At 62.4% G+C, this 56,687-nt stretch carries 55 protein-coding genes and 1 tRNA gene (2 of these 56 only partly in view); 19 read left to right on the top strand and 37 right to left on the bottom strand.

The features are described 5' to 3' along the window. The 4 genes from QZY01_RS14400 to cysC all read left to right on the top strand — a co-directional run. Positions 1-78: the end of an autotransporter domain-containing protein gene (locus QZY01_RS14400; protein ID WP_294538151.1), read on the top strand. It extends 4,536 nt beyond the left edge of the window; 78 of the gene's 4,614 nt are visible here — the last part of the coding sequence; its start codon lies off the left edge, out of view; it ends in the stop codon at positions 76-78. Between the two features lie 83 nt (positions 79-161). Beyond that, positions 162-548, top strand: coding sequence for a DUF6165 family protein (locus QZY01_RS14395; RefSeq protein ID WP_294538148.1), 387 nt, complete (start codon positions 162-164; stop codon positions 546-548). 81 nt (positions 549-629) lie between these two features. Continuing rightward, positions 630-1,535 carry a sulfate adenylyltransferase subunit CysD gene (gene cysD, locus QZY01_RS14390; protein WP_294538146.1) on the top strand — a complete coding sequence of 302 codons (906 nt, stop codon included), beginning with the start codon at positions 630-632 and terminating at the stop codon, positions 1,533-1,535. Then, a complete protein-coding gene (gene cysC, locus QZY01_RS14385) occupies positions 1,535-3,436 on the top strand; it encodes an adenylyl-sulfate kinase (RefSeq protein WP_294538144.1) in 1,902 nt (633 codons plus the stop codon). The genes cysD and cysC overlap by 1 nt, the downstream gene beginning before the upstream one ends. An 875-nt stretch (positions 3,437-4,311) precedes the next feature. Here cysC and QZY01_RS14380 read toward each other — a convergent pair. The 23 genes from QZY01_RS14380 to QZY01_RS14270 all read right to left on the bottom strand — a co-directional run bounded on the left by QZY01_RS14380 (position 4,312) and on the right by QZY01_RS14270 (position 28,251). Beyond that, positions 4,312-4,397 (bottom strand) — tRNA-Leu (locus tag QZY01_RS14380). Between the two features lie 130 nt (positions 4,398-4,527). After that, positions 4,528-7,785 carry an error-prone DNA polymerase gene (locus QZY01_RS14375; RefSeq protein ID WP_294538142.1) on the bottom strand — a complete coding sequence of 1,086 codons (3,258 nt, stop codon included), beginning with the start codon at positions 7,783-7,785 and terminating at the stop codon, positions 4,528-4,530. Beyond that, complete coding sequence (locus tag QZY01_RS14370) at positions 7,786-9,366, bottom strand: DNA polymerase Y family protein (protein WP_294538169.1); 1,581 nt, start codon at positions 9,364-9,366, stop codon at positions 7,786-7,788. Then, complete coding sequence (locus QZY01_RS14365; RefSeq protein WP_294538140.1) at positions 9,257-10,156, bottom strand: hypothetical protein; 900 nt, start codon at positions 10,154-10,156, stop codon at positions 9,257-9,259. Before QZY01_RS14365 ends, QZY01_RS14370 begins: the two co-directional genes overlap by 110 nt. Before the next feature lie 299 nt (positions 10,157-10,455). Then, positions 10,456-10,728 (bottom strand): hypothetical protein, encoded by a 273-nt coding sequence (locus QZY01_RS14360; protein ID WP_294538138.1) that lies wholly within the window; start codon positions 10,726-10,728, stop codon positions 10,456-10,458. A gap of 42 nt (positions 10,729-10,770) precedes the next feature. Further along, positions 10,771-11,091, bottom strand: a complete 321-nt coding sequence (locus QZY01_RS14355; RefSeq protein WP_294538136.1) for a hypothetical protein — start codon at positions 11,089-11,091, stop codon at positions 10,771-10,773. Between the two features lie 20 nt (positions 11,092-11,111). Beyond that, complete coding sequence (locus tag QZY01_RS14350; RefSeq protein ID WP_294538134.1) at positions 11,112-11,465, bottom strand: hypothetical protein; 354 nt, start codon at positions 11,463-11,465, stop codon at positions 11,112-11,114. Further along, positions 11,462-11,743, bottom strand: a complete 282-nt coding sequence (locus QZY01_RS14345; protein WP_294538132.1) for a hypothetical protein — start codon at positions 11,741-11,743, stop codon at positions 11,462-11,464. The genes QZY01_RS14350 and QZY01_RS14345 overlap by 4 nt, the downstream gene beginning before the upstream one ends. Before the next feature lie 164 nt (positions 11,744-11,907). After that, positions 11,908-12,348, bottom strand: coding sequence for a phage tail tip lysozyme (locus QZY01_RS14340; RefSeq protein ID WP_294538130.1), 441 nt, complete (start codon positions 12,346-12,348; stop codon positions 11,908-11,910). Positions 12,349-12,550: 202 nt separating this feature from the next. Further along, complete coding sequence (locus tag QZY01_RS14335) at positions 12,551-13,156, bottom strand: peptidoglycan recognition family protein (protein WP_294538127.1); 606 nt, start codon at positions 13,154-13,156, stop codon at positions 12,551-12,553. 49 nt (positions 13,157-13,205) lie between these two features. Continuing rightward, positions 13,206-13,397: a hypothetical protein gene (locus QZY01_RS14330; protein WP_294538125.1), complete on the bottom strand. Its 192-nt coding sequence runs from the start codon at positions 13,395-13,397 to the stop codon at positions 13,206-13,208. Between the two features lie 106 nt (positions 13,398-13,503). Further along, complete coding sequence (locus QZY01_RS14325; RefSeq protein WP_294538123.1) at positions 13,504-13,650, bottom strand: hypothetical protein; 147 nt, start codon at positions 13,648-13,650, stop codon at positions 13,504-13,506. A 10-nt stretch (positions 13,651-13,660) separates the two neighbouring features. Further along, positions 13,661-13,783 (bottom strand): hypothetical protein, encoded by a 123-nt coding sequence (locus QZY01_RS14320; RefSeq protein ID WP_294538121.1) that lies wholly within the window; start codon positions 13,781-13,783, stop codon positions 13,661-13,663. A 243-nt stretch (positions 13,784-14,026) separates the two neighbouring features. Then, positions 14,027-15,952, bottom strand: coding sequence for a hypothetical protein (locus QZY01_RS14315; RefSeq protein ID WP_294538120.1), 1,926 nt, complete (start codon positions 15,950-15,952; stop codon positions 14,027-14,029). Between the two features lie 2 nt (positions 15,953-15,954). Then, positions 15,955-16,521, bottom strand: coding sequence for a hypothetical protein (locus QZY01_RS14310; protein WP_294538118.1), 567 nt, complete (start codon positions 16,519-16,521; stop codon positions 15,955-15,957). A 157-nt stretch (positions 16,522-16,678) separates the two neighbouring features. After that, positions 16,679-19,381, bottom strand: a complete 2,703-nt coding sequence (locus QZY01_RS14305; protein WP_294538116.1) for a hypothetical protein — start codon at positions 19,379-19,381, stop codon at positions 16,679-16,681. 5 nt (positions 19,382-19,386) lie between these two features. After that, on the bottom strand, positions 19,387-21,018 hold the full coding sequence (locus QZY01_RS14300) for a hypothetical protein (RefSeq protein WP_294538114.1): 1,632 nt from the start codon (positions 21,016-21,018) through the stop codon (positions 19,387-19,389). 121 nt (positions 21,019-21,139) lie between these two features. Beyond that, positions 21,140-22,714, bottom strand: coding sequence for a hypothetical protein (locus tag QZY01_RS14295; protein ID WP_294538112.1), 1,575 nt, complete (start codon positions 22,712-22,714; stop codon positions 21,140-21,142). A gap of 211 nt (positions 22,715-22,925) precedes the next feature. Continuing rightward, positions 22,926-25,058, bottom strand: a complete 2,133-nt coding sequence (locus QZY01_RS14290) for a phage tail protein (RefSeq protein ID WP_294538110.1) — start codon at positions 25,056-25,058, stop codon at positions 22,926-22,928. After that, positions 25,058-25,531, bottom strand: coding sequence for a hypothetical protein (locus tag QZY01_RS14285; protein WP_294538109.1), 474 nt, complete (start codon positions 25,529-25,531; stop codon positions 25,058-25,060). The genes QZY01_RS14290 and QZY01_RS14285 overlap by 1 nt, the downstream gene beginning before the upstream one ends. Positions 25,532-25,540: 9 nt before the next feature. Next, a complete protein-coding gene (locus QZY01_RS14280) occupies positions 25,541-26,452 on the bottom strand; it encodes a DUF2163 domain-containing protein (RefSeq protein ID WP_294538107.1) in 912 nt (303 codons plus the stop codon). Beyond that, the gene (locus tag QZY01_RS14275) at positions 26,453-27,055 is read right to left on the bottom strand and encodes a DUF2460 domain-containing protein (protein ID WP_294538105.1); all 603 of its coding nucleotides are present in this window, start codon (positions 27,053-27,055) and stop codon (positions 26,453-26,455) included. Continuing rightward, entirely contained in the window at positions 27,052-28,251 is a 1,200-nt protein-coding gene (locus QZY01_RS14270; RefSeq protein WP_294538167.1) for a glycoside hydrolase TIM-barrel-like domain-containing protein, read from the bottom strand. The genes QZY01_RS14275 and QZY01_RS14270 overlap by 4 nt, the downstream gene beginning before the upstream one ends. Positions 28,252-28,349: 98 nt before the next feature. Between QZY01_RS14270 and QZY01_RS14265 the strand changes: the two genes are divergently transcribed. Continuing rightward, a complete protein-coding gene (locus tag QZY01_RS14265; RefSeq protein WP_294538103.1) occupies positions 28,350-28,487 on the top strand; it encodes a hypothetical protein in 138 nt (45 codons plus the stop codon). A 122-nt stretch (positions 28,488-28,609) separates the two neighbouring features. On the opposite strand, the gene QZY01_RS14260 is transcribed toward QZY01_RS14265, so the two are convergent. Both QZY01_RS14260 and QZY01_RS14255 read right to left on the bottom strand, forming a co-directional pair. Then, on the bottom strand, positions 28,610-30,124 hold the full coding sequence (locus QZY01_RS14260; protein ID WP_294538101.1) for a hypothetical protein: 1,515 nt from the start codon (positions 30,122-30,124) through the stop codon (positions 28,610-28,612). An 85-nt stretch (positions 30,125-30,209) separates the two neighbouring features. Further along, complete coding sequence (locus QZY01_RS14255) at positions 30,210-31,247, bottom strand: hypothetical protein (RefSeq protein WP_294538099.1); 1,038 nt, start codon at positions 31,245-31,247, stop codon at positions 30,210-30,212. 129 nt (positions 31,248-31,376) lie between these two features. On the opposite strand from QZY01_RS14255, the gene hisC reads away from it, so the two are divergent. Then, positions 31,377-32,435, top strand: coding sequence for a histidinol-phosphate transaminase (hisC, locus tag QZY01_RS14250; protein WP_294538097.1), 1,059 nt, complete (start codon positions 31,377-31,379; stop codon positions 32,433-32,435). A gap of 58 nt (positions 32,436-32,493) precedes the next feature. Here the strand turns inward: hisC and QZY01_RS14245 are convergent, their stop codons facing one another. The 4 genes from QZY01_RS14245 to QZY01_RS14230 all read right to left on the bottom strand — a co-directional run bounded on the left by QZY01_RS14245 (position 32,494) and on the right by QZY01_RS14230 (position 36,836). Then, a complete protein-coding gene (locus tag QZY01_RS14245) occupies positions 32,494-33,849 on the bottom strand; it encodes a phage portal protein (RefSeq protein WP_294538095.1) in 1,356 nt (451 codons plus the stop codon). 43 nt (positions 33,850-33,892) lie between these two features. Continuing rightward, positions 33,893-35,242: a terminase family protein gene (locus QZY01_RS14240; protein ID WP_294538093.1), complete on the bottom strand. Its 1,350-nt coding sequence runs from the start codon at positions 35,240-35,242 to the stop codon at positions 33,893-33,895. An 8-nt stretch (positions 35,243-35,250) separates the two neighbouring features. Next, entirely contained in the window at positions 35,251-35,817 is a 567-nt protein-coding gene (locus QZY01_RS14235; protein WP_294538091.1) for a hypothetical protein, read from the bottom strand. Positions 35,818-36,083: 266 nt separating this feature from the next. After that, positions 36,084-36,836 (bottom strand): S24 family peptidase, encoded by a 753-nt coding sequence (locus tag QZY01_RS14230; protein ID WP_294538089.1) that lies wholly within the window; start codon positions 36,834-36,836, stop codon positions 36,084-36,086. A 229-nt stretch (positions 36,837-37,065) separates the two neighbouring features. Between QZY01_RS14230 and QZY01_RS14225 the strand changes: the two genes are divergently transcribed. Both QZY01_RS14225 and QZY01_RS14220 read left to right on the top strand, forming a co-directional pair. After that, complete coding sequence (locus QZY01_RS14225; protein WP_294538087.1) at positions 37,066-37,488, top strand: hypothetical protein; 423 nt, start codon at positions 37,066-37,068, stop codon at positions 37,486-37,488. Positions 37,489-37,518: 30 nt separating this feature from the next. Beyond that, positions 37,519-38,223: a hypothetical protein gene (locus tag QZY01_RS14220; protein WP_294538085.1), complete on the top strand. Its 705-nt coding sequence runs from the start codon at positions 37,519-37,521 to the stop codon at positions 38,221-38,223. 16 nt (positions 38,224-38,239) lie between these two features. Here the strand turns inward: QZY01_RS14220 and meaB are convergent, their stop codons facing one another. From meaB to QZY01_RS14200, 4 genes are all read right to left on the bottom strand, one after another. Then, positions 38,240-39,178 carry a methylmalonyl Co-A mutase-associated GTPase MeaB gene (gene meaB / locus QZY01_RS14215; RefSeq protein ID WP_294538083.1) on the bottom strand — a complete coding sequence of 313 codons (939 nt, stop codon included), beginning with the start codon at positions 39,176-39,178 and terminating at the stop codon, positions 38,240-38,242. A gap of 198 nt (positions 39,179-39,376) precedes the next feature. Then, entirely contained in the window at positions 39,377-39,796 is a 420-nt protein-coding gene (locus tag QZY01_RS14210) for a secondary thiamine-phosphate synthase enzyme YjbQ (RefSeq protein ID WP_294538080.1), read from the bottom strand. Positions 39,797-39,877: 81 nt separating this feature from the next. Next, positions 39,878-42,556, bottom strand: a complete 2,679-nt coding sequence (gene ppdK / locus QZY01_RS14205) for a pyruvate, phosphate dikinase (protein ID WP_294538078.1) — start codon at positions 42,554-42,556, stop codon at positions 39,878-39,880. 251 nt (positions 42,557-42,807) lie between these two features. After that, on the bottom strand, positions 42,808-43,377 hold the full coding sequence (locus QZY01_RS14200; RefSeq protein ID WP_294538077.1) for a DUF308 domain-containing protein: 570 nt from the start codon (positions 43,375-43,377) through the stop codon (positions 42,808-42,810). A gap of 214 nt (positions 43,378-43,591) precedes the next feature. Here QZY01_RS14200 and dxs point away from each other — a divergent pair, with 214 nt between their 5' ends. The 7 genes from dxs to QZY01_RS14165 all read left to right on the top strand — a co-directional run bounded on the left by dxs (position 43,592) and on the right by QZY01_RS14165 (position 51,133). After that, the gene (dxs, locus tag QZY01_RS14195; protein WP_294538076.1) at positions 43,592-45,511 is read left to right on the top strand and encodes a 1-deoxy-D-xylulose-5-phosphate synthase; all 1,920 of its coding nucleotides are present in this window, start codon (positions 43,592-43,594) and stop codon (positions 45,509-45,511) included. A gap of 144 nt (positions 45,512-45,655) precedes the next feature. Continuing rightward, complete coding sequence (locus tag QZY01_RS14190) at positions 45,656-46,384, top strand: TlyA family RNA methyltransferase (RefSeq protein WP_294538075.1); 729 nt, start codon at positions 45,656-45,658, stop codon at positions 46,382-46,384. Next, positions 46,381-47,655 carry a class I SAM-dependent RNA methyltransferase gene (locus tag QZY01_RS14185; protein ID WP_294538074.1) on the top strand — a complete coding sequence of 425 codons (1,275 nt, stop codon included), beginning with the start codon at positions 46,381-46,383 and terminating at the stop codon, positions 47,653-47,655. Before QZY01_RS14190 ends, QZY01_RS14185 begins: the two co-directional genes overlap by 4 nt. 62 nt (positions 47,656-47,717) lie before the next feature. Then, the gene (locus QZY01_RS14180; protein ID WP_294538073.1) at positions 47,718-49,136 is read left to right on the top strand and encodes an FAD-binding oxidoreductase; all 1,419 of its coding nucleotides are present in this window, start codon (positions 47,718-47,720) and stop codon (positions 49,134-49,136) included. Between the two features lie 116 nt (positions 49,137-49,252). Further along, complete coding sequence (locus tag QZY01_RS14175; protein ID WP_294538072.1) at positions 49,253-49,540, top strand: DUF1778 domain-containing protein; 288 nt, start codon at positions 49,253-49,255, stop codon at positions 49,538-49,540. Beyond that, the gene (locus QZY01_RS14170) at positions 49,528-50,067 is read left to right on the top strand and encodes a GNAT family N-acetyltransferase (protein ID WP_294538071.1); all 540 of its coding nucleotides are present in this window, start codon (positions 49,528-49,530) and stop codon (positions 50,065-50,067) included. Before QZY01_RS14175 ends, QZY01_RS14170 begins: the two co-directional genes overlap by 13 nt. A gap of 82 nt (positions 50,068-50,149) precedes the next feature. Then, positions 50,150-51,133 (top strand): MDR family oxidoreductase, encoded by a 984-nt coding sequence (locus tag QZY01_RS14165; protein ID WP_294538070.1) that lies wholly within the window; start codon positions 50,150-50,152, stop codon positions 51,131-51,133. 40 nt (positions 51,134-51,173) lie between these two features. Here the strand turns inward: QZY01_RS14165 and QZY01_RS14160 are convergent, their stop codons facing one another. The 3 genes from QZY01_RS14160 to QZY01_RS14150 form a co-directional block, all read right to left on the bottom strand. Further along, the gene (locus tag QZY01_RS14160; RefSeq protein WP_294538069.1) at positions 51,174-51,785 is read right to left on the bottom strand and encodes a DUF1796 family putative cysteine peptidase; all 612 of its coding nucleotides are present in this window, start codon (positions 51,783-51,785) and stop codon (positions 51,174-51,176) included. A gap of 124 nt (positions 51,786-51,909) precedes the next feature. Next, positions 51,910-52,839: a LysR family transcriptional regulator gene (locus QZY01_RS14155; RefSeq protein WP_294538068.1), complete on the bottom strand. Its 930-nt coding sequence runs from the start codon at positions 52,837-52,839 to the stop codon at positions 51,910-51,912. 150 nt (positions 52,840-52,989) lie between these two features. Beyond that, positions 52,990-53,970 carry an L-threonylcarbamoyladenylate synthase gene (locus tag QZY01_RS14150; RefSeq protein ID WP_294538067.1) on the bottom strand — a complete coding sequence of 327 codons (981 nt, stop codon included), beginning with the start codon at positions 53,968-53,970 and terminating at the stop codon, positions 52,990-52,992. A 157-nt stretch (positions 53,971-54,127) separates the two neighbouring features. Between QZY01_RS14150 and QZY01_RS14145 the strand changes: the two genes are divergently transcribed. The 3 genes from QZY01_RS14145 to QZY01_RS14135 are packed head-to-tail and all read left to right on the top strand — an operon-like array spanning position 54,128 to position 56,185. Further along, positions 54,128-54,871 (top strand): enoyl-CoA hydratase-related protein, encoded by a 744-nt coding sequence (locus tag QZY01_RS14145; RefSeq protein ID WP_294538066.1) that lies wholly within the window; start codon positions 54,128-54,130, stop codon positions 54,869-54,871. A 12-nt stretch (positions 54,872-54,883) separates the two neighbouring features. Beyond that, complete coding sequence (locus QZY01_RS14140; protein WP_294538065.1) at positions 54,884-55,753, top strand: NAD(P)-dependent oxidoreductase; 870 nt, start codon at positions 54,884-54,886, stop codon at positions 55,751-55,753. Between the two features lie 39 nt (positions 55,754-55,792). Continuing rightward, the gene (locus QZY01_RS14135) at positions 55,793-56,185 is read left to right on the top strand and encodes a hypothetical protein (RefSeq protein ID WP_294538064.1); all 393 of its coding nucleotides are present in this window, start codon (positions 55,793-55,795) and stop codon (positions 56,183-56,185) included. A gap of 3 nt (positions 56,186-56,188) precedes the next feature. Here QZY01_RS14135 and QZY01_RS14130 read toward each other — a convergent pair whose 3' ends face one another. Next, positions 56,189-56,512, bottom strand: coding sequence for a hypothetical protein (locus tag QZY01_RS14130; RefSeq protein ID WP_294538063.1), 324 nt, complete (start codon positions 56,510-56,512; stop codon positions 56,189-56,191). Positions 56,513-56,606: 94 nt separating this feature from the next. On the opposite strand from QZY01_RS14130, the gene QZY01_RS14125 reads away from it, so the two are divergent. Continuing rightward, positions 56,607-56,687 carry the start of an alpha/beta hydrolase gene (locus QZY01_RS14125; RefSeq protein ID WP_294538062.1) on the top strand. The gene runs 594 nt beyond the window's last position, so the window shows 81 of its 675 coding nt (coding positions 1-81); the start codon lies at positions 56,607-56,609; the stop codon falls past the right edge of the window.

Below are 56,687 nucleotides of genomic sequence, written 5' to 3'. Positions count from 1 at the left end.
CTGGCGAAATTCGACGGCGAATACTCGGGCACGAGCACGATCTATTCTGCCACCGGACAGCTCCGCAAAACCTGGTGACTGGACGGCGTTCAATTATGATGCAGGAGCCATCGGCGGCGGCGCGGCCGGTGTCAAGGCGGCAAGGCTGGTTTGGAGAGCCGATGAAACTCGTCGCGGAAATTTCGGCCGGCGAGTTGATCGACAAAATCACCATTCTCGAGATCAAACTCGATCTCATAGGCGACGAAGCCAAACGCGCCAATGTCGCTCGCGAATACGCCGCCCTCACCGGCGTGTGGAACCGGGAAATCGGTGAGACCGAAGACCTTGCCCGCCTTCGCGGCGAACTCAAGGCCGTCAACGCCAAACTTTGGCACATCGAAGATGAAATTCGCGCGCAGGAGAAGGCAGGGACTTTCGGCGCCGAATTCATCGCTCTGGCCCGAGCCGTTTATCACACCAATGACAGCCGTGCGGCGCTGAAGCGCGAAATCAACAGGCGCACGCAAAGCGATCTCATCGAAGAAAAGAGTTACGAAGCTTATTGATCGAACCGGACCGGCAGGCCGGATTTGATCGCCCGGAAACGATTTCATTGATGAGGACAAGATCAGGCCAAGGCGCGACCCATGAACGCTTTGTCACCGCATTTGCGACGCCTTGAAGCCGAAGCGATCTTTTTCCTTCGCGAAACCGTGGCCGAATTTCGAAATCCGGTGATGCTCTATTCGATCGGAAAAGATTCCAGCGTGATGCTGCATCTCGCGCTCAAGGCCTTTTTTCCGGCCAAGCCGCCCTTTCCGTTGCTCCACGTCGATACGACCTGGAAGTTCCGCGAAATGATCGCTTTTCGCGATCAAACGGCGGCAAGGATCGGTATGGATCTGCTGGTCCATGTCAATGAGGAGGGCATTTCCGAAGGGGTTTCGCCGGTCGCCTCCGGCTCTGGCGTCCATACAAGGGTAATGAAGATCGAGGGGTTGCGTCAGGCGCTCGACAAGTGGAAATTCGACGCGGCTATCGGGGGAGCCCGCCGCGACGAAGAGAGAAGCCGCGCCAAAGAACGGGTCTTTTCCCACCGCAACTCAGCCCATGCCTGGGACCCCCGCAACCAGCGTCCCGAACTTTGGAAAATTTTCGATACCCGCCTCAACCCAGGCGAGTCGATGCGGATCTTTCCCTTGTCCAACTGGAGCGAATTCGACGTATGGGATTATATCGCCGCCGAGAAAATTCCAGTCGCGCCGCTCTATTTCGCACGGCCTCGGCCGGTGGTGCGGCGAAATAGCGCGCTGATCATGGTCGACGACGACCGGCTGCCGTTGCATGGGGGCGAGGCCGCGGAAATGCGGTGCGTCCGTTTCCGCACGCTTGGATGCTATCCGCTGACCGGGGCGGTCGAATCCGCGGCCGCGACGCTTGAGGAAATCATCGCCGAAATTCGCGCCTCGACGACCTCCGAGCGTCAGGGCCGGCTGATCGATTTCGATGAATCCGACTCGATGGAGAAGAAGAAGCGCGAGGGCTATTTCTGATGAAACCCGACACCCTGCAGGAGTCTCCGGCCGGCGCAGGAGCCTGCGCCGGCCAGCTTCCGACGCTGCGTTTTCTCACCTGCGGATCGGTCGATGACGGCAAATCGACGCTGATCGGCCGTTTGCTGTTTGAGCGGGGCCAGATATTCGACGACCAGATGGCGGCCCTGGCGCGTGATTCGCGCAAATTCGGCTCGGTCGGCGGGGAAATCGATTTCGCTTTGCTGGTGGACGGGCTGGAGGCCGAGCGCGAACAGGGCATCACCATTGATGTCGCCTATCGCGCATTTTCGACGCCGGCGCGCGCCTTCATCGTCGCCGATTGTCCCGGCCACGAGCAATATACCCGCAACATGGCGACGGGGGCCTCCAACGCCGATCTGGCGATCCTGCTGGTCGATGCGCGCAAAGGCTTGCTGACCCAGACGCGCCGCCACGCCGCCATCGTCTCGCTGCTGGGCGTCCGCCACATCCTGATGGCGGTCAACAAGATGGACCTGGTCGATTACGACCGCGCGGTCTTTGACCGGATCGTCAGGGAGTTCGCCGAGGCCAGCGCCAATTTGAATTTCCGCGTCGTGACCCCGATACCGATTTCGGCGCGCCTTGGCGACAATGTGTCTTCGCCATCGCGGAACATGCCATGGCATTGCGGCCCAACGGTGATTTCCTGCCTGGAGACGGCGGATCTAGAAGACTCGCGGGCTGAGCAGCCGTTGCGCTTCCCGATCCAATGGGTCAACCGGCCGCATCCCGATTTCCGCGGATACGCCGGGACCATCGCCTCGGGACGCGTCCGCCAGGGCGACGAGGTCGTCGTCGCCGGTTCGGGGCGGAAGACGAGGATCGCGCGCATCGTCACGATGGCCGGCGATCTGGTGCAGGCCGAGGCGCCCGATTCGGTAACCCTGGTCCTCGCAGATGAAATAGACGCTTCGCGCGGCGACCTACTGTGCGATACCTTGGGCCGTCCGGATGTGGTCGATCAATTCGCCGCCCATCTGATCTGGATGAGCGAGCAGGAACTTCTGCCGGGCCGCTCCTATCTCATGAAAATCGGCGGCCGGACTTTTCCGGCCAGCGTGACGGAGATAAAATACCGGCTCGATAGCGACAGCCAGGCGAAAATCGCCGCCAAGACGCTCCGGCTCAATGAAATCGGCTTCTGCAATCTCGTCACATCGACGCCGATCGCCATCGACCCTTACGAGGCCAATCGCGTCACGGGCGCCTTCATCCTGATCGACCGGGCTGACAATTGCGTCGCGGCGGCGGGAACAATCGCCTTCGCGCTGCGCCGCGCCAGCAATGTACATTTGCAGCATCTGGCCGTCGACAGGGCGGCGCGGTCGCGACTGAAACGCCAGAAGCCGAAAATCCTTTGGTTCACCGGCCTCTCCGGTTCGGGCAAATCGACGGTCGCCAATCTCCTGGAAACACAGCTGCTGCAGCGCCACGTCCATTCGATCCTGCTCGACGGCGACAATATTCGTCATGGGCTCAACAAGGATCTCGGCTTTACCGAGGCCGACCGCGTCGAAAATATCCGCCGCATCGGCGAAGTCGCCAAACTGATGGTTGACGCCGGCCTGATCGCGCTGTGTGCGTTCATTTCACCTTTTGCCGCAGAACGGCGGATGGTGCGCGAATTGGTCGAGCCGGATGAATTCATCGAGGTCTTCATCGACACGCCGCTGGAGATCTGTATAGAACGCGACCCGAAGGGCCTTTACAAGAAGGCGCTGGCCGGACAGCTCAAGAACTTCACCGGCGTCGATCAGGCCTATGAACGGCCGGAGAATGCAGAAATCGTCATCGACGCGGAATGCCCGCGTCCGGAAGACGCAGCCGCGCGCATCTTGCGCTATCTCGACGCTACCGCGACATTCGATGTTGCCTGAGCAGCCGGCGTTGCATTGAACTCTATGGCCTCTCGCTTATTTCCGAGCGAAAGGACGACGGCAGATTCCGACGCGCATCCGGGCGGCGCCTGTCGAGCGCGTGAAAATCATCGGATTTGTTGAAATTTCGGCGGTCGCCTGAGTTCTCGCCAGCGATCTCATCGGCGGCTTCGTTTTCGATCTCGCGAAGGTCGGCTTTCGTCCTGCGCCTCAGGCTCGACCGTAGGGGCCGAATTGCCGCTTCTGACGCATCCTTGCCCTTCAAGGCTCCGCCCGTCACCGTCCGCACTCCGTCGATCCGCGCCATTCGGAGGCAAGATCAGGTGTCGGATTTCGACCGGAGGTGTCGTGGAGGTCTTCCGGGAATGCTCCAGCGTCGCGGCGCTCGGCGGCGCCGGCAATCTACCATCTGAGGTTATGAAACAATCGGACAAACTTTAAGAAACCGCGCGATTTCGTGAAATTTCGTGCAGTTTTCGTTTAAACAACGTCGATTTTCGCCTAGCACAAGCCTAGGTTACGGTTCAATCGCCCGCTGCGGGCGGTGCTCCGCAGGCGGCGAAATCGCTGGAGCGCGGCCCCAGCCGCTTCGCGCACGTCGACAATTTTTATTCTTAGAACAATAGCTTGAAACGACGACAGCGATGCGCCCGCCCATCCCGTCACAGCGACTGGTCGCGGATGTTTCCTTTGAAGCAAAAAAGAACGATCTCCATGGAGCCGAACGGGTTTTCACCCGGTCAAATTCATTTTCACCTACCGCCGATTGGATCGAAACCGGCGCGAAACCGCGCAGCGGTTCCGCATCGCGGCCTCTGGGCCGCGTTCGGGGGGATGTCTTTGAAGCTTCGAGGGCTCGGAGTTTATCGATTGGGTGGTGGCCGCTGCGGGACTTGAACCCGCACGGGGGATGCCCGAGGCATTTTAAGTGCCTTCCGTCTACCAATTTCGGCAAGCGGCCTTTTCGTCTTCCGGTCCTTCTGCCCACGCCCACGCCATCCGTCTTATAGAGGCGCGCGATGGGGACGGCCAAGTGGAATTTTAGGCGTGGAATTTTAGGCGGGGTGGGGGCTCGCGATGAGGGGCTGCGGTCAATGAAAATCCCGCGAGTTCGGGATAACCCTCACATTGCGCGGGTGGCGGGCGCGATCGGCCCTGCCCGTCGCGCCTTCCGACAGACGCCCAAGCTCGGACGAGCGGTCGCTGACGCGTCGCGCCAGAAGATGCGCTACGCCGGCCCAGCTTATCTGCACCCGCCCTTCCACCGCCATCAGCCGCGCCGCCATGGTCTCCTTGCGATAGCGCTCGAACAGGGTCGCATAAAGCGCGACATTGACCACGCCGGTCTCGTCCTCCAGCGTAACGAAAACCATTTTGCCATTGCCCGGCCGCTGGCGCACCAGCACCAGACCCGCCGCTTTTTTCCACGCGCCGTCGCGGCAGGCCGAAAGATCGCAGGCGCGCGTAAAGCTTTCGCGGGTGAAAAGTGGACGCAGAAGCTGCATCGGGTGGGCCGCCAGCGACAGCCGCAGGCTCTGGTAATCGGCGACGACCTGTTCGCCGAGCTGCAAGGCCGGCAGGGCCGGGTCGGGCTCCTCCCCCAGTTCCTCGATCCCGGCGGCGGCGAAAAGCGGCAAGGGCTTTGCGCCCGGCAGCCTTCTTGCAGCCCAGAGCGCGGCGCGGCGATCGAGCTTTTTTTCTTGCGCCGCCGGGCCGTCCGAGAGAATCAGCGCGCGACAGGAGCGGACGGCGTCGGCGTCGGCCAGCAGTTTGATCGTTCGCGTGGAAAGCTGCGCCCGCCTCGCGCAGGATTCGAGGGTTGCAAAACCCTCGGCGCGCGCGGCGACCAGCCGTTCCATTTCGCTCTCGGCGAGGCCGCCGATCTGGCGCAAGCCGAGCCGCAACGCCAGCGCGCCCTCTTCGCGTTCGAGGGTGTTGTCCCATGACGAATGATTGACGTCGACGGGCCGAATTTCGACGCCATGTTCGCGCGCGTCGCGCACGATCTGCGCCGGCGCATAAAAACCCATCGGCTGGGCGTTCAGCAAGGCGCAGGCGAAAACCGCCGGCCAGCGGCATTTGAGCCAGGCCGAAACATAGACGAGATGGGCGAAGGAAGCGGCGTGGCTTTCGGGAAAACCATAGGAGCCAAAACCCTTGATCTGCTCGAAACAACGCTGGGCGAAGTCTTTTTCATAGCCACGCGCGCACATGCGCGAAACCATCATGGTCTCGAACGCGCCGATTGTGCCGAGATGGCGAAAGGTCGCCATGGCGCGACGCAGGCGGTTGGCCTCTTCTTCGGAAAATTTGGCGGCGACCATGGCGAGGCTCATCGCTTGTTCCTGAAACAAAGGCACGCCGAGCGTCTTGCCGAGCACGCGATGCAATTCGTCCGGCGGGCCATGTTCGGGCGACGGCGAGGGAAAGCTGACTTCCTCCTTGCCCGCGCGGCGGCGCAGATAGGGATGGACCATGTCGCCCTGAATCGGGCCCGGCCGCACGATGGCGACCTCGATCACCAGATCGTAGAATGTCCGGGGCCGCAGGTGCGGCAGCATGTTCATCTGCGCGCGGCTCTCGACCTGGAACACGCCGACGGAATCGCCCTTGCACAGCATGTCATAGACCGCCTTGTCCTCGCGCGGGACATCGGCCAGCCCGATCTCGACGCCCTCGTGGCGCGCGAGCAGATCGAAACCCTTGCGGATGCAGGTCAACATGCCCAGCGCCAGAATATCGACCTTCATCAGCCCCAGCGCGGCGATATCGTCCTTGTCCCATTCGAGAAAGGTGCGCTCGGCCATGGCGGCGTTGCCGATGGGTACAAGCTCGTCCAGCCGTCCGCGCGTCAGCACGAAACCGCCGACATGCTGCGACAGATGACGCGGGAAACCGAGGATTTTTCGCGCGAAAAAAATCACCTGGCGAATGAGCGGATTGGCCGGATCGAGTCCGGCCTGGGCGATGTGTGTTCTGGAAAAGCCGCCGCCGTGACTGCCCCATTGCAGCGAGCCGAGCGCGACGATCATATCTTCCGACAGACCGAAAACTTTCGCCACGTCGCGCAAGGCGCTGCGCGGGCGATAGGAAATCACCGCCGCCGCCAGACCGGCGCGCTCGCGGCCATATTTTTCATAAATATGCTGGATGACCTCCTCGCGCCGCTCATGTTCGAAATCGACGTCGATGTCCGGCGGTTCGCGGCGCGCGGCGGAGATGAAACGCGCGAACAGGAGATCGTTTTCCGCCGGATCGACGGCGGTGATTCCGAGCACGTAACAGACGGCGGAATTGGCCGCCGAGCCGCGCCCTTGACATAGAATCTCTTTATCTCGCGCAAAGGCGACAATGTCGTGGATGGTCAGGAAATAGGGCGCGTAATCGAGTTTCGCGATCAGCGCCAATTCCTGTTCGATCAGCGCATGCACCTTGGGCGGCGCTCCCTGCGGATAGCGCTGCGGCAAGGCGCGGCGGGTCAGCTCCTCCAGCCATGCCTGCGACGTCCAGCCGCGCGGCGTCGGCTCGTCGGGATATTCATAAGATAATTCGCGCAGATGAAAATGCGCTAACGCGAAGAAATTTTCGATTTCGTCGATCGCCTCCGGCGCGTCGGCGAAAAGCCTCGCCATTTCGCGCGACGATTTCAGATGTCGCTCGGCATTGCTTTCGAGCCTGCGCCCCGCCTGGACGAGCGTGATTCTTTCGCGCACGCAGGAAAGCACATCTTGCAAGGCGCGGTCTTCCGGCCGCGCGTAAAGGGCATCGTTGTGCGCCAGCAATGGGACGCCTTGCGCCTGCGCCAGACGACGCAATTCCTGAAGCCGGCGACGGTCAGCTCCGACGCGCGGCATATTGGCGCCGAGCCAGATTTTTCCCGCACCGGCGGCGCGCAAATGCGCCAGAGGCCGTTCCAGAGCCGCCGGCTTTTGCGTCGGCAACAGGATCACTAAAAGATCTTCCGCATCCGCCAGCAGATCGTCGAGGCGCAGCAGGCAATCGCCTTTTTTGGCCCGCCGCTTGCCGAGGGTGAGCAGGCGGCACAGCCGTCCCCACCCTGCCCGATTGGCCGGATAAACCGCTACATCCGGCGCGCCGTCGCAAAACTTTACGCGCGCTCCGGCTAACAAGCGAAAGTTTTTGGCGCGCCGAGCCAAATCGTCATCGGAGGCCCGAGCAAATTCCTCCAGCGCCGAGAGGGCGCGCACGACGCCCGCGACGGAATTGAGGTCGCACAGACCGAGTCCAAAATAATCCAGTTGCAAGGCGGCGGCGATCAGTTCGACAGGAGACGAGGCGCCGCGCAAAAAGGAATAATGACTGGCGCAGACCAGTTCGGCATAGGCCATTTAAGCAAACAGCCCATGCAGAAACCAGCGCGGCGCATCGTCGCCGCGCTCGTAAAGTCCGAGCCGGAACAGCCAGAAGCGGCGGCCCTCCCTATCCTCCACGCGGTAATAATCGCGTGTCGGCGCTTCTGGCCCGAAGCGCATCGGATCGAGCCGCGTCCACTCCGGCGCGATGCGCTCCGGCCCTTCGGCGCGCAGGATGTCATGCGCCTGCCGGCGCCAGCGGAATCGCGCGGGCGGCCCGTCGGGGGCGAGCGCCAGAACCTCGACCGGCTGCGGCGGATCGAACAGGGTCAGCGGACGGACCGGCGGCTCGCCAGCCGCCGGCGCCGGCCATTCCGCGGACGCCGCCAGCGCTGCTGGAACAGCCGGGCTTTCGCGCTCCGGTTCATGCGTGTCGAGGCGGACGAAACGAAGCACACGCTCGCGGCCGAAACGCGTCGTCAGCCGGTCGAGCAATTCGCTCAACTCGCGTTCCGTTTCCTGCGCCGCCGCTCCGGAAAAATCGGCCTGAGTCGGCGCGAATTTTTCGGCGTGCGGCACGGCGAGGCGCAAAGCGTCGAAGCCGAAGCCGGGATCGAGCGGATCGGCCAGCACATCGCGTTTTTCGTGAAACAGCCGCAGCAGGATTTTCGGGTCGCGCGTCGGACGCAACGTCTCCACCCGCAAGCGGCGAACGGCGCCGTCGGCGCGGAAAAAACTCGCTTCGAAAACGCGTCCGCCCTCGCCGCGCCGCTCCAGCAGCAGCGACGTCTCCAGCATCAGGTCGCGCAAGGCGGCGTCGATCGACTCGCCCTGCGACAGAGGATCGACGAAATGCCTTTCAACCCTGCAGTCCGGCGGCCAACGCAGGGGTTTGATCCGCACGTCCTCGCGTCCGAACAGCCGCTCGATTTTTCGTGTGAAATCGACGCCGAACCGGGACGCGAAAGCGCGCGAAGGCCGCGCCACGACATCGCCGAGGGTTTTGAGCCCGGCGCGGCTCAAAGCGACAAGAATTTCCTCTTCCGCCTCCAGCGCCGCCAAAGGCAGTCGGGAGACGGCGGCTTTTTCTTCATCGGGCGGAAAAACCCCGCCAGCGGAAAAGCGCGCCAAAGCGCGGGCGCCGTCCGGCGTCGTCGCCAAGGCGCCGCGGGCGCCAAAACCGAGCGCCTCCATGTCCTGCAGCACGCGCGCGAAAAGACTGGCCTCGCCGCCGAACAGATGGGCGCAGCCGGTGACGTCGAGGACCAGCCCATGCGGCTCATCCAAAGCAGTCAGCGGCGTATGGCGCTCGCAGCGCGCCGCAAGACGCGCCATGATTTTCGTATCCGCCGGACGATCGGCTTCCGTGACGCCGAGTTGCGGCAGGCGGGCGCGCGCGTCGGCCAGCGACAGGCCAGGCGCAAGCCCCTGGCGCAAAGCGGCGGGATTGAGCGCATAAAGCCTTTGCGCGCCATTGCGCTTTTCGACAACGGCGAAAGGCGCGTCGTCATCCTGCGGCGCGGCGCGCCCGCTCCGGGCCAGACGCAGCCTGTCGATCGGCAGGAACGGCAGCCACAGGGCCAGATAGCGTCGCGCTGAGAGAATCGGCGGCTTCATGAAACAGACCTCGGTCACGCAGCCACTCCAAACGCCAGGAACGATCGGCCGCGCCGCCGCGATGACGCAGCAGCGTGACGGAAAAACACGGAGGCCCTGGCGCATTGGCCGCAAGGGCGCAGGAATTTTGCGCCCGCGCCCGCCAGCGGGAGGCGGCGGCGCTGGGCGGAGGCCCAGTCTTGGCCTGCGTTCCAATCGGAGCGCCTATTTTTTGGCTCGTTTCTTGGCCCGCGCGAATGCGCAGCAGAAAAACGGTCACGCCCGAAGCCTCCGCCGCGCGCGCCAGACGCAAGGTAGCCGTGAGATCGAGCGCGCGCGGCGCGCCGAAAACTTCAATCAGCGCCGCGCCAAGACTTTTGCAGCGCGCCGCTTCGACGCCGGCGCGCAGCACCGCCTCGGCGTCCCTGCCGCGCACCAGCGACAAAGCGGCGGGATCGACGCCGAATTCGGCAAGCCCCACGCCATTCAGCCGCCCCGCCTCGCCTTCCAGAAAATCCTGCCGCGCCCAGAACAACGGCCGTCCCGACCCAGCGCGCAGGGCCATGGCGAGGCCGAAGCCGGCGGCGGCGGACCAATCGGCGCTCCAGGGCGCATGGATCTCATGCAGACAGGCGCGACGGAGTCCGCCGTCGAGAAAATCGTCGACGCCAGGGGCGCCCAAGGCGAAACGCGCAGCGCGAGCCGGCGAGGCCTGGCCGTTGTCGCCAAGCCTGGCGAGGAGACACCGCAAGATGGCCAGGGTTTTCGCCCGCGACGGCGAAGCCCCTCTCTGAGCATCGATCCAATGCATGGCGTTTCGCACAAATGTTCCTGTTATGTTCTATCCAACAAACACCCGAAGCCGGATAGAGTCAAGTCTGGTCCTCGATTCCTCGGTGTTAGTTTTTAAAATATTGATTTTATTGATTTTATCTCAGACCCTTTGGCTAGAACGCAAAAAAGCCCCGTCCGGCTGAAGCCGGACGGGGCAAAACGAAGAATTATTTCTATGCTCTAATGCATATTCCCAAAAAGTTGAAGACTTTTGGATAGGAATATAAGCCTAAACAAAGACTTGCAGCATTTCGGGCGCCTGCGTTGGAACGGCGATCACGCGCCGAAGCCGTTCGAAAAATGGGCTTCGGCCAGGGCCCGGCGCAAGTTGACGACTTCCTCGCGCAAACAATGCACTTCCAGCGTCAGATCGTCGACGCGCCTTTCATAGCCGTCGATCAAGGTCCGCAACCGCCCATCGACGGCCGATTGCATCGCCGGACCGCGATTGACCAAAGCCAGAAAGAAGCCGCCCACTGCCGTCAGGACGCTGGCGCCCAGAGTGACCAGCCAGTTCGGCAATTCGCCGCCGTTCAAATCCACCGCCATCTTTTGCGCATTCCATTCAACGAGAGCATTTTTCCACGCGCTTCAATACGAGGAGGCTGGCGCAGAGGGTGCGCCAGCGATGCCGCCCAGTTGCCTGCAAACCTCCAGACTGGCCGCACGAACCGTCGTCGTGGCTCCACTGCGGACGATCTGCGTCGCTTTGCCCTGATTAATGGCGTCCTCGACCGAAAGCGCGACACTCGCGCTGTTCGCGACGACACAGGCGACTGCCTCGGCGGTTCTGGCGGCATTTGCCACATTGGTCGAAGCCGCTGGCCCGGTGAAATAGGACATGGCCGAGGCCTGGGCCGGAACGAAGGTGAGAGAGGCGAGCGCGAGCGCGCCGCAAAGCAGCTTTTCCATGGGTTTTCCTTTCGGGGATTTCAGATGAAGGGTGCGTGATCCGGGATTTTTCCGCCAAAGATCGGCGCGTTGCTCGGCGTCATCTTCAGTATGCAGAGACCGGAAACTAATTCCGCCACCGCTTCGGCGGCCTCGACATAGCTCTCGAATTGCGCGACCGGCGGCGCCACGACGGCGACGGCCCTGAGTGTGGCGTCGATGGTCTGCAACGCCTCGACGGGCGTCAGCGTTCCCGCCCTGGCTGCCTCCGCACTGCGGACGATGGCGGCCATGGCCGCGTCGAAAATGCGGGCGTCGGCGCCAAATAGTCCAGCGTCCTTCGACGCGCCGACCCAACTTTGCAGCCCGGCGGCGACGTTGGCGAGAACGCTCACAACGCGTTTTTCGCATTGCCGAAGTTGGCGCCGATCAGATCGATCACGCCGCGCACAAAAGCCCATACGCCCGGCCCGGTCGCTTTCGGCAAAAGCGCGGCGGCGATGGTCACGCTATAGGCGATGGCGGCCGGGGTCGCCAGACTGGCGAAAATGCTTTTGATCGAGACAAGAGGATCGGGCGCCGCCGCCGTTGCGCCTAAAGCGGCGAGGGACGACAGGATCGGCGTAGCGACGACGACGAGCATCGCCATGAACGCGAAAACAAATCTGAGCATGACAGTTTTCCTTATCTAAAGAAATTTTCGGAAGCGTTACTTGTCGAGTTGTGTTCCGACCTGGTGCGACGGGGCGCCCCAATCGGTATGGTCGCCGCCGGCGATGCGCGGGTGGCAGCCGGCGACGAGGGCGACAGCGAGGATGATTTTCGACATTTGGCCTCCTACGCCACCGGATTTCGCGAAAAATAACCCGCCCACCATTCCGCCCGGTCGCCGCGCCTGGCGTATTGCGCGGTTGAGCCGGGCCGCTCCCAATAACGGCAGGCGACGTAGCCGGCGTCATAGGCCGTGCGCGCCGCCTTGATCATCGCCAGCGCATGTTTTTCGGTGTTCTTAAACTCCCACAGCGCCGCCTTGAGTTGATCGGCGAGCGGCGGAAGGGTTTTCAGATCGACGCCCAAGCCTTTTCGGATCGCCGCGACGCGGTCGGCGTGCCATTGGTTAAGGCCGAAGGCCTCGCCGTGGTCGCCGACCGCCTTGACGTTGAGCGCAGATTCCGCATCGGCCTGGGCGAGCAGACCGGCGGCCTGCGCGGGCGTAAAGCCGGCGGCGAGCCAGAATTTATAGATCATCGTGGCGTTGGGGTAATAGGCCGCGCTCATGGCCTCCCCCAATCCGACGCCAGAAACAACAGCGCGCCGAGGCCGACGATCGCGGCGCCGATGGTGATTTCCACAAGCAAATCCTGCATGGCGGTTCACTCCAATTCTTCGTCGTTAATCCCCTCAAAATCATGATCGAGAACGATCAAGCCGACGCAGCCGATGAAGCTGATGACGACGGTGAAAAAGAAGGTTGCGCCGATCATGCGCCCGCTCCCTTCACCGCCTCGACATGCGCCGCCAGCGCGGGCGTGGCGGGCGTGGGCGCCGACCAGTTTCGGACGCGGCGGTTCACGTCCTGTTTGTCCACGTTGTGGCCCGGGCAGTCGTGGCGGTCGCGCAGACATTCCTTGTGGAAATGCAGCGTCGCCGGCTCGATGTCGAGCGCCTTGTGCAGGATCGCCAGCGCCGCGACGGCGTTGTTGCGCACCCTGGCGCCGTCGCCGGCGTCGAACGCCTCGCGCGAATAATCGCCGACCATTTCGACCCCGATACTCACGTTATTGTAGCAGGATGCGTGGACGCCGCGCGCCGTCAGGTCGCAGGCGACCCAGATCAGGTCGGGCGCGACAAACAGGTGCGGGCCGGAGGACCAGCCCAACTCGTGCCCGTAATAATGGTTGAGGTTGCGGATGCGCTTTTCGCCCGCTTGCCTGCCGAGGCCAAAATGCGCCCATTGCGCGAGGTTCGGCTCGGCCGTGTTGTGCAGCACGATGAACTGCGGCCGCCACGGCGCCCATTTGAGGCCGGCGACATAGGTCTTGAATTCGCCCGGCGTGAAGCCGAGCGGTTGGGTAAGGAAGGTCATGGGGTTTCCTTTGGCGGAAGGTCTTTGCAGAAAATGCAAATTGCTCGGATCACGCCGGGCGGTCGGGCTTGATCTTGTTCGGCGGGACGGGCTTGATCCATCGCAGCTCGCCCGCATCGACATGGATCGCGCCGGGCCGGAAGGCTTCCAGCGGCATCTGCGCGAAGCGGATTCCACGCTCCAGGCAGAAAGCTAAATGGATGCGGATCGGCAGGCCGCAATGGCGGCATTTCGGGTTCAAGGCGTTCCCCCTTCAGGTGTCAGGGAATCCTTGACAGCTACCGAACCCCGCGCAACGCGAGCCAGACGCCGCCGCCCGCCGCGACCGCCGGGCCGAGGCCGCGCCATTATTTCGAGGCGACGAGCGCGAGGCCAGAGCGGGCGATGACTTCGGCAAGCCAGAGCGCGAACAACGCCGCGATGAACAGCGCGACGAGGGCGAACCAGAGCGGCAGATAGACGAGGCGGGCGACGTAGAAGGTGGTGGTGGTCATGGCTTTCCCCTCACAAATCCGCGTCATCCGGCGTCACGCACTTCGCGCGTTCGAGCCGGAACCCCGGATGCGGCGCGCGATGCCGCGTCTCGTTACCGATGATCCAGCCTATCGCCCCGCTAATCTTGGTCATGGTGCAGAGCCCGACGTCTTGCTCGGAAGGCAGCCGCTTGACGTGGCATTTTTCTGGATCTGATGTGGTGCAGAAATTAGCGTGAACGACTCAGCCGCGAACATCGTTGCAGGGCGCGGCGGCGCACAACAGAGCGGCGCCGAGGGCGCCGCGAAAATCTTTCGCAGTCATGTTTTTTTCCCGCTGAAACAAGCGCTTTTTACCGGCTGGACGAAAGCCGAAATCCCCGCGATTCCGGCGCATTCAATAAGGCGCGCATGGCCCATAGTGCAGCACGTCGCCATTGGCGCCCGTGCCCTTGAAAACGGCGGTCGTGGTCGTGCCACCGCTTGTCATCGGGAAAATCGTATTATTGGTTTCGTCCTGGAGCGGCGGGCAATTCCAGCCGTTCGGCGCGGCGACGAGGAAGGTCAGTGTGATCGTCGAGGCGGTGCAGGCCGCCGTGAGCGAAAATTTGCCGACCGTGTTATAGCCGGAAAAGGAACTTGACGCGCATCCGGTATAAGCCGGCGTGGCGCCACCCTCAATGGCGCTGAGTGTGAGCGTGCCGGATGAATTGGCGATAGATCGAAAATTTGTAAAACCGGACCCAAGATTGTTGCGCTGGAATCCACTTCGGTATCCGACCAGGCCGCCCGCGGCTGCGTCCCAACTGGACGTGGCATATGCGGCAAATGATGGATTCGATATAACAAACGCATAGGTGTCCGCAGCGCCGGCTCCCGCCGTACGCGCTGTCAATGTGTAGCCCGCGCCCGTTCCGGTCGCCGTCAGATTCGGATAGGTCTGGCCGGAATTGGTGCAGGTTCCATTATAGCAGGCGGAATGGAGCGCCGTTCCCGAAGGGACGTTGAACACGGTCCCGCCGAAGGTTCCCGCCGCCAGCACTGGCCCTATGCTGTCGTAGCCGGTCGCGGCGCCATGAATATAGATTGCGCTGGTCGATGTATGCGCGGCCAGCGAGCCGACATAAACGGAGGACACAAGATTGTTGCCGTTGCCGTTCTCGACGATTTCGATGTTCGGCCATGTGTTCGAAGCCCGATTTGACGATGCAAAGAACTGTGCGCCGACGACGAGATTCCAGTTCGACCCGTCCGCAGAACTGTCAAACAAAATATCTTGTTTCGCCTGCCCGCCAAATTGCCCCGTCCCGATCATCTGATTGCCGGCGCCAAGAGACAAGCCGGAAGACCATGCCGCGCCATGCGCCCAGATGCCGATCTGGTTGCCGCCAATGTCGTAATTGGTGAAGCGCCACGCCGGGCAGTTATTCAACTCGACGCCCGCCGCGCCGAGATTGTTTTCCGCCTGGGAGCCTTCAAAAATAACGTCCGCCGTGCCGCCACAGTTGAAGCCGTCGCCGCCATTCTGCACCGCGACAGAATCGCGGATCGTGCCGCAGCAGGCCCCGTTGGCCGTCCCATAGGAATAGGCGGTGACGCCGCTCGACCCTTGCGACGGGCCGGAATAGATCATGAACCCGTCGGTTGCGCCGTTTTGAGCGGTCAGATGTTCAAGCAGAAAATGCCCGACATTGACGGCGACCAGCGGGCCGGCGGAGGGATTGTTGTGACCTTCCCATGCCTGATCGTTGCCGTCGAAAACGCAATTGACGGCGGATGTATTGCCTCCGGACATCAGCAGCATGTTTTGCAGATTGGCGCCCCCCGCCATTTTGAAATAGGCGCCAGTTGCGTTGCCCTGCCCGAAACCGACCGGCGGGCAGACCAGCGACGACACGCCGCCGGCCAGCGTGAAGGTCGCGCTTTGCTTAATCTGCGCCGCGCCGATCAATACCGAGACATTGGCCGGAACCGAAACCGCCGTCGAAAGCGTCTGCGCCCCCTTAAGCCCGCGCGCATCTACGATGCAGCCGGAAGCCGGGCAAGTGGCAATCGCCGAATTGATTTTCGCGCCTATGTCGCCGCTGAAATTCGGATAGACAACGGGCGAATAAAGCGGCAGGAGTTGCGCGAGGGAATTGCCGGCGAGGTTGAGCCCCGACACGTCGCCGGACGCGCTCCCCGAGCCGCCGCTACCGATCGCCAGCGGCGCGTCGATGGTCAGAACGCCAAAGCGCGCGGTCGGATATTGCAGCGCGAGCGCGGGCGCAAGGGAAAGCGCCAGCGCCAGCGCGGCGGCGAAGAAAATGGCGAGCTTTTTCATTGTCATCCCTGCGAATAGGTTGGAATTCCGCCATCGCTCCAAAGCGTCGTGACGCCAGACGTCGGCGATGTTGGAAGGCCCGCAATCGTCGCGCCGAGCGCAGAGGAAATCGCGGACGCGGGCGCAGCGGCCATGATCGCAGACGCCAGCGCGGAGAGCTGCACGGAGGTCAGCCCTGCAAGCGCGACGGCAAGCGAGGCCGGACTCACGCTCGCCGCCGATGAGGACGAGCCTGATCCTGCGCCAGACTCCAGCCCGTCAATGTTGGTGCAGGACACACGCCCAAAATTGACGATGGTCGCCCCGTTCGCCGTCACCGCTGAAAAAACAAGGTTATAGGTGACACCCGGCGCCAGCATTTCCAGCACCTGGGACACGACTGTCCCGGAAATAGCGGGGTTTCCTACCAGCCGCGAGGCAACCAGCGCGTCCGTACCCGAATGCACCGTCAAAGTCGTCGAGACGGTCACCAGCGAATCCCCCGTGGCGATCTGTTTGACGAAATCCATCGAAAACGACAATGCCTCGCCCGGGCTGACAGGCGGCAGAAAATCACCCGCGAACGGCATTTATGCCCCCTTTCCAGGCGCGACAAGAGCGCGTCGTGTAACCGGAGCGACCAAACGGCGCTTGACGGGCGGCGCGGTCAAAATGCGGAATCCGACGACTGCGACAGGCGCCGGCGCCGATGCGGAAAAGAGGGGAGAAAAAATCAACAGCATTTCGTCACCAAGCCGCCTTGATTTGCCCCGGAGCGCCGGGACCGCCAGCCGCAGAACCGTTGTAAACATTCGAGCCCCCGCCTCCCGGCGTGGAGCCGGGAACGCCGACGTTATTGACGACTGCCGTACCACCCGCACCGCCATCCGGCGAGCCCGCCGTACCCCCCGTTGTTCCCGAAGCCGCACCGCCAGTGCCGGACGCTCCCGAGCCAGCACCGCCGCCGCCGCCTTTGATCGGCGCTCCGTGCAGCCCCGCGCCGCCCGCATTTATGCGACTCCCGATGCAGAGCGCGGTGTTTCCGCTGGCGCAACCCGCCGCGCCTACCGACGTTGTGGCCGCAATCGCCGTCGCCGCCTGACAGCCGGTTGCGGCAGAAGCTGGCGCGGAATTGGCCCCGGCCAGGTTAAGGAAGCTCGATATTGTCCATTGCGTCGGCCATCCGTTCCCAACGGGCTGCAAATAGGCCGCACGGAAATAGACCAGTCCGCTGGAATTGGCGACGTCCGACCCGCCGACCGCCGAGCCGACGCCCGCAAAGCCGCCGCCCGAGCCGCTGGTCGTCGCGCTCGACCCGCCTGTTCCCGCGCCGCCCGCGCCCCAACAGGACGCATTGGTGAAGGCCGCCGTCGTCGGCACGCGGAACTGGCCTTCCGATCGCTGAAATGTCACCGTGCCATGCGCAAGCGGCGAGAACGTCGCGCCGGTCGGCGTGAGCGCGAAGCTGACGGCCAGCGCGGAGAATGCCGCCGAGGATGTAAGCGAAAGATTTGCCGGCGATATTTGCGGCGCACCCAAGTGTGCGTCGAACACCGCGACCGACGCCTTGTTGACGGTCCCCGTAAGAATCGTCCGAGTCCCTAGCCCCGAGGGCGTCGCCGACACATACCAGGGCGTCGGACTATTGGCGAACATGACGCTGACGAAAAGATCGTTGACGTAAGAGGTTACGACGTTGGGAATCGGCTGCGTCGTGACTTGCGGGTAATTGGTGGTCGAAACCGTCCAGGCGTCAACCGGCGTGGTCTGATCGACGCCGACATAGTCCATCACTGCGTAACTGATCGTGGTGGCCGTATCGGCAAGGTTGAGCGCGACGTCGGTCGCCTCGCCGGTCGAACCCGACATGAACTTGTAGCAGACCGCGCCCGTCAGGTTTTGCGACCCGGCGACATGGTTCTGACCGGTCCAGAGCGTCGACCAGCCCGAGGCGCATGTTATGGCCGGCGTGGCGCTGCCGCTATCCTGCGAAGCCACGACGACAATAAGCTCATTGGCGGCATAGGCATGAAAGCCAAGATTGGCCGCCGTCATGGGCGTGATTGTCGCGCCTGGCGTCGTGACTTGCTTGTGAATAATCCACTTCTGGTAAGGGCCGACCGGCCCGGCGACGGGAACCGCCGCCGGGCCCGGCGTCGTGCCGGCGGGGCTGGTGGTGGAGGCCAGGAATGCGCCGCCATAGCCGTAGTTGGTCCCGAAATTGGCCGCCGAGGGCGCATAGACGCCGCCGCTGTCGGTCGAAAAACAGACGGTCGGCTGATGGCTGGCTCCGGCGGCGGCGAATAGATCGGAGCAATTGCCGGTCGAGTTGATGCGAGCCGGCGTGAAGGTCGAAGCATTATAAAAGGCGTTGAGCACCGGTGTTGGAATGCAGGGATTGGTGTCGCCGCTGTAGGGCGTGCAGCCCGCGCCGGAATTGCCGACCGCACCCTGCGACGACCCCATGTCGAGAATGGCGTCTTCGGTGTCGCCCTGGAAAAAATAGGCGCTGTCGGTTCCGTCCGAGCCGAAGGAAAAGGCGTTGTTGTTGATTCCCTGATAGGGGCTCGAAGTGTTGGCGTTGCGCACCGTCCCCACGCCGCCCGACGTGTAGGCGATGCGAGCCCATGAGCCGCCTTGCGGCGCGTAATAAACGACAGCGTAAGTCGGCGCGGCGCATGAGTTCCAAGTCGAGACAATATTGATCCACGTATCCGTTGCCGGGGGCGTGGTGTTCAGATAGGGAACATAGGTCGTTGAGCTTTGGGTTGACGGGTTATTCCAGTTGAACCGGAAATCAGGGTCCAGTTCAAGCCAAAGCCCATTGGCGTTTTCATAGGAGCCGCCGCCGTGGCCGTTGCCGGTCAAGAACATATTGGACGCGCCGAGCGTCGGAGTGACACCTGACGCGACGGTGTTGACATTGCCCCGGACCCGATAAGCGAACGTCCCCTGGCAGGCGTCGGGAAGCGTGTTTTGGATTACGATATTCGCTCCCGCGTTCACCGCGACGGCGTTGACGGCGTTCATCGTGACGGTGAAGGGCGCGGAAGAGCCTGTGCAGGGGCTTGAGGCGCTGACCACGCCGACCAGCGTTCCGGTCGAGGCGTTGAGCACCCGCTGGCCGGCGGAGACGCCCGCGCAGGAGGCGAGATTGACCTGAATCGTGGTTGAGGAACTGATCGTCAAGGGCGCATAGGCGGTCCCGGCAAATTGCGCGCCGCCCGCCGAGGCGTCGAGCACAGGCGTCGTGCGATAGAACATGTTCTGGAAAATGGCGACGCCCGGCGCCAAATAGGGCGTGAAGATCGGGAAAGCCTTCGAGCCGCCAAGAATGATGCGCTCGGCGCCAAGCCGCGCCTCTTGCCGGGATCCGGCCTCGCCCGCCCAGCCGGGCGCCAATGCCGCCAGCATCGCCGTCAGGACGGCGAGGGAAAACAGTTTCTTCATCGACTTCAATCCTTGACGCCGGAAAGCGAAAACCACAGATCGTTCTGCTGGCCGGAAGTGAACGTAAGCGACGACCCCCCGGAATAAACCATGACCAGATAAAGATTCACCGTCGCGCTCGAATCGTTGTTCTGCACCGGCAACGACAGGGGGAAACTGCCGATGGTCTGGACCGATCCGACCGTGGCGACCGGCGTGAAAGTGATCGGCGGGCAGGCCAGATATTTGAGATCGGCCGCCGCGAAGGCGGGCGTCGCCCCATCGGTCAGCGATGTCGAGTTGGTGGGGTTCCGGGTGAACAGATAGGCCGTGATCTGCCCGGCCTGCCCCGACAGAAAACCGCCAAGTAATTGCGTGAGCGTCGCGCTCGGCTGCGTGGTGTTGCGGAAGACCGGAAGGGCGAAAATCGCGCTCTGTCCCGCGGTCCCGGTAGAACTGCCGATGCACTTGCCGCTGGCATAGGCGCTGGAAAGGTTGACGGTCGGCGCTGTGGCCGCGAGCAGCGGCCCGAAATTGAGCGAACCGGCATAGCCGATGATATTTGACCCGGCGGCGAGCGCCGGAAGCGAATTGATGTTGGCTGCGAGCCGCCCGCTGGTATCGGTCAACAACTGCCGCGCCAGGCCGCCGCCATCCACGCCGCCGACGACGTCGGCATAGGAAGGCGCGGAAGCGCCGGGAACCGCGCCTGCGGCGAGCGCCACGTCGAGGCGCTGCTTCGCGTTGATGAGCGTCGAGGTCAGGGCGGTTCCGCCGCCGTCCTGCGCCTTCGCGCCGAAACTGGCGTTGGAAATCGCGCCGATGGTGTTCGCGCCGGCCGGGAGCGCGGGAAGCTGCTTCACATTGACGAAGGCGCCATTGGTCTTGTCGCCATACCAGCGGTCATAGGTTAGGCCATTCCAAAGCGCCACCGCCTCCTGGACAATGCCGGTGGCCGACGCCGCGTCGCCGGAGACCGAGCGCAGCCTGTCATAGGACGAGCCGTTGAAAATCATCGGCACTTCGGCGGCGAGGCCGGTGATCGCCATGGCGTCGCCGGAGACGCCTCGCTTGCGGTCGAGATTGCCTGCGCTGTTGACGAGTTGGTCCACGCCGCCGGTCAGTATGCCGTAAACCGTGCCGAGCGCCTGATTGTCGGCATTGTGAAACGCTGCGACATTGGCGCCCAGGCCCGTCGTCGGATCGGCGACGACGGAGCGCCCGGCGCCACCAGCCGAGGTCGTGACGAGCGACGGCTGATTTGCGGCAGTCGCCGCGCCGGTCGGAAGCGGCAGGGACGCAACGGAAATTGCAAGCGTCCCCGAAAGTTTCGACAAAATCGCCGAAAGCCAGCCCGTGAGGCCGACGCCGCCCGTCGGCATGGAAGCGCCAGTGATGGCTGCGCCGCTATCGGCAATTGGTAGACCGGCGTAAGGTGAAGGGACCGCCAGATTGCCGGAACCGTTTTGAAAGCCAAGCGCCGTCGCGCTGGCCGGGACCGATGATCCGAGTGTTCCAACGCTGGCGTTGGATCCGCCGCCACCGCCACCGCCGCCGGCGATATTTAGCGGATTGGCCGCGGTGCCAAGTTTGTTACCGGCGCCGTCTTCGATCACGATGCCGCTCGTCTGCGACCCGTCCGGGTTTTTCCATTGCATGAAAATCTCCTTGGATTTTTCAAAGGGAGTATGGGCCACGCCGTTTAAAGCTGAAATTGGTCCCAGCCGATTTGCAGACAGGGAACCGCCATCGAGAGCGCAATTGTTCGAGCGCCATAATTCAAATTTCTGCCGAACCGGCGATCCATGCGTTCGCGCTCCCCGCGTCTGTCAAAATGTAGCAGCCGTTCGCCGCCGCCCCCGTCGTCGTGCAGTCGATGCTGAGGAGATTTGGCGTCGCGGCGACCAGCGTCAAAGCGGTAACGGAATTGCCGGACGACCAAATGAAGGTTCCACCGCTTGTCAGCGTCGGCGCGCCTCGCATCGGTGCGGGCGAGTCAAGTTCGACGCGGATGTCCGTCGGGCTGACGCCGGACCCCAGGCCGAAGGGAGAATAGGAACCCGTGGCTGCAATCCTGAAATAATATCTATGGCATAGAAAAAGTTCGACGCCGGGAGGCCGCCGCTCGAAAGCAGTCGCCACATATCCGAACTCGAACTGCGGGCGCAGCACCGTGCCTGTTGAAAACTCCACGTTGGTCTGCGTTGCCGCCGTGAGGCTGGCGAAGGTCAGCGGCGCCGCAGTCGGGCTCACCGCCGCCGAAGCATAGGCGCCCGAACCGCTGTATCCTGTTCCCTGCCAAACGCGCGCCTGGGCCGTTCCTGCGTTTTGGACCGTATAGGCCCCGCCTTCGATCAGCGAGGATTCGATCGGCAGGATCAACGACCCCGAGGTAATTATCAACGTTGTGTCAGCGCCCGAAGTTGCGAAAGTGTAGGTCGCGCCGCTCGCGCCGCCCTTGACGCCATCGTGTCCGTACGCGCCCGCCGACAGCGTCACCGCGCCCGAAACATTGCGCTGGTTGACGGCGAATGAGGCATTGCGGAGACGGTTGCGCCAACTCAGGGCTTCGCCGGACGCAATTCCGTAATTAATCGAGGCTTGCCCGGTATTCGCGTTGAAGTCGAGCGCATCGAGCCAACTCGATCCGTTCGGCGATACCTTGAAATGGAAATTATCGTCGCCTGTAAGTCCGACTTGGGCGCGGCCTGAAAATCCATCCTGGAAAAGGATCGACGCGGTATTGCCAACCGCCGACTTGTTAAGGGTGAAGTTGAAATTCGTCCCATTGAACAAGGCCGAGGCGCCAAAAACTGAAAGTGGGTTGCCCGGGTCCGCCGCTGTTCCGATGCCGACGAAGGGAAGCCCGGAAGTCGCCTGATCGACGATGGTCCATTTTCCGTTGGGGCTGACCGCGCCGTTACTTTGCAGTACGAGGTAGCCATAGGGCGACGAAATCGCCGCGCTCGACAGGCCGTCGATCAAGTCCGAACCATTAGGCGTGAAAGCGATCATCTTGGACGAGGAGGCGTTTCCGCTCTCGTCGACAACCCTCAAGGAAACTCCAGTCGGATATGACGACGCCGCCGGCAAAGCCACCGCGCGAGCAACGGTGATCGCGGTGAAAGCGATCGTGCGATCGGAGACGAGCACGGCGTAATTCGCATCCATCACCGCCGTACGCGCGGCTGTTAGCACCTCGGACAATTTCGCGGCCGCGAAGCCGCCCGGCGTGACGCCATCATGAACGGTGACCCGGTTGTTGGTCGTGTCGACGATTAGTTCGCCCTGCGCGCCGGCATAGACTGCGACGTTGGCCGCCGTGTCACGGCGACGTTTGACTTGAACGGACATGGATTTCCTTTTTGTCTCGCGCCTCGGCCACAGAAAGACGACGAACCCGGCGCCGATGCGGCTGGAGCAATGCGCAAAAAAATGGATGCCGAATATTTTTGCCAAAAATATTGCAAGAACTGCGGAATCTAGAGTCGATTTCGGTTCCACCAAACGCAATCGATTCTGGCACCCGCGTCTGGACGGAGCTGCGTCAAAGTAGAATGATCATTCAGCTTGCCGTCGTTCCGAGGTCGATGATGACCGTCACGGGAGATGACAACCCGCCGAAATCGTCGGCTTCGGCGACAGACGCATTGACGAGGCCGTAGTCCATTGACGCGCCAACGGCCAAAGCCGCCGCTACCGGACCGTTCGCCCCCGTCCCCTGGATCGTGTAAGGGTAAGCGGCGCAAGTCGAAAGGTCCTGAACGCCGCTGCCGAAAATGTTGAAACTCTGAAATTTGAGATAGATCGTTCGACCAATTTGCGAGGCCGCGACGTCATATTTCAGAATGGCTGAATCGAGCAAACAGAATGTAGCGCCGGCCGCATGGGCCGAAGCCCCGGATCCGGCGAGACCGCGATAAAGACCCGTCAGAGAATATTTGTTTGCCGCTGTGAGCGTCGCTGTCGTGTAGCTTGAATATTCGCCATCCACATAGCAAAGCGTGACTCCCGCCGCCGCGCTCGCCGGCGAGGTCGAAGACAGTGCGCCTCCACTCGCGGTCAGGTCCACCGCCAGCGTGTCGAAAGAATCGGGATTGGCGCCCGAGTTGGCCGGAAGAGTTGAGGAAGCAATGCCCTGGCGCGCCGACGACCCGATACGCGCGATTTCCGCATAGGAATTGCCGTCAAGCGAGGCCCAGACCACGCAGCCGCCCCAATTTGGATCGCCGTTCCGGCCGCTGGCGCCAAGCCATAATTGCGGGACATTGCCTGTCAGCAAAGGCGGCGGTTCGAGGATGATCGGCGTATTGACCGGCTGCGGCGCGATGGAACTGTCCGGAACGCCGTTCGATTTTATCTGGGTCGGATAAAGCGCCGCCGTCGCCACGCCCTGAGGAAATTCTTCCGCTGTCACGGTGATCGCGCCATCGGAATCTTCCTCGATCTCAACGATCCGCACGATTGTCTTGTTCAAACCAAGCGCCGGATCGGTCAGCGTAACCAGATCCATCGGATCGAGCAGACAGAATTCCATCGACAGCTTGAAGATGAAGGTGTTGCGAATGTAGAGGCCGCGTTGCAGAATTAATTGCACAGACGTCTGCGCCACCTGTAAATCACAAATTTCATGCGCCGTGATCGTGGAACCAATGCGCAAGCCGTAGCTGTTGATCGCCGCTTGGTCAAAAGCTACGATCGGTCCGGTATTATAGGAATCCGAGCGCGCCTGAATTTCGATCGCTTGCTGGTTATGGGCCAAATAGGGATCGGAACGCATGATCCTGACCGGATCTTCGCCATCCGTATGCAAATAATCCTCATCGGTAAGGTCATATGCCGTCGTTAGATTTGGCGTCCACGTTTTCTGAAAGGAAGCCGAGCCGCCGGTCACTTCGCCGTCGCCATAGGGTATGATTTTCAACAGCCCGCCGGACCATACCGCGGTGGCGTTGGTAAGCTGCAGCCAGCGCGTCAAGATCGAGGAGGCAGTTTCCTGCATGTTCAGGACCGGACTGATCGCCAGGTAATTGGCCCAGCAATAGGTCTGGTAAGAGGAATCGCCGGAATTGGCGAAAAGCGATGTTGCGTCGATGGAAGCGGCGGGAAAGCCGACGCCATATTGCGGGTTGGTCAGGAAGTCCGAGATCACCAGCGCCGGATCCGCATCCTGGCCGTTGACGCCGGCGCCGTAAAGAATACCGAACACCTCGAAATTATTGTCGCCGACGCTGGCCGAGGCGCCGAGGTCGTAGTTCGAATTGCTGACATAGGCTACGCCCGGATAGGTCAGCGCTTGCGCCGGAAATGCTCCGGACAGGTAGGGCCAGACGCTCTGCGGCGAATATCCAGCGAAAAGGCTAAGGCCCAAGGCTGCGAGATCGACGACCATGGTCGAAGTTTGCCAGATTTTGCCGATGCCGGCGATTGGCCCTTCGCCGATCCCCATCATGATGGAGCAGCTATAGGTATAGCTCGTGGTCGAACCGCCCCCGCCTCTCCCACCGCCCTTGCCCCCACCCTTTCCGCCGGCATGTTGCGGATGCGCCTTAAAGTTCTGGTACCAGAAACAATTCGGCGCGAGGATATTGGCGCCATAGATGATCGGCACCGGAACGCTGCTCGATGTCGTCTGGACCTGGAGTCCGGAATATTTGGTGATCTGGGTATTGCTGTTTCCTGCGCGCAAGAAGCCCATTATGCCCTCGTCTTTTCAGCCCAGATGGAAAAAAAGGCCAGCTTGCGCCTGGGGTCGGTGAGCGCAGGATTTTGCGCGAGCGCTTCCTCGACGACGCAACCGGCGTCATGATAGGCGTGAACAATAGCAACGGGATCGGCGCCAGTTACAATGCCCCCATGCGAATAACAGCGGCCATAGCGAAACAGCGCCAGATCGCCGGGTTGCGGCTTGATGACCCGCGCGCAGCGTTGTGAAAAAAACGAAAGATATTTTTCATCGTCGCGATGAAGCATCCAGTCGGGATCATAGGGCCGCGGATCGAAAGCCGGGACCAGGCCCAGATCGACGAATACCCGCACGATCAGCATGCCGCAATCCACGCCGGCGCCGAGGATATCGGCGCCATTATGATAGGGGGTCAGAATCCATTTGCGCGCTTCCGAGACCACGCGGTTTCTGTCCTCCAGTTGGCGCCGTTCGACTTCGGTCATGGCCAACTCCTATTTTCCGCCCTTGGCGCTGTTGGAGACCACCGAAGAAAGCGGCCCCGTCATGATCTGCGGCGGCGGCACAAACGGAAAACCGCGAAACTGGCTTAGGTTGTTGAAGCGACTCTGGCATGTCGCCATCGTGTGGTCGCAGCCATAGGAAGCCGAAAAGGCATCGCCGGCGGCGGGCGAATAGAGCAAGGGATAGGCAAGCTGCAGCCAGCCGCTTCCAGCCGATTTGATCGTCGCGACCGCACCGGTATTGCCGCCTGAGGTGAAGGTAATAGTCCCCTGCTGAAAGGGGGGAATCGCCCCCGGCCAGTATATCTGCGTCTGCGTCGAGCCTGCGCCGACGCTTCCGGTCGTCGAATAGGTTCCTGCGACGACGGTGCAATTGGCGTCATAAAGGACATGCTGGCAATTGGCCTGATAGCAGTTGCGCGGCATGTCGATGTCGAGCAGCACGAGATCGGACGCGACAGTGACCTGCGCGCTGGCGCGGCCGATTGAATCGATCTGTGCGACGCGCCCCTTGAACATTACGATTGAACCGATCGGCGGCGTCCCCCAGGCGGAGAAGAAAGCCTTTTCGCGCCGAATTTCAGCGCCGTCGAAAAGCCCCTGCCGCAAGGCCTGTAGAAATGGAACTCCGCCAATCGTGTCGGTCGTGCGCGCGCAAATCGTCACCTGCTGGCTATCGACATTGACACCGCAGGACGCGCGATATTTCAAACCCGAGATCAAGACCGAATTCGCCAGGTAAGCGAAACCGTTGAGCGCAAACGGAATGTCGAGATCGGTGTACGTCAGCACGGCGCCATTGGCGAGCAAGATGGTATAACAATCCGCCGTCAGCAAAGGCGCGTCGGAAGTCGAGCGCAGCGTGTTGAGAAAAGCGACAAGAGCTGGAGGAGCGGACTTCATTCAACGCACCTGGCGGAATTTGAGGCTTTTGACCCGCCAGATGCCGGACATGAAATTCTCGAATTCCGCCTGGTCGTCGAGAAAGCGGCACTGGAAGGCAAAAGCAAAACTGGCGGCGATGCGCGCCCCGCCGATCGGCGCGGTGGAGAAGGCGATCGTGTTCGGCGCGCTCCATGAATAGGCAGTCGTGGAGACGCCATTGATCGTGACGCCCGATACCGACGTTACATAGGAAACAGGCTCGAAATAGCCGCCGATGGCGCGACCGAAAGTGAACGTCGTGGTCGATCCGTCGCCAACAGCGATGACCTGATTGACAGCGGTGTTGTCGGTCGGGTCGGCGTAAAGGAAGGTTCCGAGTTGGCCGCCGCAGGAAAGCCAGAAGCCCATCAGGGACTGGAGCGAGTTTGCTTGCAGGCCGGCGTTGGCGGCGGCTGAATCGAGACCATCGAAGGTCAATTCGAACGCATAGAGCGCATGGGCGTAAAGTCCGGTTCGTGCTTCACGGCCCGAGGAATGCGAGGCCACGCGCGTCGAAAACGTCGGCGTTTTAACGACGCTCCAGCCTTGTCCCGGCAGGGTCGGAAAGAGCGGGGGACTCAAGCGCGCACCGTTTCAAGCATGAGAGATTTCGAGGCCCAAAAGTCGCTCATGAAATGCTCCAGATCGACGCTGTCTTCGGCAAAGCGGACGAGATGCGCGGCATTGAAATCCACGGTCAGCAAGGCGCCGGAGGGCGGCGCAACCGTGAAAGTCACACTCGCCGGAAGGATCGAGACTTCATAGGCGTCTGAGGACAGAGCTAATCCGTTCAGATACACCGTCGCAGCGCCAGTGACCGCCTGAACGCTCTCCGCGTAGCCGCCAATCATCCGCCGCAACAGGAACGACCGGGCCAAGCCGTCTCCCATCCCCAGCGATTCGCCGCGACAGATGCTTAAACCGGCTGGAGGCGCGAACAGGAAAGGCTTCGTCCGGCCCGCATGAGCGCCAATGAAGCCAATAACCTGCTGTAATTCCAATTGACTTGCATTGTCGCGCAAGAGTTCGAAGTTCAATTCGATATCATAAAGCGGACTGACGATCCGGGCCGTTCGCGCTTCGCGCCCCGAAACATGGGCAAGGACGCCGGTCGAAAAGCGCGGCGCATATTTGACGCCCCAGCCTTGTCCCATCAGCACCGGAAAAACGGCAAAGGTCCCTGGGCCCGGCGGCGTTTCGACCGCTGGCGGATCGATCGCCGGCCCCTTGCCGCAAATCCAGTTGCCGGTTGGCCAATTCCCGCCGTCGCCCCAGACGCCGGCTTGGAGAGGAAAAGTCGGAAACGGTCGCGCATCCCAGTTCCATGCGCAACAAAACGGCGCGAAAATCATCGGAACGCCAGAACTGGAGGTCTCGATATTGGCTTGCGCGCTCCAATAATCATGCACTGCCTGCAACGCCATGTCGGCGAGCAGGTCATCGCGCTTCGGCATCCAGACGCCGCCATCAGGGCCCTGCCAGAGGGACCAGAAAGGTGTGCCGCTTTCCGTCGATTTCGCATCGAAAAAAACGTTTGGCTGGTTGGTGCAGCGATCGACGCTGGCGAAGCCATATTCGACGAAGACGATCGGTTTCGACTGCGGCTTCCATTGGGTCGCGGGTCCGTGCGGCGCCCAGACAAAAGGCCGGTTGATATAGGTGCAAATCGCACGGCTGATCTGACCGATCATACTGGCGAGCAGAATGTCGTCGGCGCTCGACTGGACGCCGAGATGCGCCTTGAGTTGCGCCAGGGAAACGAGATCGCCCCGCGCCATGCTCACGGCGCCTTTTCCGAGCGAACGCGGGCGCGCGGACAGGAATCGCTGGCTTTTTCCGCCGCCGTCGATTCTGCGGCGCCCGCGGGAAAGCATCCATGCGCCGCAAGTTCCGCGGCCAGACCTTCGGCGGCTTCAAAGCCGCCATTGTCATCCGGCGCGAAAGCCTCGCCCGCACAAGTAACAGCGGTCAAGCCTACTGGAGCCTGAAATTTCATATCTCGATCCTGTTGTGAGGAAGAGGTCGCGCCGACCAAAATCGTTTCGAGATCGCTTGCGATCTTCGCAGAATTCCAATTCCCGTCGTCAGCGGCGGACCGCCCCGAAAAATCGGGACGGTCGCCTTCAACAGAGCCGGTCAGCCATTGCCGATATTGGTGATGACGGACATGCTGGGCGGGAAAAAGTGCTGAAGCGCCTGGTCGGCATAGACGCCATATTCGTAACGGCGCGCGCGCAGCGGCCATTCGATCTGGTAATAGTCCTGACGCGTGCGGATCTGCACGACATTGCCGACATTGGCGAGCGGATAGGGCAATTTCCGGGTCAGGAACAGCATGGTTCCGGGCGGCATATTGGGATGAATCTTGACGTCGATCGATTTGGCGCCCGCCAGCGAGTATTTGTTCTTGTAGGTGGTGACCATCACGCCGCCGCCAATCGCGTCCTGCTGGGCGTCGAAGATGAATCGCTGGGCGCTGTTGGCGCCTCCGGCGAGAATCTTCTTCGAAATATTGTTCGCTTCCTGCGACGAGACCCAGACTTCGTCGGGCGAGAGGCGATACAAATCCCAATTGGCCTTGAGGATGGCTTCGATCTCCACCACGCCGCCGGCGCCGTCCGCCGTCAAGGGCGTCCCAACGCCGGCGGCGCCGGTCGGCTGGACATTGACAATGGCGCCGGAACCTGGCTGCAAAGCCTGGGTCAGCAGGCCGTCGAAAACCAGGGCGTTCGAGGAATTGTCGGCGTTCGGCAGCAAAGCTGCGGTCTGCGTTCCCGTCGCGTTGGCGACGATCGAGATGCTGTTGATGGTCGTGATCGCGCCGAGCGTTTCGGAGCCGACGGCGCCCCAATACCAGGCATAGCCGAAAGCCCCGCGCGTGGCCGCTACCGAGGCCGTGACGCTGCCCGCCGGGCCGGTGACGGCGATTGTGGCGTTGGCGGATTTCTGCGCCGCGCCGCCGCCGAATGTGTCGGAGGAGAGGTCGGCGTTGGTGCGGACAATCGAAGCCTGTACGCCCGAAGGAGAAGCGACCGTGGAATTGATCAGGGCATCGAGCGTCAGCGCCACGACGATCACCGACAGGGTTCCGGTCGCCAGAGCGCCGCCCGAGTTCGAGGCGGCGAGCGTCGGCGTATTGGTGACGCCGAGGGCAAGCGAAGTATTCCCGCCGAGGATCAGCGCCTCTTCGCCGATCATCAGCGCCTCCAGCCCGGCCTGGGCGGCGAGCGCGCGAATGTCGTCGAAATTCTGTCCGGCGTATTGCGCTTCGAAATCGACGCTGGTCTCGATGCCGATGCCCTTGTAGGTCGCAATATAATCCTTGGTCTGAATAGCGGCGACGCCGCCGCGATTGCCGCCCGATACGCCAACCCTCAGACCCGTGTTGTTGATCGCGGTGATTGCACGCCAGGCGGCCTGAATGCCGCCCTTTCCTGAGACGCGGGGGATGGAGTTGCGCAGCGGCGTCAGCACCGGAAAGAGCAGCTTGGCGCCGGTCTCGAGGTCGTAATAGGTGAGACCCGAGGCGGCGGAAGCGCTCTGCGAAAAGGTGGATTTCTCCAGGCTGGCGAATCGCGGATCGAACAAGGGCGCGGATTGCGCCTTGCGGATCGCCTGATTCAATTCCAGCGCGTTGTGTTGTGCGTTCATGGACATGCTTTCAGCAGGGCATATCGCCGAAAGGCGGATCACCTTCCGGGCGGGCATATGCGGTTAAAAATTAAGCGATGGCGGCTCAGCCGAACCTCTTCGGCTGCGTCTGGGCCGCCTTGATAAGCACGAGCGAGGCTTTCTCGGGTGAAAGCCGCGCCAGTGCGGCGGCGAGATCTTCGATGCCCGGGTCCGCCGATTTGGATACCGGAGCGAACCCCGGAATCAGCGGCGGCGGCGCGGGGCTGTGCTCCAGCGCGGCGACCCGCTCGGCGAGCTCCGCCAATCGGGGGGCCAGATCCGCTGCCATTGTTCGCGCCGCCTCGGTATCGTCAGCCAGTTTTTCCAGCCGCGCCTCATTGTCGGACGACTTCTGCGCCGCACGCGGCTGCACCACGGCGACGCAATGGGATTTCAGTCGCTCCAGCAGGCTCGACAAAGCTTCCGTATGGATGGGCTCGGCGTTGAGATCGGCTTCGATCGCCGCGAAAAAATCCGAAATAGTCTCGGCGGCGCCGGCCTCGCTTTCGACATTGCCCGTCAGCCATTCGCGCAGGAAAGGACCAATTCCGGCTGACGCAAGCTTGGCGGCGACTTGCGCCTTCTTGCTTATTGCTCCGGCGAAGGAGCGCTGCTCGCGGACGCCGTCGGCTTTCACCAGTTCGAAAGTGGCCTCCGGAAGACATGGCAGATCGACCAGCGAGATTTCGTTCGGGCGGGCCGTATAACGGATGAAATCCGGATTTCCCGGATCAGTCCAGCGCTTCACATAGGCGCCGCCCTGGCTGAAGCCCGTGTAAACCCCCTCCTCGATCTTGCGCCATTCCTCGTCGTCGATGATTTTCGCAGCGATTTCGATGCGCTTCTCATCGTCGTTGAAAGCGATGGCGGCGATTTTGCCCGCCGCCACCTTGCCATGCATCGAGCGCAGATTGCCTAGGCTCTTGCCGCCGGACGCCTTGGCGAAATCCGCCGTCCATTGTTCGTAGAAGGGTTTGGTCGTGACGTAATCGCAGATTTCCCCTGCCCGGTCAGGCCGTTCGGCCGTGGCGTAGCCATAGACAAGCCGCTGGTCGGCGTCCGCCTTGTGAAGGGGGATGAAGAGGTTTAAAAGTTCGGGCACGCGGCGCTCCTTGAAGGGCTGCGCCAGCTCCGTGTAATTACGGGACTGGCTTTTTCGACGAAATTTCATAAAAGAAAGTGCGCGCTTCTATTTATTGCTGACGACGCGCAACAATGGCACGGAGCCAAAATGCAGTATTGGAGCGCGGTTGCGCGGCGACTGAGCCCCTATACGCCCGGCGAACAGCCGCGCATCGAGGGCCTGGTCAAACTCAACACCAATGAATCGCCGCTGCCGCCGTCGCCGCGCGCCCTTGCGGCCATGCACGACGCCGTCGACGATTCATTGCGGCTCTATCCAGATCCGGAATCGGTCGCCTTGCGAAAAGTGCTGGCCGCCTATCATGGTCTCGGCGTCGAGAATATTTTCGTCGGAAATAGTTCCGACGAGGTTCTGGCGCATATATTTCCGGCGCTGCTCAAACACGACGAGCCGCTGCTGTTTCCCGACGTGACCTATAGTTTTTATCCGGTATGGGCGAATCTTCACGATATTCGCACCGAGACGGTCGCGCTCGACGACGACCTGCGCGTCGTCACCGGCGACTATCGCCGCAATTCGGCCGGCGCCATCATCATCGCCAATCCCAATGCGCCGACCGGCGTCGCGCTGGGACGCGACGCCATCGCGCGGCTAGTGGCGGAAAACGCCGACATTCCCGTCGTGGTGGACGAGGCCTATGTCGATTTCGGCGGCGAAACCGCCGTTCCGCTGATCGCAGATCATCCCAATCTGCTGGTGGTGCGCACTTTTTCCAAATCGCGCGCGCTGGCGGGCCTGCGGGTCGGCTATGCGCTCGGCGCGGCCTCGCTGATCGAGGCTTTGTCGCGCGTCAAAAACTGTTTCAATTCCTATCCGCTCGGCCGCATCGCCCAGGCCGGCGCCATCGCGTCGGTCGAGGACGAGGCCTATTTTCAGGCGAGCCTGAAGACCATCGTCGCGGAGCGCGAGAACATGAGCGCGCAATTGCGGGACTTGGGTTTTTCGGTGCTGCCGTCGAGCGCCAATTTCATCTTCGCCCGCCATCCAGGCGCCAGAGGCGGCGAGCTGGCGCAAGCCCTGCGCAACCGCGCCGTGCTGGTGCGCCATTTCAATCTGCCCCGCATCGACGATTATCTTCGCATCACCGTGGGGACGGCGGAGCAGTCGGAAAAACTCTTTGCGGCGCTGAAAGATATTTTAAAGTAAGGCTCGCCACCACTCCCGTTTTTCGAAGGTGAAATCTACCGTCGCCTTGAAATCCGGACTATTTGTGCGTCAGCGAATTGCTTCCCAGCCGCACCACCCCCCGCCCCGTCGTCACCGTGAGCACATCGGCCATCGGATCGTCGGGCAGCGTCTCGCCCAGAATTTCCGCCGCGCGGCGGCGCGTCATCATGCCGGCCCCGACATAGGCGACGAGATTTTCGCGCTGGACGGTCGGGTCAATAATGCTCTCATGGCCCCATACAAATTCCAGATTCTCCGCGCCGAGCAGATGGATGACATGATCGCAGAGCCGCTTGATCCAGGCGAGGATCGGCAGCAATCCTTCCTCGTCGGCCATGTTCTTCTGCGTTTCGCCCGTCGCGCGATTCATCTGGTTGACGAAAGGCTGCGGCGAGATCGAAAAGGCGAAGCAGACGACGCGGGCGATCCATTCGTCGAAAGCGTTCTTGAGCTCCGGCTCCTTCGTCTGAATAAAAGTGCGGGCGACGCCGCCGGGCACGAATTTCGCGCGTCTGCGCCGCGCCAGATCGCCAGTGAAATAGAGATCCCAATAATCCTGAAAGTTCTTGATCTGGTCCGGCGTCCAGGCGTCCGGCACGCCGATCAGACTCTCGGGAATATTGCCTTCGCTGTAATAGCTGAGCTGGCTCAATTGCCGCTTCATTCCGATATTGACCGTGGCGATCACCTGTTCGACCGGCGAATAGCCATAGGCGCGATGCGAGCGAACATTGCGCGGACGATAGATGATGTCGCGCGCGGAATAATCGACCGCCGGCATGCCCTTCAATATCTGCTGATAGGCGACGGGATAGACCAGCGCGCCGTTGCGCGCGAAGGGACGCGGCGTGCGTCCCCAGGCGTCGAGCACCGGCTTGATCGTCGCGCCGTCGAGGGGATGCAGGGCGAGCAAAGCGCCGGAGCGGTCGCGCTCGCACCACAGCGCCGGCGCGTCGATGACGAACAGGTCTTCGAGCACCACGCGCATCCAGGCGGCCCAGTCATGGGCGCCATCGGGGGAAAAGAAAAACTTTTCAACTTTGGCGATTTGCGCAGGCGCAGCGCTCGCGCCGGATCTGACGCGAATGCTCCAGTTCATCCGCTCGATCTGGTCCTTTCGCGTCTCGATGACCAGCCGCAACAGATCGTAGGCGTCGGCCAGCGCGCGCAGGTCGGCGAAGGAAATCGCCTCATAGGAGCGCGTGCGGATATTCAGATTATAGCCGGCGGGAAAATCCCATTGCCGGCCGGCGACATCGTCAGGCGCCCCCGGCGCCTGCGGGTCCGAGGGGCCGAACCAGTCGGCGGCGCCGTTGACATTGTCACGGAGGCGGGCGGCGACCTCGACAGGCGAAAGGGACCAGCGAGGAAGACCCGCGCCGCGTTCGGTCATGTTTGACTCCAGTGATTCGAGTTTTTCTGCATCAGCAGAAAAGTCAGCCCTGCCGATTCAGCCCGTCGGCCTGCGCGCGGTAAAATTCAAACACCGCCGCGCCGTCGCCCTGTTCGAACAGCAGCGACGACACCGCCCAGACCAGAGCATCGACGCGGTCCGGCGAATAGCCGGCGCGGGAGCGGTCGAAATCCGGCGTCATCAGGCACATCTGGTCTTCAAGCTTGGCGAAGACGCCGCAATGGCGCACCCTGCCCTGCTCGTAAAGCGCCGCCACCGGCTCGGCGCGGGCGAATTTGCCGCGGGCGGCGCGCACCGCGCGATAGGGCACATTGGCGTCGATCTGGCGAATCAGTGTCTCGATCATCTCGCCGCCATTATTGACTTCGGCGACGATGCAATCGGCGGAAAACTCCCGAAAAGCCTGCACGGCGCGCGACGCCCAGCCGAGCGGCGTCTCGCCCTGACGCGACAGATCGGCCAGGACATGGACAACCCGGTCGGGCGCGAGGCCGGCGACGATCATGCCGCATTCGTCGGCGTTGTCGCCGGAAGTGGCGGGCGGATCCACGGCGACGACGATGCGCCCGAGTTTTGACCGCTCCTTGCCGTCGGCCAGCGCCGCTTCGATGACTTCGCGCGTCCACAGGGCGCCCGGCGCGTCGAGCAGCAGATGGGCATGCAATTCCTGCCGCCCCAACCGAGTGCCTTCATATTTGCGCACGACACGGTCGAGAAAATTTTCCGCCAGATTGCCCATGTTCTCGAACGTCGAATGCTGCGTCGAAAAGGTCAAAGGGTCGGCCAAAAGATCACGGAAGAATTTGGTCGGCCGCGGCGTCGTGGTGACGATGGCCTGAGGTTTCGCGCCCAAACGCAGGCCGAACACCGCCTGGTCCCAGGCGTCGGGATAGCGCCAGGCGGCGAGTTCATCGGCCCAAAATTTCATATGCTGCTTGCCGCGCAACCTTTCGGGTTCCTCGGCGGAAAACAGCAGGCTTTTCGCCCCATTCGGCCATTCCAGACGCCGCTTGTGCGCGACGTAGCGAGGGCGCTCGTCGCGCGGACAAATTGCCAGCACGCCGGATTCGCCTTCAACCATTACGTCGCGCACATCATCGGCGGTCGCGCCGATCAGGTTGACCATGGGAAAACTGCGCGCCCATTGGCGCACCGTTTCCGCACCGGTGCGGGTCTTGCCCCAGCCGCGCCCGGCGAGAGGCAGCCAGAACACCCAGTCGCCCGGCGGAATCAATTGTTCCGGACGCGCCCAGAACGGCCACAGGGTTTTAAGCGATTCCAGTTCATCGGCGTCGAGTTTGGCGAAAAAAGCGGCGCGCTCGCGGGCGCCGAGCCGCGCCAGGGCGTAGGCATGGGTCGGGTCCTTTCCCATCGAGGCGATTAATTCTTCGCTTCAGCTTCGGGACCCCTGTCCGGCGCCGCTTGTCCGCGCGCCAGCGAATCGAGCTTCTTGAGCAGCGACTTGCGCGCCTCGTCGAGCGAACTGGCCGCCTCGGCGCCGGCGTCGAGACCGAGCAGCTTGGCGCGCCGATCCATGATGGAAAGAACCCGGGATGCTGCGGCGGAATCGCCGCCCATCGCCGCCGGGTAATGCGCCGCCTGCAATTGATCGAGACGCAGCAATTCGAGCTGGCGCAACTCGCGCGCCGGCGGCTCGCGGCAGGAGCGCAGGTTTTTCGTGACGATGGCGTAAATGCGGCTCACCGAAACGCGGCCAAACCCCGCCTCCGGCAATTTGCGGGCGATCTCATGAAACGTCAGCCCATGCAGGCGCATGTTCAGGATCGCCAGATCGCGATTGACGCGGTCGAGCGCGGTCTCGCGGCTCTGGGCTTTTCGCGAAGCCGCCGGGACTGCATTCGCCGGCTGATCGGCTGGAATATTGCCGACCTCGGCGAGCCGGCTGCTGCGTTTTCTTGTTATCATCTCGCGCGGGTCCGACGCCATGTTCCATCCATGTCCGATTGGCCGCCTCGCGCGATTTCGCAATGACCCGCGGCGTCGCGGCGCCATCCGGGTCCGGGAACGCCAGCGGATAACAAAAACCCGGCGGCTCTGTGCGAGAGCGCCGGGCGGAAATCTTCAACATGGATAGTTATAGCGAAAGTCGGTCGACCCGTCAATGGGCTTTAATGGGATTTTTGAAATTTTTGGGATTTTTCCCATTTCGGCCTAAATGGGCATGATGGCTGCGTCGATGGGATCACGCGAACTCAGTTGACGGTGAAACGTCCGGCGAAACGTCCGACGATTTTCACATCGTCCGCCGCCGCCTCATAGGGGGTGTAGCTCGGATTCGCGGAAATGACGCGGATACGCATCGGGTCCGAACCCATGACCATCTGCAACCTCTTGATCACCAGGCCATAACCGTCCCAGAGCGCGAAAATGCCTTCGGGACTCGGAATGGTGTAGCGCAGGTCGATGAACACCCGGTCGCCTTCGAACAGGCGCGGTTCCATCGAATCGCCGATCACCTCGAACACCCGGACATGACGGGCGCTGGCGTGCAAAACCCCCTGCATGATCGCTGGAGGCAGGCTCCATTCGGCGGCTATCGCTTCGGCGGCATAGACATTGCCGCTCTCGTCATGGACGAAGGCCTCGACCGGCACGCCGCCACCGCCCGCGCCAGCGCGCACATCCACTTCGAAAATGGTCGAGGCGGCGTCGGTCGAGGCGCTGTCCACCATCTTGAGATCGACGCTGGTGTCGAGGCGCCGGCGCGGCGGCTTGTCGGGGGCGAATTCGCCGCCCGCCTCCTCGGCGCCGGTAATCAGCCAGTCGAGCGAGCGCCCAAGCGCCGAAGCCAGCTTGTGCAAGGCCGGCAGCGAACCGCCGCGCCCGCGCTTGAGCGCGTCGCGCACATAGGTCTCGCCAAGGCCAGCCAGTTTCGACAGGCCCTTCATGTCGAGGCCCTGCCGATCCATTTCGGCCCGAACGCGGTTTTTGATCGCCTCATCCATGATGGGATATTTCCCATATTTTCACCCCGCCGTCCAGTGGGATTTTTCCCATTGACACGATCAGATTGTTCATCTTATGTTCTTTTTGCCGTCCCAAAACGGCAAGACCTCTTCCCCTCTCCCCCATGGCGGCGTCATGACCCTCCTCGCTCCGTTTTGCGTAATCTCGCCTTTTTCCTCCACCAAAGTAATCGTTCCACGCGCTGGCGCTCGCCCCTTGCGGGTCGAAATGGCCCGACCGCGCGCGGCGACCCCCAAAACCGGGCAATTCGGTCTCAGCGCCGAGCCGCGCCAGCCGGCGCAAAAAATTACCCTGCACGCGCCGCCGCCGCCCCCCCCCTCCCTGCTCTATGTGCGGACGGCGCAGGGCCTCGCGCCTTCGGAAGCCTATGAGGACTGGCTGGATATGGCGCAGAAACGTCTCAGCCAGCAAAGGCCCGGGCGCATCGCCGCGACCTATGCCCTCGAAATCATGGCGCCGCGCAATGCGCGCACGCGGCAGTTCGGGGCGATGGAGCGGCCGCTGGTCGAATTGCTGGCGCGCTGTCGCATTATCCGACGCGGCCTTAGTCCGGATAAATTCGTCGCCTGCTACGGCGGCAATCCCGGCGGCGAATTGACGCTCACGCTGAGCGATTTTTCCGCGCTCTGACACTTTTTTTGAAAAATGGGGAAATACGCCATGCACAAGCGGCGCAAGACCAGAATTTCCTTGGCGAAACTCGCCTGCACGGAGCCGCCGTCCACTGATAGACAGGCGCGGCGGATGCTGGAGACTTTTCGCAACACCGGCTATCGCAAGCCGGAAGGGCCGAGCGTCGAACGCCTTCTCAGGGCTGGCGAGGGCGCGAAAGTCGAAACTTTTTCAGAAATCGTCGAGGTCGCGCAGGGCGACAAGTTCGAAGCCGTCACTGTCGATTTCGTGCGCATGCGCATGGACGACGGGCCATTGGCCCGGCTGCGCGACCGCAACCAACTCGACCGCGACGACCGCGCGAAAAATCTTGCGATGGCGCAGGCGGGCGAAAAATACCGCCATGATTTTTTTCGCGCCGGGCTCGATCCGCTGCGCGCGCTCGATCCGTCGCAGGAAGTCGCCGCCGCCTATTCGCCCAACGGCCTTTGGCGCTGCGAGAGCCAGATCGAGGCGCTGCAGAAATTTCGCGCCGCGCGCGAGGCGATACCGGATGATTTTCGCGAACCCTTGGCGGCCATCGTGCTCAACGACCGCGAGCCGGTCGAGATCGGGCGCGAAGTCGGCGCCTATCGCGACGCCAAGATGGCTGGCGCCGTGGCCCTGTTCATCCTGCGCCGCGGCCTGAACGCCCTGGCGCGGCATTACCGGATGATTTCACCTCACGAAGCGTCATTGAAATCGGGCCTATGAACCGAACGAGTTAGCCTTAGCCCCGGCTCAGCCTCCGCGCCAATTCCTGCGCCATCGCCAGTTCCTCCGCGAAAGGACCTTCGGCGGCGACCCGCATTTGGCTTGCACAGAAAAGTCCTTGCGAACCAAAACGGGCGCGGATGGATTCTTCGATCCATGCCTTTTGCTGTGCGGCGCGGCGACGCGACAGCGCGCCCGAACCTTCCGCCCAAAGGCGATGCTCCGCCAAGGCCTCGTGAAGCTCGCCGACCCCGACGCCGGTCGTGGCCGAAGCCAGAATCACCGGCACGCGCCAGTCGTCGTCGCGTTCGAACAGGGTCAGCGCGCCCTCGACCTCGCTTTTGGCGCGCCGCGCCGCATCCCCCATATCCGCCTTGGTGACGACGACGATGTCCGGCAATTCCATCACGCCGGCCTTCATGAATTGCAGACTGTCGCCCGAACCAGGCTGGACGCAGAGAATGACGCTGTCGACGGCGAAGGAAATATCGGCCTCCGACTGGCCGATACCGACGCTTTCGATCAATACGCGGTCGAACAGGGCGCGCATGAGGGCCGCAGCGGCGATGGTCTGGTCGGACAGGCCGCCGAGCCGGTCGCGCGCCGCCATCGAGCGGACGAATACGCCCTGGTCGTCCGGGTCGGTCGCCATCCGCGCGCGGTCGCCCAAAAGGGCGCCGCCGGTGCGCCGCGAAGACGGATCGACCGCGATCACTCCCACCGTCTCGCCGCGCGCCCGCCAGTCGCGCAACAAGGCGTTGGTGAGCGTCGATTTGCCGACGCCGGGCGGGCCGGTAAGCCCCGCCGCATGGGCGCGCGTTTGCGCCAGCGCGGCGTCAAGCAGGCGCGCCAGTTCCGCGCTTCCCTCGTGAGTCTCGATCAGCGCCAGCGCGCGCGATAGCCCGCGCTTGCCGCCGGCTGCGATGGAAGCGAGATCGGGAAAAGGCGCGCTCAATTGGCTCTCCGTGCTTGGCCGGCAGCGTCCCGGAGTATCCTCAGGCGAAGCGGAACCCGGATCGCTTTAAGAAAACGCGTAAAAACGGGGATCCAGGATCCCGATCTGAATCTATCGGATCGGGACTCGGGTGAGAAGCGCCCGTTCTGGCAAGAGCGGCCGCCGGAAACGACGCCCGCGCGCGACCTGGATATTTCGCTATTCGCCCATGGCATGAAGAATGATTTCACGCCTGTGCGGCGTCCGGCGGTGTTCGAACAGATAAATCCCCTGCCACGTCCCCAGCAGCAACGCGCCTTCGGCGAAGGGGATGGTAAGGCTGCTCTGCGTTAGGGCGGCGCGCAAATGCGCCGGCATGTCGTCCGGCCCCTCGTTCTCATGCCGATACAGCCCGCGCCCTTCCGGCGCGAGTTTTTCGAAAAACGCCTCCAGATCGTCGAGAACGGTCGGATCGGCGTTTTCCTGAATCAGCAAGGACGCCGAAGTGTGGCGGCAGAAGACGGTGATCTGGCCGAGAGCCAGCCCGCTGGCGCGAACGAACCTCGTCGCATCCCCGGTAAATTCATGGAATCCGCGTCCGCTTGTCGTCACCGCGAGCTTATGCTGCAAATGGCGCATGGCGCTCCAACATCGCGGCGCTCCCCTGGTCCCGCGACGGGAAAAGGGAAGCGCCCGCGTCCTGTGCCCAAATCCGACGGATCACGCCGTCGATGAGGCGGCCTTGCCGAGCGCCGCCTGCGCCGCGGCGAGGCGCGCAATCGGAACGCGATAGGGCGAGCAGGAGACATAATCCAGCCGGGTCTTTTCGCAGAAAGCGATCGAGGCCGGATCGCCGCCATGTTCGCCGCAAATACCGAGTTTGATTCCGTCGCGCGTCTTGCGGCCGCGTTCTGCCGCCAGCGCCACCAACTCGCCAACGCCATCGACGTCGATCGAGACAAACGGGTCCAGCGGAAGAATGCCCTTCGCGACGTAGGTTCCCAGGAAGGAGCCGGCGTCGTCGCGCGAAATGCCCAGCGTCGTCTGGGTCAGATCGTTGGTGCCGAAAGAGAAGAATTCCGCCGTCTCGGCGATCTCGTGGGCGCGCAAGGCGGCGCGCGGCAGTTCGATCATCGTGCCGACATGATAGGGAATGGTGACGCCCTTTTCCTTGGCCACGGCCACCGCCATGGCGTCGATGCGCGCCTTGACCAGATCGAGTTCCCGCTTCGAAAGCACAAGCGGCACCATGATTTCGGCAATGACCGGCTCCCCGGTCTTTGCCTGCGCCTCGACTGCGCCTTCAAAAATGGCGCGGGCCTGCATTTCGGCGATTTCCGGAAAGGCGATGGCAAGGCGCACGCCCCGGAAGCCCAGCATGGGGTTGAATTCATGCAATTCGTCGGCGCGGCGCTTCAGCTTTTCCGGCGTCGTCCCTATGGCGGCGGCGACTTCGGCGATTTCCGCCCCCGTGTGGGGCAGAAATTCATGCAGAGGCGGATCGAGCAGGCGGATGGTCACCGGCAATCCATGCATGATCTCGAACAGCGAGGCGAAATCAGACCTCTGCATCGGCAGGATCTTGGCCAGGGCGGCCCGGCGGCCTTCCTCGTCTTCGGCCAAAATCATTTCGCGCACCGCGATAATGCGGTCACTGTCGAAGAACATATGTTCGGTCCGGCACAGGCCGATGCCCTCGGCGCCGAATTGCCGCGCGATGCGGGCGTCGGCGGGCGTGTCGGCGTTGGCGCGAACCTTCAGGCGACGCGCCTTGTCGGCCCATCCCATCAACTCCGCGAATTCGCCGGAAAGCTCGGGCTGCAGCATGGGCACGGCGCCTTCCAGCACCTGGCCGGTGGTTCCGTCGACGGTGATGATGTCGCCCTTGTTGAAGGTGCGGCCCTGCGAGTTCAGGGTCTGCGTCGCATAATCGACGCGCACCGATCCGGCGCCGGAAACGCAAGGCTTGCCCATGCCGCGCGCCACCACGGCCGCGTGGGAGGTCATGCCGCCGCGCGTCGTCAGAATGCCTTCGGCCGCATGCATGCCCGCAATATCCTCCGGCGAGGTTTCGACGCGCACCAGAATGACTTTGCGCCCTGCCGCCTTCTGCGTTTCCGCCTCCTCGGAGGAGAACACGATCTCGCCGCAGGCGGCGCCGGGCGAGGCCGGCAGGCCGGTGGCGATGATCTTGCGCTCGGCTTTCGGATCGAGGGTCGGATGCAGCAATTGGTCGAGCGAAGCCGGTTCGATGCGGGAAATCGCCTCTTCGCGGGTGATCAGGCCCGAAGCAGCCATTTCAACCGCGATGCGCAGGGCGGCGCGGCCGGTGCGCTTGCCGTTGCGGGTCTGCAGCATCCAGAATTTGCCGCGCTCGACGGTGAACTCCATATCCTGCATGTCGCGGTAATGGAGTTCCAGAAGCTTGGTCGCGCGGATGAATTCGTTGAAAACCGTGGGCATCACGGTCTCCATCGACGGCTTGTCCGAATTGGCGGCGATTCGCGCGACTTCGGTGATGTTTTGCGGCGTGCGAATGCCGGCGACCACGTCCTCACCCTGGGCGTTGACCAGGAATTCGCCGTAAAGCGCGTTTTCGCCGGTCGCGGGACTGCGGGTGAAGGCGACGCCGGTTGCCGAGGTGTCGCCCATGTTGCCGAACACCATGGCCTGGACATTAACCGCCGTACCCCAGCTTGCGGGAATATCGTGGAGGCGGCGATAGGTGATGGCGCGCTGGTTCATCCAGGAGGAGAACACGGCGCCGATCGCGCCCCAGAGCTGTTCGCGCGGATCGAGCGGGAAGGGCTTTTCCGTCTCGCGTTCCACCGCCTCCTTGTAGCTGGCGACGATATTGCGCCAGTCGCCCGCCGTCAGGTCCGTGTCCTGGAAATAACCCTTATGATCTTTGTAGACCTCGAGAATTTCCTCGAAATTATGATGCTCGACGCCGAGCACCACGTTGGAATACATCTGAATGAAGCGGCGGTAGGAATCCCAGGCGAATCTTTCGTCGCCGGACGATTTGGCCACGGCCTCGACCGTCACGTCGTTGAGGCCGAGATTGAGCACCGTGTCCATCATGCCCGGCATCGAGGCGCGGGCGCCCGAACGGACCGACACCAGCAGCGGGTTCGCCGGATCGGCGAACACATGGCCGGCCAGAGCGCCGACATGGTCCAGCGCCGCTTCGACCTGCTCCTTGAGGTCGGGCGGGAAGGTTTGGCCATTCTCGTAATAATAGGTGCAGACTTCCGTCGAAATGGTGAAACCGGGAGGCACTGGAAGGCCGAGATTGGCCATTTCCGCCAGATTGGCCCCCTTGCCGCCAAGGAGGTTCTTCATAGCGCTGGCGCCTTCAGCCTTTCCGTCGCCAAATGAATAGACCCATTTCGCCATTTTTTATTTCCTTTGCGACCTGCGATGGCCTGCTTGATTCCGCCAGAATTCTGACGGGGAGGATTGATCCGTGCTGCGGATTGAATTGGAGGCTTGATTTGGATTGAGTGTTTGATTGAGCCTACAGAGCATTTTATCAACCGCCAAGGTCCGAGGCAATGGCGGGCGCAGCGGCAAACAGGGCGATTTCCGGGTAAGTAATCCTAATTGTTTAACGTCCAAACGTCGCGGCGCGGCGGCTGTCGCCGGAGTCAACGCCGCAACCGGAGACCGAGCGCGATCCAACTCGACCCGTAAAACACCAGATCGACGCCGAACAGGGTTCCAAGAATGATCATCGTATTGCCCGGCCATCCGGCCAGGATCAATACGCCGAGCAGGGTCGTGACCGCGCCGGCCAGCACGACAAAGGCCTTGGGGCCGGCCGGAAGCATGAAGCCAAGCCAGATCCGCGCGAGGCCGGCGACGAGGAAGCCAACGCCGACCACAGCAGTCAGGACCGCGGCCGCGACTTCCGGGCGGGCCAGGGCAAAAGCGCCAAACACCAAATAGAAGAGGCCACTGATCAACCAGAGAAAAAACGACGGCCAGTCGCGCGAATTGAAACCAAGCAGGATTTCCGCTCCGCCGGCGACGACCAGCATAAGCGCGATCAAAAACACCACGGCCAGCGACGAGGCCTCGACCAGTCCCAGGGCCAGCACGCCGAACAACACGCAGAGCGCGCCATAGGCGACCAGCCAGCCCCATCTCGATCTGAGCTTTTCGACCGCCCGCCCGAGCGAATGCGGCCCTTCGAAATCTCTTGGAGTCCTGCTCATTCCCGCCTCGCGCTCCGCCTGAAAAAGCCCGGCCTTGAGCTATTTCGGGGTCGATCAAAGCCGCAGCCATCCGCCGCGTCAAGCCTCGCGCGCGCTGATCGCCGTCGCCGCGCCATTAAACTAAATTCACGCCTCTGATTGCCCCTGCCGCCCGTTGCGTGTAAAGCAGCGTCTGGTCCGCGCCACAAAGGGCGGATCCGCGATCGAGTATGCCGTGAACAGAAAATCGACAACTCCCTTGCTCGACAAGGTGCAATTTCCCGCCGATCTCCGCCTCCTGCCGGAAAGTGACTTGGCCGCTTTCTCCGAGGAAGTCCGCCGTGCGACCATCGACGCCGTGTCGGTAACCGGGGGCCATTTGGGCTCAAGCCTTGGCGTGGTCGAACTGACGGTGGCGTTGCATTATATCTTTGATACGCCGAAAGACCGCATCATCTGGGATGTCGGCCACCAGGCCTATCCGCACAAGATCGTCACCGGCCGGCGCGACCGCATCAAGACCTTGCGTCAGGGCGGCGGTCTTTCAGGCTTTACCAAAAGGGCGGAAAGCGAATACGACCCTTTCGGCGCCGCCCATTCCTCGACCTCGATTTCGGCGGGCCTCGGAATGGCTGTGGCGCGGGATCTGTCGGGCGCCGACAATAACGTCATCGCGGTGATCGGCGACGGTTCGATGTCCGCGGGCATGGCCTACGAAGCGATGAACAACGCCGGAGCCATTCATTCGCGCCTGATCGTCATCCTCAACGACAACGACATGTCCATCGCCCCTCCGGTCGGGGCCATGTCGGCCTATCTCGCCCGGCTGTCGTCGGGCCGCACCTTCCTGAAATTGCGCGACGCCGGCAAGTCGATCGTCCGCCATCTGCCGAAAGGCGTGGATCGCGCCCTCACCCGCGTGGTGGAGCATGCCCGCACCTTCGTCACCGGCGGCACCCTGTTCGAGGAAATGGGATTCTATTATGTCGGCCCGATCGACGGGCATAATCTCGACCATCTGCTCCCGGTGCTGAAAAACGTCCGGGACGCCCATGTCGGCGATCCCGTGCTGATCCATGTCGTGACCAAGAAGGGCAAGGGCTATGCGCCGGCGGAAGCCGCGGCCGACAAATATCACGGCGTCAACAAATTCGACGTGATCACCGGCGCCCAGGTCAAGCCCAAGGCCAACGCCCCGTCCTATACCAAGGTTTTCGGCCAGGCTTTGGTCAAGGAAGGTGAGAAGGACGACAAGATCGTCGCCATCACCGCCGCCATGCCAAGCGGCACCGGGATCGACTACTTCCAGAAGGCCTTTCCGAAGCGCTCCTTCGACGTCGGCATCGCCGAACAACATGCCGTGACTTTCGCCGCCGGCCTCGCGGCGGAAGGGTACAAGCCATTCTGCGCGATCTATTCGACCTTCCTGCAGCGCGGCTACGATCAGGTTGTCCACGATGTGGCGATCCAGAATCTTCCCGTGCGCTTCGCCCTCGACCGCGCAGGTCTTGTCGGCGCCGACGGCGCAACCCATGCCGGCTCCTTCGATGTCGCCTATCTCGGGATTTTGCCCAATTTCGTGATCATGGCCGCCGCCGACGAGGTCGAACTGGTCCATATGGTCGCCACCGCCGCTGCGCACGATTCCGGACCCATTGCGCTGCGCTATCCGCGCGGCGACGGCGTGGGCCTGGAAATGCCGCAGGAGGGCGTCCCGCTCGAAATCGGCAAGGGCCGCGTGATGCGCCAAGGCGACAAGGTGGCGATTTTGTCGCTCGGCTGCCGTCTGGCGGAAGCCCTCGAAGCCGCCGATCTGCTCGCCGCGCAGGGGATCTCGGCGACTGTGGCCGACGCGCGTTTCGCCAAGCCGCTCGATATCGAACTGCTTCACTCGCTCGCTTCCAACCACGAAGTGCTGATCACCATCGAGGAGGGCTCGGTCGGCGGCTTTGGCTCCTTCGTGATGCAGCAATTGGCCGAGGACGGCTTTCTCGACAAGGGCTTGCGCATGCGCAGCATGGTGCTGCCCGACGTGTTTCTCGAACAGGACAAGCCGGAACTGCTTTACGCCCGCGCCGGCCTCGACGCGAAAGGCATTGTCGCCAAGGTGTTCCAGGCGCTCGGACGCCCGGTGTCGGAAGCCAAAACCGCCTGAGCGCGTCGCGGCCGCTAGAGCCTTGTCCGATCCGATCGAATCGGATCTGGGCTCTAGTTGTTTGTTTTTACGCGTTTTCTTAACGCGAGCCGGGTCCACTTCGCTGGAAAACGCTTTGGAACGTCGCAATCGAAAGGCGAAGCCATGAGCGCCCGACGCGCCGATATCGCCTTGGTGGAGCGCGGGTTTTTCGCCAGCCGCGCCAAGGCGCGCGAGGCCATCGAAGCCGGACTGGTCACGCTCGACGGACGACAGGTGGCAAAGCCGTCCGAACCCGTGGCTTCGGAAGCGAAACTCGACGCTCTGGCCCCTTACCCCTGGGTATCGCGTGGCGGCGTCAAACTGGCGGCGGCGCTTGACGCTTTCGGCTTCGATCCAGCGGGCAAACAGGCGCTCGACGTCGGCGCCTCGACCGGCGGCTTCACCCATGTCCTGCTTTCTCGTGGCGCGGCCCACGTCACCTGCGTCGATGTCGGCCACGGCCAGTTGCACCCGCTTATAGCCAGCGACTTCCGCGTAAATGCGCGGGAAAAATGCGACGCCCGCGCTCTTCGCGCCGAAGACCTCGCGCCGGCGCCGCAATTGATCGTCTGCGACGTGAGCTTCATTTCTCTGACGCTGGTCCTGCCCGGCGTTCTGGCGCTGGCGGCGGCACAAGCCGAAGCCGTGCTGCTGATCAAGCCGCAATTCGAGGCCGGGCCGGAAAACGTCAAAAAGGGGCTGGTCCGCGACGCAGGCGTGCGGCAGGCGGCTTGCGAAAAAATCGCCGGGCTGGTGAAAAGCCTCGGCTGGGAGATTTTTGGCCCGATCGACTCGCCCATTCAGGGCGGCGACGGCAATCGCGAGTTTCTGCTCGGAGCGCGGCGCCCATGATCGATCTGAACGCCCATTTGCATATCGAGCGCCTTGGCGCGCGCGGCGAGGGCGTTTCGCATGTCGGCGGGGGGCTGGTGTTCACGCCCTACGCCCTGCCCGGCGACGACATCCTCGCCGAGGTTGACGGCGAGCGCGGCAAGCTGGTGGAAATCGTAAAACCCTCGCTTGACCGCATCCCCGCGCCCTGCCCCCATTTCGGCCTGTGCGGCGGCTGCGCCGTGCAGACGCTCAAGCCTCCGGCCTATGCCGGTTGGAAACGCAACCTCGTCGTCGAGGCCCTGCGCAACGCCGGGGTGGAGGCGGAAGTCTCGGGCCTGCGCGAGGCCTGGGGCGATGGCCGGCGGCGCGCCACTTTCCACGCGCGCAACGACCAGCGCGACCAACCGCATGTCGGCTTCATGCAGGCGCGCGCCCATCGCATCGTCGAAATCGACGCCTGCCCGATCCTCGCGCCGGAATTTTCGCCGGCGATGCCGGTTTTACGCAAGATCGCCGGAATTCTGGCGCCTCTGGACAAGCCGCTCGATTTCGTCGTTACCGCCACGCGCAGCGGTCTCGACATCGACATTCGCGGCTGCGGAAACCTCGATTTCGCCGTCGAGCAGGCCTTGATCGCGGCGGCGAGCGCCTGCGATCTTGCCCGCATCGCCAATCATGGCGCCATTCTGGTCGAGCGCCGCCCGCCCTCCATCCGGATCGGACTCGCCACGGTCAATCCGCCGCCCGGCTGTTTCCTTCAGGCGACGGAAGCCGGCGAGAAAATGCTGGCGCATTTGGTCATCGAGGCGGTCGGCGCGGCGAAAAAGGCCGCCGATCTGTTTTGCGGCGTCGGAACCTTCGCGCTGCGGCTGGCCGAAAAGGCCGAGGTCACCTGTGTCGAAAGCGATCTGGAGGCGCTCGCCGCCAGCCTGCGCGCGGGGCGCGCCACGGCGGGTCTGCGCACGATCAAGGGAGAGGCGCGCGATCTTTTCATTCGCCCGCTGCTGGCCGGCGAATTGGCGGTCTTCGACGCCGTGGTGTTCGATCCGCCGCGCGCCGGCGCCGAGGCCCAGGCGCATGAACTGGCGAAAAGCCTCGTACCGACCGTCGTCGGCGTCTCCTGCAACGCCCAGACTTTCGCCCGCGACGCCAAAATCCTGATTTCCGGCGGCTATGATCTTGCAGGGGTGACGCCGGTGGACCAATTTCTCTATTCGCCGCATGTCGAATTGGTTGGCGTATTCAAGAAGGCGGCGGCCAAGGGGCGCAAACGCCGGTTGCTCGGCTGAAACTCTTGCAGCAATCCAACTCATGGGGCAAAGCAGGCGAAACCTCTTTTGACGGAAACGAAATGACCGAATTGTCCCCCGCCGAGGCCGCGAAGCAATTGGCTTCGATCGTCGGCGACAAATATGTGCTGACCGCGCCCGCCGACATGGAAGCCTTTTTGAGCGAACCGCGCGATCTCTGGCATGGCGCGGCGGCCTGCGTCGTGCGCCCCGGCTCGACCGGGGAAGTGGCGCAAATTCTGGCCTTCGCCGACACGCACGGCCTGAAAATCGTGCCGCAGGGCGGCAATACCGGCCTTGTCGGCGGCCAGACCCCCGACGGCTCGGGGCGGGAAATCCTGCTGTCGCTGGCCCGGCTCGACAAGATTCGCGAGATCGACCCCGAATCCAACACCATGATCGTCGAAGCCGGCGTCACTTTGCAAAGAGTGCAGGAAACGGCGGAAAGCGTCGACCGGCTGTTTCCGCTGTCGCTGGCCTCGGAGGGCTCCTGCACCATCGGCGGCAATCTGGCGTCGAACGCCGGCGGCACCGCCGTGCTCGCCTATGGCAACGCCCGCGACCTCGTCACCGGGCTGGAAGTCGTGCTGGCCGACGGGCAGGTGCTCGACAATCTGTCGAAGCTGCGCAAGGACAATACCGGCTATGACGTCAAACATGTGTTCATGGGCTCGGAAGGCACGCTCGGCGTGATCACGGCGGCGGTGCTCAAGCTTTATCCGCGTCCGCGCGGCGTCGAGACCGCGCTGATCGGCCTCGCCAGCGCGCAAGCCTGCCTCGATCTCCTGGGTCTGGCCCAGAGCATGGCCGGGCCGGACCTGAAGACCTTCGAATTCATGTCGCGTTTCGGCGTCGAGATCGTGGTCCGGCATTCGACCGGCACCCGCGAACCGCTCGAAGCCGCGCATCAATGGTATGTGCTGCTGGAACTGGCCTCGCAATCCGAGACCGGCCTCAACGACGTGATGATGAGCCTGCTCGAAGCGGCGTTTGAAAAGGAAATCGTCGAGGACGCGGCGGTGGCGGCCTCGCTCGACCAGCGCAAGGCCTTTTGGGCTTTGCGCGAAAATCTGTCGGAAATGCAGAAATTCGAGGGCGGCTCGATCAAGCACGACATTTGCGTGCCGGTGGCGCAGGTCCCGGCCTTTCTCGCCGACGCCCTTCCGGTGGTCGAGGCGACCATTCCCGGCGCGCGGCCGGTGCCCTTCGGCCATATGGGCGACGGCAATATCCACTTCAACGTCAGCCAACCTATCGGCGCCGACAAGCAAGCCTATCTTGGCCGCTGGGAAGAGCTGAACGCCAAGGTCCACGAAGTGGTGGCGAAATATCACGGCTCCATTTCCGCCGAACATGGCATTGGCGTCCTCAAGCGCGACCTTCTGCCGGCGGTCAAGGACAAGGTGGCGATGGAGGTGATGCGGCGGTTCAAGACCGCGCTCGACCCGAAGAATACGCTCAATCCGGGGAAGGTGCTGTAACCCTATTTCAACGCCATGGGCTCAGACGTATTGACAATGTAGATACGCAAGCTCATATTTTGCCTATGACAAAGGTCGGCACATTTTCATCAAACAATTCCGGTTCCGAGACCAGGGTGGTCGCGGGGCGGCCATCGCCAGATGCGAAGGGCAGCATCAATCTACGCATCGAGGCCCAAACCCGCCAGCTGATTGACGACGCCGCAGCCGTACTTGGAAAGACGCGAACCGAATTCATGATCGAAAGCGCCCGCAAGGCTGCGATCGACACGCTGCTGGACCTGCGCCTGTTCGTGCTCGATCCGGAACGCTACGACGCTTTTGTTCATGCGCTGGACAATCCGCCTGCGCCAGGGCCAAAGCTGCGTTCCTTGTTAAGCCGAAAGCCGGCATGGAAGGCGTGAAGTCCGATCCGCGAAGCCGACCGACAACCCTATCGGCGCCGGCTCCCTTGACGCCGGATCATGATACCGGCGAATTCGACTGCGGCGAGCCGGTTCTTGACGATTGGCTTAAAAACCGCGCTCTGAAGAACGAGAGCCGGTTTTCCCGCACCTATGTCGTCTGCGAAGGCAAAAAGGTCGTCGCCTATTTCTGCATTTCCGCCGGCTCGGTCGAACGCTCGATGGCTCCGGGAAAGTTGCGGCGCAATGCGCCCGAAGCTATCCCGGTTTCGATCATCGGTCGTCTGGCGGTCAGCCGCGACTATGCCGGCTGTGGTTTGGGCGCCGACTTATTGTCCGATGCGCTTCGTCGTGTCGCTGTCGCCTCCCAAACCATTGGCATAGGCGCCGTGCTCGTCCACGCCAAGGACGAAAGCGCGAAGCGCTTTTACCTCGGCTGCGCCGAGTTCACGGAATATCCGGCGGACAGCCGCACCCTGTTTCTACCCATCGAAACCGTAATCGCCGCTTTCAACGAAAGCGGCTAAGCTCGTCTTCACAGGCTTTTGGCGCGCTTGACGTTAGCGCAAACACATCGTCAGATTGGCCCCTAAATTTGGGGAGGGCCGCATGTCCAGATTCAAAGCGATCCGCATCGTCAAGGAGCCCGCCTACGCCGCCTCCTATTCCGAATTCGACGAAACGGAGCTGATGGACGGCGACGTCACCGTCCGCGTCAGCCATTCGACAGTCAATTACAAGGACGGGCTGGCGATCACAGGCAAATCCCCGGTGGTGCGGCGCTTTCCGATGATTCCGGGCATTGATTTCGCTGGCTTGGTCGAAACCTCCTCGCACAAGGATTTCAAGCCCGGCGACGCCGTGGTGCTGACCGGCTGGGGCGTCGGCGAAACCCATTTGGGCGGCTATGCCGAAAAAGCGCGGGTCAAGGGCGACTGGCTCGTCCCCTTGCCGCCCGGACTGACCGCCGCGCAGGCCATGGCCATCGGCACCGCCGGATTTACCGCCATGCTCGCAGTGCTGGCGCTCGAAAAAGCCGGCCTGACGCCGGATCGCGGCCCGGTCCTCGTCACCGGAGCGGCCGGCGGCGTCGGTTCGGTGGCGGTTTCCCTGCTCGCCACGGCGGGCTGGCGCGTCATCGCCTCGACCGGCAGGCCGGAAGAAGCGGATTTCCTCAAAAAACTCGGCGCCGCCGACATCATCGACCGCGCCGAGTTCTCAAACCCCGGCAGACCGCTCGGCAAGGAGCGCTGGGCGGCGGCGGTCGATTGCGTCGGTTCGCATACTTTGGCCAATGTGCTGGCGCAGACGTCTTTCGAAGGCGCGGTCGCCGCCTGCGGCCTCGCGCAGGGCATGGATCTGCCGACCTCAGTCGCGCCCTTCATTTTACGCGGCGTTTCGCTGCTCGGGATCGACAGCGTGATGAAACCCAAAGCCCCGCGCCTCATCGCCTGGGACCGGCTGGCGCGCGATCTCGACCGGGACAAACTCGGCCAGATCAGCACGACGATCGGCTATGGCGAGATCATCGACACGGCGAAGGAAATCCTCGAAGGCAAGGTGCGCGGTCGGGTGATTGTCGAGATCGGGTGAGGAATATTGCCGGGTTCGGGACAGGCTTGCGGCGGTCAATTCAGCTCGTATCGAAATCCCTCAGAACCGAGTCAAACAAATCGGACCAGGCTTGGTCATCCCCACTCCAGACAAAGGGCGTCATCGGGAAATCCAGACGACGCAGTGCGATGTGTTTGGAGCTCCTGGGAGCTATCCCAGAAGACGATGGGTTGGAAACGAGCAGACGCCAGTTCATTCCCGAACGCAAATTATCAAGGTGTGCGCCGAGACGCTCGCACTGCTCCCAATCCATGACTTCATCCGCCAGATTGAAGGCCATGGAACGGACAAAAAGAACAGAACTTACTTGTTTTATTGTTCCGCGCCATCTGGTGATTCTTCGCTGATATTTTTCTCTCACCTCTTCCATCGACGCATCGTTGCATTTGTTTTCTGGAAAATCGTGAAAAAATTTTATGCAAAACGCTGTATCTTCGACATAAGTTTCATGCTCTACCATGTTATCTTTACACAGAAATCCCTTGAAATCGCCGTCCAGCAGTTGAAGCAGACCATTCATCTGCGTGACAAGCCAGTCGAATGGGTAAGTTTCGGTCTGATCGAAGCGCCGTCTGATCTGATAGGCGGCGCCACACGCCAATCCCAAACTGATAACTTTGTCAAAGCGCATCGTTCATCCCGAATCATAAAATTTTCAGCGGCCTATTTATTTTTTGATTACAAAAGCGAAATAGCCGGAATACGCAATATTAAAAATGAAATAAAACGGATTTAGACTTCGAATCTTGTAAAGATCAAAAGCTTTGCTTCGTAGCTCCGTTGGCTTCCGCGCCAATACGTTCGCCGGCAAGCACGCCGCGCCTCTTGCTCAATTGCGCGCCGGCGTGATCCATGAAGGCGCGCACCCGCGCGGCGTGGCGCAGGTCGGGATGGGTCAGCAGCCACAGATCGGCGCCCTTTCCCGCCATGGGCTCGTCGGTGCAGACCAGTTCGGGATGCTGGTCGCCGATGAAGCGTGGCAGGAAGCCCACCCCCATGCCCTCGGCGATACATTTAGCGAGGCCGACCGTGGTGTTGCAGCGCATGGCGATGCGATGGGGCGGAATTTCCTTCTCGATCCAGTCGAACACCTCGACGCCGCCGAAATGTTCGTTGAAGGCGATATAGGGATGGCGCTCGTCGGCCGGATCGAAACCGGACTCGTAAATCGCGCGAGCCACATAGCGTCCCCAGACCGAGGAGCCGATCCGCCGCCCGACCAGAGTCTCCGGCGGCGCATAGGTCGAGCGCACGGCGATGTCCGCGTCGCGCCGCGACAAGTTCAGAGGCTGGTTGACCACCAGCACGTCGAGCTGGATGTCCGGAAAACTCTTGCGGAAACTCGCAAGAACCGGACTGAGCACATAATTGAAAAGCGCGTCATTGGTCGTCACCCGCAACAGGCCGGACGGCTTGTCGTCCCGCCCGGCGATCCGCCGCTCGAAATCGGTGACGTCGCGGCCCATGCGCTCAGCCAGCGCCACCATTTCCTGCCCTGCGGCGGTGGCGGCATAGCCGTTGCGCGAACGTTCGAACAATTTCGCACCGATCATCGCCTCCAACGCGCCGAGGCGGCGAAACACCGTCGAGTGATTGAGATTGAGCGCAGCCGCCGCGCCGACCAGCGAACCGGATTCGGCAATACCGCGCACAAGGCGAAAATCGTCCCAACTGATCTGATTCATCGCCCAAAAATGGGGCAAATCGTAACCAAGTTCAAGTCAGGCCGGAACTTTCAACATTTTCAATGTTTCGTGGAAACATGAAAATGCTGCAACTTTCTATTTAACCGCCAATGCTTTTCCGAAAAGTCTGCAACTTTTCGGGAACAGGCTTTAGCCGCGCGGCGCGGCGGCCCGCCGCAACCGGTCGTTGATCGCTTCGCCGAGATCGACGCAGGGGATCGGCGCCACGGCGATATGCATCGCGCCGCTTTCGTCCAGAGCCCGCAAAAAGGTGAACAGATGGGCCGCCGCCTCGGCCAGAACTTCGCGCGGCGACAGATCGAGCACGTTTCCCGCGGCGCCCGCGAAACGCCCGCCGAAATCCAGACCCGCCTCGCCCTCGCGCAAATTTTCCGCTTCGAGCCGCAACGACCCCCGCGGCGCGTAATGCGAGGCCAGAAGCCCCGGCGAAAGTGGTCGCTCGCCCTCGTCAAAGGCCACAGCGAACGCGCCGCCCAGAACCGCCTCCAAAGCTGCGCGGGAAAGGCCGCCGGGGCGCAGCAGGGCCGCCTTGCCGTCGAGCAAAGCGACAATCGTCGATTCGACGCCGATCCCACATGGCCCGCCGTCGATGACCGCGTCGATCCGCCCGCCGAGATCGGCCAGCACATGCGCCGGCGCGGTCGGGCTGACATGGCCGGATAAATTGGCCGAAGGCGCGGCGATGGGCCGGCCCGCCGCCGCCAGCAAAGCAAGCGCGACCGGATGATCGGGCACGCGCAGGCCGACGCTGCGAAGCCCGGCCCTGGCCAGGTCGCAGACGCTGGCGCCTGTCGCCTGCGGCAACACGAGAGTCAGCGGCCCCGGCCAGAAAGCCTCGGCAAGTTTTTCTGCCCGGACGTCGAAAATCCCCTCGCGCCGCGCCATGGCGATGTCCGCAACATGGGCGATCAGCGGATTGAAGCTCGGGCGGCCCTTGGCGCGATAGATTTCGGCCACCGCGCGCGCGTTGGTCGCGTCCGCGCCCAGGCCATAGACCGTCTCGGTGGGGAAGGCGACGAGACGGTTTTCGCGCAACATTTCGCTTGCCGCCGCCAGCCCCTCGGCGTCGGCGGCCAGCAGGCGCGTCGTGCGCGTATTTTTCTCGCTCATCAAGCGCAGTCCCGAATCCCGTCCAAAACCCTCAATTGACTTCGTCAGGCCCCTATGGTTCATATATGAACCTTTTGGCGTCGGCGACAGAAGGCGAAATGCAATCTACATTCGCTCGCCCAACCGCGAAAGCGCTGCGCAGATAAAGGTTTCGACCATGGCCGAAATAGAAATTTCCCGCTCGGGCGCGGTTCTGGAACTGACGTTGAACCGGCCGGCGAAAAAGAACGCCCTGACCAGCGACATGTATCGCCAATTGGCGGCCGGGTTGGAGGAGGCCGAAAGCGACGCCTCGATCGGCGCCGTTTTGATCAAGGCCGAGGGCGGGGTTTTCACCGCCGGCAACGATATCGCCGATTTCGTCCGCGCCGCGCAGGGCGGCGAGGCCCAGGCGGCGGTCGCCTTCGTGCGAAAAATTGCCCGCTTTTCCAAGCCGATGGTCGCCTGTGTCGAGGGCATTGCGGTCGGCGTCGGCGTCACCTTGCTGCTGCATTGCGACCTGATCTATGTTGCGCCCGACGCCCGGTTTTCGCTGCCTTTCGTCAATCTCGGCCTGCTGCCGGAAGCCGGCTCGTCGCTGCTGCTGCCGCGCCGCGTCGGAATGGCGCGGGCCAGCGCCTTGCTTTTGCTGGCGGAAAGCTTCGACGCCGGCGAGGCTTTGTCGGCGGGACTGGTCAACGCCGTTGTCGCCAACGATTCGCTGGTCGAATTCGCGCGCGGCAAAGCCGCCGCGCTGGCCGCCAAGCCGCGCGCCGCCCTGTTGCAGGCCCGCGCCTTCTTGCGCGGCGACACCGACGAGGTTTCCGCGCGGATCGAGGCCGAACTGGCGGCTTTCGGAGCGGCGCTGAAAACACCTGAAGCGCAGGCCGCGCTCGCCGCGTTCCTGAACAAAAGCAAATAAAGGGAGAGCAAAATGGCGGACCTCGCAGGCAAAACCTTGTTCATCACCGGGGCGTCGCGGGGCATCGGCCTCGCCATCGCTTTGCGCGCCGCGCGCGACGGGGCCAATGTCGCCATCGCCGCCAAGACGGCGGAGCCGCATCCCAAACTGACGGGCACGATTTTCACGGCGGCGAAGGAAGTCGAGGCCGCCGGAGGCAGAGCGCTGGCGCTGACGGTCGACGTGCGCGAGGAGGCGCAGGTCGCGCAAGCGCTGGCGCAAACGGCGGAAAAATTCGGCGGCGTCGACATCATCGTCAACAACGCCAGCGCCATTGCGCTCGGAAACAGCCAGCACGTCGACATGAAACGGTTCGACTTGATGCAACAGGTCAATGCGCGCGGCTCCTACATGACGACCAAACTCGCCGTTCCCTACCTTGTGCGATCTTCCAATCCGCATGTGCTGATGCTGGCGCCGCCGCTCGACATGAAGGAAAAATGGTTCGCGGCCCATACCGCCTATTCGATGGCCAAGTTCGGCATGAGCCTCGCCGTTCTCGGCCTTGCCGGCGAATTGCGGCCTGCGGGCGTCGCCGTCAACGCCCTGTGGCCGCGCACCACGATCGCCACGGCGGCGATCAATAATCTGCTGGGCGGCGAAAAACTGATGCGCGCCTCGCGCAAACCCGAAATCATGGCCGACGCGGCTTACGCGCTTTTCCTGAAAGCCAGCCGCGCATTTACCGGGCGTTTTTTGATCGACGACGTTTTCCTCAGCGAGAACGGGGTGACCGATTTCGACGCCTATCGCGTCGATCCGACTTCGCCGCTGGCGCCGGATTTTTTCGTTCCCGACGACACCCCTGTGCCCGCGGGCGTTTCGCTAAAGGCGCTGGCGTGATAGGAATCGTCCATCTCCAATGACACCGGAAGAGGGACGATGAAGATCGGAGTCGCCACGAAAGACTGGCTTGCGGTCAGCGGTCACGCCGGAAAGGCGACCTGCTGGCTGCTATACGATCTCGCGCAATATCGCCCCGGCGAGCCCTTGCCGCCGCCGACCCGGGTCGAATTGACCAAGGAGCAATTGTTCCATTATTTCGACGACAAAGGCCCCCACCCTCTCGATGGAATCGAGATCGCCGTGGCGGGCAGCGCCGGCGACGGCTTCATCCGGCACCTGCGCAAACGCGGCGCCGAAGTGCTGCTGACCGGCGAGACCGACCCAGCGACCGCCCTGACCCGCATCGCCTCCGGCGAAACCCTGCCGGACCAGCGCTTCGACATCACCACCAGCCTTTGCAAATTGCGCGACCTGTTTTCGCGGCATTGAGTTCTATTCGCGCGGCGCGAAAAACGATCCGCGCCGTCGGAAAAGCCAGCCGAGCAAATAGCCGACCATTGACAGAAAGCTGAAAACCATCAGTTCGAACGGAATATTGCCCAGCGCGGCGAACTCTTTCGCCGTGCTGTGGACGCCCGAATACATATAGTTGGCGGCGAAGGCCAGGGCCAGGATCGGCGCGGCGAGCCAGTAAAAGCCAATGCCGCGCCAGCCGATCAGCGCCGCCGCAACCAGAGCCGGAAAAGCGAGGCCATCGCCGAAATGTGCGACGGTTGCAAAAATGATCAATGAAAAAACGCGCACAACCAACAGCACGACATTCTCCGCGAAAAATTGACGAAAAAGTTTGCTTCTTCGCCACGCGCTTCGTTAAGAAGACCTTACCTTATCTTGAATCGAGACCCAATCCATGCCCGAGGTGATTTTCAACGGACCCGCCGGCCGTCTCGAAGGACGTTTCCACCAGTCCAAACAGCGCGGCGCGCCGATC

Source organism: uncultured Rhodoblastus sp. (genome assembly GCF_903903185.1).
Taxonomy (GTDB): Bacteria; Pseudomonadota; Alphaproteobacteria; order Rhizobiales; family Beijerinckiaceae; genus Rhodoblastus.
The sequence above is the reverse complement of the archived record's forward strand: the minus strand, read 5'-3'. Positions and strand labels throughout refer to the sequence as shown.

Excerpts from the sequence above, each read along its gene's own strand:
- QZY01_RS14395 (WP_294538148.1), top strand. The coding sequence starts at position 162 with ATGAAACTCGTCGCGGAAATTTCGGCCGGCGAGTTGATCGACAAAATC.
- cysD (WP_294538146.1), top strand. The coding sequence starts at position 630 with ATGAACGCTTTGTCACCGCATTTGCGACGCCTTGAAGCCGAAGCGATC.
- cysC (WP_294538144.1), top strand. The coding sequence starts at position 1,535 with ATGAAACCCGACACCCTGCAGGAGTCTCCGGCCGGCGCAGGAGCCTGC.
- QZY01_RS14375 (WP_294538142.1), bottom strand. The coding sequence starts at position 7,785 with ATGGCCTATGCCGAACTGGTCTGCGCCAGTCATTATTCCTTTTTGCGC.
- QZY01_RS14370 (WP_294538169.1), bottom strand. The coding sequence starts at position 9,366 with ATGAAGCCGCCGATTCTCTCAGCGCGACGCTATCTGGCCCTGTGGCTG.
- QZY01_RS14365 (WP_294538140.1), bottom strand. The coding sequence starts at position 10,156 with ATGCATTGGATCGATGCTCAGAGAGGGGCTTCGCCGTCGCGGGCGAAA.
- QZY01_RS14360 (WP_294538138.1), bottom strand. The coding sequence starts at position 10,728 with ATGGCGGTGGATTTGAACGGCGGCGAATTGCCGAACTGGCTGGTCACT.
- QZY01_RS14355 (WP_294538136.1), bottom strand. The coding sequence starts at position 11,091 with ATGGAAAAGCTGCTTTGCGGCGCGCTCGCGCTCGCCTCTCTCACCTTC.
- QZY01_RS14345 (WP_294538132.1), bottom strand. The coding sequence starts at position 11,743 with ATGCTCAGATTTGTTTTCGCGTTCATGGCGATGCTCGTCGTCGTCGCT.
- QZY01_RS14340 (WP_294538130.1), bottom strand. The coding sequence starts at position 12,348 with ATGAGCGCGGCCTATTACCCCAACGCCACGATGATCTATAAATTCTGG.
- QZY01_RS14335 (WP_294538127.1), bottom strand. The coding sequence starts at position 13,156 with ATGACCTTCCTTACCCAACCGCTCGGCTTCACGCCGGGCGAATTCAAG.
- QZY01_RS14325 (WP_294538123.1), bottom strand. The coding sequence starts at position 13,650 with ATGACCACCACCACCTTCTACGTCGCCCGCCTCGTCTATCTGCCGCTC.
- QZY01_RS14320 (WP_294538121.1), bottom strand. The coding sequence starts at position 13,783 with ATGACCAAGATTAGCGGGGCGATAGGCTGGATCATCGGTAACGAGACG.
- QZY01_RS14315 (WP_294538120.1), bottom strand. The coding sequence starts at position 15,952 with ATGAAAAAGCTCGCCATTTTCTTCGCCGCCGCGCTGGCGCTGGCGCTT.
- QZY01_RS14310 (WP_294538118.1), bottom strand. The coding sequence starts at position 16,521 with ATGCCGTTCGCGGGTGATTTTCTGCCGCCTGTCAGCCCGGGCGAGGCA.
- QZY01_RS14305 (WP_294538116.1), bottom strand. The coding sequence starts at position 19,381 with ATGAAGAAACTGTTTTCCCTCGCCGTCCTGACGGCGATGCTGGCGGCA.
- QZY01_RS14300 (WP_294538114.1), bottom strand. The coding sequence starts at position 21,018 with ATGCAATGGAAAAACCCGGACGGGTCGCAGACGAGCGGCATCGTGATC.
- QZY01_RS14295 (WP_294538112.1), bottom strand. The coding sequence starts at position 22,714 with ATGTCCGTTCAAGTCAAACGTCGCCGTGACACGGCGGCCAACGTCGCA.
- QZY01_RS14290 (WP_294538110.1), bottom strand. The coding sequence starts at position 25,058 with ATGGGCTTCTTGCGCGCAGGAAACAGCAATACCCAGATCACCAAATAT.
- QZY01_RS14285 (WP_294538109.1), bottom strand. The coding sequence starts at position 25,531 with ATGACCGAAGTCGAACGGCGCCAACTGGAGGACAGAAACCGCGTGGTC.
- QZY01_RS14280 (WP_294538107.1), bottom strand. The coding sequence starts at position 26,452 with ATGAAGTCCGCTCCTCCAGCTCTTGTCGCTTTTCTCAACACGCTGCGC.
- QZY01_RS14270 (WP_294538167.1), bottom strand. The coding sequence starts at position 28,251 with ATGGCGCGGGGCGATCTCGTTTCCCTGGCGCAACTCAAGGCGCATCTC.
- QZY01_RS14265 (WP_294538103.1), top strand. The coding sequence starts at position 28,350 with ATGCGCCGCAAGTTCCGCGGCCAGACCTTCGGCGGCTTCAAAGCCGCC.
- QZY01_RS14260 (WP_294538101.1), bottom strand. The coding sequence starts at position 30,124 with ATGAACGCACAACACAACGCGCTGGAATTGAATCAGGCGATCCGCAAG.
- hisC (WP_294538097.1), top strand. The coding sequence starts at position 31,377 with ATGCAGTATTGGAGCGCGGTTGCGCGGCGACTGAGCCCCTATACGCCC.
- QZY01_RS14245 (WP_294538095.1), bottom strand. The coding sequence starts at position 33,849 with ATGACCGAACGCGGCGCGGGTCTTCCTCGCTGGTCCCTTTCGCCTGTC.
- QZY01_RS14240 (WP_294538093.1), bottom strand. The coding sequence starts at position 35,242 with ATGGGAAAGGACCCGACCCATGCCTACGCCCTGGCGCGGCTCGGCGCC.
- QZY01_RS14235 (WP_294538091.1), bottom strand. The coding sequence starts at position 35,817 with ATGGCGTCGGACCCGCGCGAGATGATAACAAGAAAACGCAGCAGCCGG.
- QZY01_RS14230 (WP_294538089.1), bottom strand. The coding sequence starts at position 36,836 with ATGGATGAGGCGATCAAAAACCGCGTTCGGGCCGAAATGGATCGGCAG.
- QZY01_RS14225 (WP_294538087.1), top strand. The coding sequence starts at position 37,066 with ATGGCCCGACCGCGCGCGGCGACCCCCAAAACCGGGCAATTCGGTCTC.
- QZY01_RS14220 (WP_294538085.1), top strand. The coding sequence starts at position 37,519 with ATGCACAAGCGGCGCAAGACCAGAATTTCCTTGGCGAAACTCGCCTGC.
- QZY01_RS14210 (WP_294538080.1), bottom strand. The coding sequence starts at position 39,796 with ATGCGCCATTTGCAGCATAAGCTCGCGGTGACGACAAGCGGACGCGGA.
- ppdK (WP_294538078.1), bottom strand. The coding sequence starts at position 42,556 with ATGGCGAAATGGGTCTATTCATTTGGCGACGGAAAGGCTGAAGGCGCC.
- QZY01_RS14200 (WP_294538077.1), bottom strand. The coding sequence starts at position 43,377 with ATGAGCAGGACTCCAAGAGATTTCGAAGGGCCGCATTCGCTCGGGCGG.
- QZY01_RS14190 (WP_294538075.1), top strand. The coding sequence starts at position 45,656 with ATGAGCGCCCGACGCGCCGATATCGCCTTGGTGGAGCGCGGGTTTTTC.
- QZY01_RS14185 (WP_294538074.1), top strand. The coding sequence starts at position 46,381 with ATGATCGATCTGAACGCCCATTTGCATATCGAGCGCCTTGGCGCGCGC.
- QZY01_RS14180 (WP_294538073.1), top strand. The coding sequence starts at position 47,718 with ATGACCGAATTGTCCCCCGCCGAGGCCGCGAAGCAATTGGCTTCGATC.
- QZY01_RS14170 (WP_294538071.1), top strand. The coding sequence starts at position 49,528 with ATGGAAGGCGTGAAGTCCGATCCGCGAAGCCGACCGACAACCCTATCG.
- QZY01_RS14165 (WP_294538070.1), top strand. The coding sequence starts at position 50,150 with ATGTCCAGATTCAAAGCGATCCGCATCGTCAAGGAGCCCGCCTACGCC.
- QZY01_RS14160 (WP_294538069.1), bottom strand. The coding sequence starts at position 51,785 with ATGCGCTTTGACAAAGTTATCAGTTTGGGATTGGCGTGTGGCGCCGCC.
- QZY01_RS14155 (WP_294538068.1), bottom strand. The coding sequence starts at position 52,839 with ATGAATCAGATCAGTTGGGACGATTTTCGCCTTGTGCGCGGTATTGCC.
- QZY01_RS14150 (WP_294538067.1), bottom strand. The coding sequence starts at position 53,970 with ATGAGCGAGAAAAATACGCGCACGACGCGCCTGCTGGCCGCCGACGCC.
- QZY01_RS14145 (WP_294538066.1), top strand. The coding sequence starts at position 54,128 with ATGGCCGAAATAGAAATTTCCCGCTCGGGCGCGGTTCTGGAACTGACG.
- QZY01_RS14140 (WP_294538065.1), top strand. The coding sequence starts at position 54,884 with ATGGCGGACCTCGCAGGCAAAACCTTGTTCATCACCGGGGCGTCGCGG.
- QZY01_RS14135 (WP_294538064.1), top strand. The coding sequence starts at position 55,793 with ATGAAGATCGGAGTCGCCACGAAAGACTGGCTTGCGGTCAGCGGTCAC.